We start from the raw sequence: 57671 nt of genomic DNA, 5'->3' as shown, positions 1-57671 counted from the left end.
CACAGCAGGAACGGTCAGCACCGCATCCAGGTCACGATCGATGTGGGCGCGCTATCCCGCGCGCCCCAAGCTCCTACCGGAAAACCCTTTTCTTGCCAGATTCGATGATCTGCTCCCAAACTTTCATCGACGCCAAAGTCCCTTATTGACATGCACACCCTATGCGGCAATCTTGGCATTGCGCCGACCGGAGGCTTAGATGCGAGCATGGCTCCCGATGTTCATCTAGCTGGGTGCATGCAGACAGATTGAGCCACGCTTTCAGAATACTTTGGATAGGTCTACTGTTGGGCCGGAGATTTCGGAAACTCAGATAGGCAACCGTGATGGCACCTGTGTCAATAAGAGCCTGCAACTCAGGATCATTCGTCAGTTCAGCAGAATCCGGTTTCTTGCCCTTTATTCTGGCCATAACTCTATAGGACTGCCGGTTCTGTATGACCTCAGACCACTGAACTGCGGATTTGATAAGAGCTGGTTGTATAGGGTGTTCACCTTATCTTGTAAGGCTACGCGACGCGCGGCTTCACTGGTGGAAATACCAAACTCTTCCGCGTACGCCTGAATGGCTTGCTCATCAGGCGATGCTTGCGCCGCGGCTGCGGTTGAAGCCATCAGGAACGCGACAGTGACGGCAAGCTTCATCATAGTTTTGAAACTCCACCTTTGTTAACAAGGATCGCCATCATGCCGGCACATGCCTCCGGCACCTTTGTTGGTCCGACTACTCGTGTTCCTAGGGTCTGAAACGGCGTACCAGCGAGCACGAGTTGATCCCCGATCCTGATGACACCAGTTCTTGGCGTCCGGACTGTATTGCCGCTCAGATTAAGCGATGCCTCCGGCGGCCACACTATGAGAAGATCGGCAACACTTTTGAGGTATAGGCACCCTGCCGAGTTCAAAGCCAAGCGACCTTCAAGCTCCCGGCCGATGGAGGGAAGTTCTCCTCCGCCCTGCAAGAAAACGACCTTGGGACCTCGATCAGGCTTGCTCGGCTTGAGAGCCGTTACCGCCGAGCATGAGGTTGCTAGAAGCGCCAGCGGTAGGAGAAAACTAACTCGCAGAACTATCCGAATGCTCTTCGTGGATGTCACTGCCGAGAAACTCTCGCCGTCACCTCGGGTTCCGCAGCGAGCCGAGCCTCTGCGTTCTTGAGAGAGTTCAATCTTGGGTCGATGTGTTCGTCTCGCAGATGTTGATGCCGGCGGGCGGCAAAGGTGAGAATTCACCCGCCAAGAGACTGAGAATAGGACGCCGCATGTGGGATTGGTTCACCGGCGAGTTAGTTCGGGCAACGGCCGCTTAGGGCCACCTAGTTCCGGAAAGCATCCGTCCGCTTTCGACCATCTTCAGTCGCTCAGCGAGAAGGGTCATGACATGGAGCGTTCATCCTAATCACCTTCTTCTCTTAGGAAGGTGGTCGATTGAGGCGGAGATTACTCATTTATGGCAGCGAGGGTTCCAGGCGCGACGTACCAGATGGGAGATGCACGGCAGCGCTCCACCACGCCGGGCGACACCCCCGCGATTGCCGATCCTCCGGCCAAAGAACCACCAACCTCCACATCTTGGCCCAACAGATAGTCGGAACCGCGGACAACAAGCGCACGGCGTGCTTGGTCCCAGACTGCTTCACCTGGAGCGAACGCCAAAGTCATGAAGGTGCTGCCGGAGACTAAGCCGATGCATCCGTCGCTGAGCGCCAGCTTGCCCGCCATCCGTGCAATGTGGAAAGTGGGTCGGGGGAGACCAGGCTTAGCTTCAGCCAACAGATAGGTCGTGAGCGTCTCAGTCTGCTCTCCCTCCGTTGTTCTGATCGTGCCTGTTGTTGAAGCTGAGCTACGAGGGTCGACCTGTCCGCAAGCGCTCACCATCATGAGCGAGATCAGCAGGACCGTTCCCACCTTCCGTTTGGCATTGGTGCGACGGAAGGGGTGCCGGATTATAGATGCGGACCGCGCGGCTAAGGACCCGCGAACCGTGCTTAGTTCAGGCGGGCGGCCAATCCATCCACCTTGCGATGTTGCAGCTGATCTCTTGGTGAACCCCCTGACCAGGTGTTGCTGGAAAGCAGTCATTTCGGCGAGCGATCGTTCGGCTCAGATGCAGCTGCTTGCGGCGGCAAGGGCGGAGGTGCTGGAACGTGCATGAACTCCATGCAGCTAATCGGTTGCTCCCTTGTTCGACCAAGACGCCTTTGAGTCAGAACGCGCTCCTGTTGGATGAGACAGGTGTTCGCCCGCCGCATGGCTTCGACCGACGTCAGGCCGAGGCGATCGCGATACTGCTTCACGTCGAACCAGCGCGATCCATAGCCTGCAGCCTGATCGACGGAGCTGACGCTCACGATTCTCTTGGCGCCGCATGCTGCCTGAAGCGCCGCCGGAGCTGCCCGCTCGGTCCGCCAGCCGAGCTGCAGCCGCGTGCCGACGCGCCCCAGCACCCTGGTCTGCTGAGAGTAGCGGGTGCGGAACGACAAGTGGCCCTCGGCATCCCGGAGAACGCCGATGCTGAAGGGGAATTCGATCAGTGGGTCATCAGGACCTTCTTGGTCGATGAAGAAGCAGCCGTCCCGCAGCACCACCGCGTCGAATGTGGCTATGTCGGGCGATGCGCGGTTGACCTGGGTGTCCTGTGGAAAGGCGCGGATCATCGGCTGCACCTCCGCGGCGATGGCAGGCAGGTCCGGCTCCGCCGCGGGATCGAAGCGCAGGCGGAGGTTGGCTGGGAAGCGCCAGCCCTCCGCCTTGGCTCTGGCAGCGAACTCCGCTCTCGGCATGGAGATACGAAGCTGCGGCACCCGCATGTTGCCGAACTCCGGAGCGGCGATAGGGAACCCGATCCGAGTGGCCCATTGCCCGGCGACTTGCTCCTGGTTCGTCCGCGCGAACTCGCCTTTGGCGGCGCGGAACAGCGGATTGCCAGTATAGCGAGTCAAGGTCGCCTCAGGTGCGCGAAGGAAGTAGACGATGCCGGTCAGCCGACCGAGCCCGCCATTCTGCGGGCCATCTCTCCAGCGCCATTCCACGCCGCCGAAGTTGCCCATCTGCTCGCTCTTAATCCGCCGCAGCAGAGGTAGATTCTTCTGCTCGACTGCATCCGCGAAGAAGGACCGGCGATCCTCCAGCGTGCGCGTGTAAGACTCCGGCCCAAGCCGCGGGATCGGCGTGCGTGGAGGCGCCTCGAGAATGGTCGCATAGCGCGCCTGGCCTTGGACCGGCACGATCGACACCGCGCCTGTTCCATTGGCCGGACCGCCCTGCGAGCAGGCCGCCATCAGAGCCGTTGGAAGCCAGACAGATGTGAAGGCAAAGCGCATAGCAATCCTTCTCATTTGAGGCCCACGATGCGCCGCATCAGCGGCTTGCCAAGGCGGCGGCTGGCGCGAACAAATGCGGCGTTCACCGGTGCAAGCTCGCGCCGGACCTGATCGAGGCGGCCCAGCCCGGGCTCCGTGTGGGTTTCCGCGATTTCGCCACCGAGGACGGGCCAAGCTCCGAGTATCGCGAACAGCCGCCGATCCGAGGAAGGCAGTGTCTTGCCAAGCCGCAGCGCCTGCTCTGCTCGCACGCCTTCGGACAGCAGCATGAACCAGCGGCTGCCCGCCATCAGCGAGGCCGGCAGCCCCGGCACGACCACGGGCTCGCCACCGTTCTGGTGGAACTTGCCATCGCTGCCCAGGCCGGAGAGCAGCCGCACTTCGACCAGATCGTCGGGCTGCAGGTCGCCCTTGAGGCCTTCCTTGACCCGGAGGCGGGCAGTCGAGCGGAACCCATCGCCGAGCAGTTCCGGCCTGACGTCGATCACCTCCAAGACGACGGCCTCCTGTGCCACCTGGGCTCGGGCGGCAGCGGTAGGCGGAGCAGCTTGCTGATCCTCGGGTTGAGCGGGGAATTGGCCCTCGGCATGGAGGGCGCGCAGGTCGTCCGCAGTAAATCCGAGCGACACCAGGTCACGCACGGGACTGCCTCGGCGTGGCAAGCTTCTCGCTCATCCAATTACTTGTGGCCGTAGGTAGTAAGCCTCCCCTCGCGAGTGACGACTGCGGAGCAATTATCGAGCGCTCGGACGAGAGCCGATGGTCAAGAGCAGAGCCATTGGGATCGACACGTGGCCGGGCCGCATAGGCGAACCGCGCCAAGCTCAACTCAATAGAGCGTTGAGCTTCGAGCCCGAAGGTCGGGGGGTTTGAGCCTCTCGGAGCGGCCCAGCCCCAATGTCCGCAATGGGTGGAAAGCGGACGTTCAAGGAGGGAAGCTTCGATGATGCCGGGTCGCTCGTTCGCTGTGCTTACAATGTTCACTGCGTTTCCGCTGGCCGCGTGCGGCAGCTCCGACCAACCTTCGTCCAATCAGGCTGCGGCATCCGACACATCGGCCGCCGGCGGAGTCACGCGGGAAGCCGTGGTTCGCGAGGAAGCGCCGGTCACGCCGATCGCGCCCGCAGCCGCGATCCAGAGCCAGCCGGGGCCCGACGGGAGCCAGGTCGACCTCATCAAGCTTGCGGTGACCGGGGACATTCTTACCGCCACGTTCCGTTGCTCCAGCCAAGACAAGATCAACACCGAAGCCTTCCGCGTCGACGGGATCAGCATCATCGACGATGCTACCTCGCAGCGCATCTCGATCCTGAAAGACAATGCCGGCGACTGGCTGGCGTCGAGCGTGAGCGGCAATTCGATGATGGTGAGCTGCGAAGTGAAGCCGGGCATTTTCTGGGCGAAATTCCCGGCTCCTCCGGCGACGAGCAAGACGGTGTCGATCAACCTGCCCAATACGGCGCCGTTCGACGGTGTACCGGTGACGCGGTGATCCGGGCGCGCTGCGCCGCGCTGGCGGTCGGCTTGCTGACCGCTTGTTCGGGTGGTGGCGAGGCCGGCAACGCGCAGCAGGCGTCCGTCGGAGTGAGCGGGCCGGCTGCCGCCCCCGATAGGCGGAGCGAGACGGCCCCGGCCGCCGATCCGTTACGGGGTAGCGGGTTAAGGGCGCAGGTGAGCGACCTGACCGCGGACGTCAGCGGCCTCAACACCCGCATGAGCGACATGGGGCTGGTGATTGACCTGCCGGCCGATGCCTTGTTCGATTTCGACAAGGCGACGCTGACCCCGGCTGCCGAGGAAGAGTTGCGCAAGGCGGCCGAGGTGATCCGCCAAAGCCCTCCGGGCAACGTGCGGGTGATCGGCCACACGGACTCCAAGGGCGACGACGCATATAATCAGACTCTGTCACAGGCGCGGGCGCAGACCGTTCGCGATTGGTTCGAGCAGCAAGTCGGGGTTCGCCAGCGGCGCTTCGAGGTTTCGGGACAGGGCGAAGCCGCACCGGTTGCCCCCAACACCCTGGCCGACGGCAAGGACAATCCGGCCGGACGCACCAAGAACCGCCGGGTAGAGGTGATCGTGCCGGCGTCAAATTAGAAAAAGCCACTGCTTTGACGGACCATTAGGCACCGGTCGCGGGCCGGCGAACGTCCGCAATGGGTCGAAAGCGGAGATGCGCCGGCAGCTGAACGAACGGCGGCTTCTCAGGCTTGCCCGCGAACTCCGGACGGTCCCCTCCCGGCCAGTTTTGGCCGTTCTAGTGAGCGCCAACAGCGCTGCTCATGATGCTTTCGGCGCGTCTCTCACTTGGCTGTTGGTGCCTTTCGCTTCATCCCTCCGCTCTCATCCCGCACCGCAACTCCGACGAACGCGCTCGTTTCAATTGAGCCGAAATAGAGCCACCATGTATTCGCGCACCGCTTGCCGCCGCCACTCTGGACCAGCGCGTCGAGTCACTCCGGACTGAAACGCCTACGCGCCCAGGGCAGAAATCGTCTTAGCGAACGATCGCCCGAGGCTACTTTAACGGCAATCCGAACTTCCCGCTTGTCGTCCCAGCGCGACCCAGCTGGCGGGACTATGCCCTTCCACTTCCGTATGTTCTCGCGCTCAACATCCGTCATCTCGCGAGGTTCGCCGAGCCCGTGCTCGCCGCCCTCTTTGGACGAGGTCAGCCAGACAGCGTTTTGTCCGGGCGCGGTGGGGCCGTCCACGGGCACGTCGCCGATTGTCAGGCCCTCCGCCATGATCGAGTCGAGCCGATTCGCTGCTGTGAAGTGGTAGAGCAACATAGGATCCTCCGTCGTCTGTGCGATGCCGCGTTTAGATTGCGCGCTTAAGCAGCCTCCGCGACGCTCACATCCGCCCGCGCCAACCAATAGCCGGGCACCAGTTTGGCGTAGCGAGCCCTCTGCTCCGCAGTGGCTCCTAGGGTCACCAGCATGAGTGAAAATGGTGTATGCTGCCCCTTCCCATGCGAGTTCAGGAAGCGCACTCGGCCGCGGAGCAGGTAGATGTCTGCCACCGAGCTGAGGGTGTCTTGAAACCAGGCAGAGTCGGTCCGGACGGGAACCAGGCAGACGACGGTCTCAACGTTGCCAGCGATCCACTGATCGTAAGCCCGGCGTAGCCACTGGAGCAGTGCGGAGAACGGCGGGTTCACGAACACCAGCCGACCTGACCAATTGTCGGTCAGCCCGTCTCCGCCCTCGCTGAGCATGATGCGCCGGCGGGCGATAACGGGACTGAGAGCATTGCCGCAAGGGTCGAGGTCAATCTCGCCAAACGCCTGGTAGATGCCGTCCATGAACTCAGGCGGCGTGAACCGGCTGTCCCGATCTTCCTTGTCGCCCTGCCCCCAGTAAGCTCTCTCGGGCGCCCGCTGCCGAGCCTTGGGCGCAACCACCGCCAGGAGCCGGAGCAAGCTGGCGACCGATCCCCCACCCTGCTCGAGGCTGGAAATGGTCGCCCTCGACAATCCCGATCGTTCCGCCGCCTTGTCGAGCGACCAACCCCGTTTGCGGCGGCGGTTGCGCAGCTGCTCGGCGAGCGTTCGACCGGAACCAAGGCCGTTCAGACGGAAGTCCAGCGCCTCCTTAACCGCGACCAAGGTGGCGACCGACCCGATGCCACGTTCCAGTCGCTTGATCACCTGCGGGTCGACCCCGACCCGTTCCGCCAGCGCGCGTTGCGACAGGCCAGCGGAACGCCTGGCCTCTCGAAGCTCTTCGACTAATATCTGACCCTCCCCGGTGTCACATTCTGGACGATCGGATCACCATCGACCAAAACCTTGTGCGAAGGGTTAATGAGCGGCGTCGCTCCCGCCGATGCCGGCTGGTCGGTGGACATGGTCAGTCCTTTCACATGGTAAGGGGATGCCCCCTTTGCGGATCGACAACAGGCTGCGATGATGGAATGTCAGCGTGCCCGAAGGCGGGGCAGGCATGCGCCTGCCCCGCTAAGTTCAAGCAGCCGAGGCGATGAAGGCTTCGGCGTCGGCCATGGCCTCCGCAGCCAACCTCCGCTCCACCCGAGACAGGTAATCGGCGTAGCGGGTCTGCGGTCGGCGTCGGACCACCTCCCGCAAGGTGATGATCTGCGCCGCGGCGGCCGAGGTCAGCTCCGAGTGGATTTCCAGGTGGGCCTGGAGGATGAGCGCTGTGCTCACGACGTCCGCCAAAGCGATGTCCATCAGCCGGTCGAGCTTACCCTCGGCGAGCAGCTTGGGCACATGGCTGGCCCGATCGGCGAACTTCACCGGAAGGCGAAGCGCGGTCGCTAGTTCGGACAAATGAACGAAGTTCCTCGCACCGGCTTTGTACTCCGCAACAAGGTCCAGGTGGCAGCGTTCGCGGAAACGTCGGGCATCGTTCACCAGCTGCGGTGGCAGCCGAAGATGATGCCTCATCGCGGCGACCCGGAGCACGGGCATGTCCGCATTCAGTCCGCCCCAGGTCACCACCTTTGCGTCAGGAAGCATGCGCAGGCGGTCGAACAGATCGCGGACGAGCGCTCCCTCGTCGTCACCGGCGGCTGCATGCAGGTCGACGAACTCGAACAACCCGTCACCATCAACCGTGAAGACAAGGAGGGCTGTGGCGCAGACGGACTTGAACGGCCACCGAAGCTCAGCGGGTTCCGGATCGAGACGCTTGTAGCTCTCGTAAAGCTGGTTGAGGTTCAGCGTCTCAACGTCGATGACCGCGTAGGTCTGGCTGTAGCGATTGTCGTTGTTGTAGGTGGTCATTTCTCTTCCTTGGACATGAAAAAGCCCGCTCGATGGCGGGCTTGCAGCGTGTGAAATGGTGCGGTCGGCGATGGGCGGGTTAGGGCTGCCCCTCCTCGTGATCCGCAACGAAGGGTGACGGGGCGATCTGCAGTTCGCTGCGCCACTGGCGCCAACCCGAAGCGACCTGAGACCGCAGCTGTGGCAGGTGAAGCTCGGCGATGGTCAGCAGGCAGGCGCCCGCCGTGTCGACGAGTTCCGCGGCAAGCCGGGCAGGGTTGGCGTTGTCGATCCCGCCGTGCAGGGCTGGCCGAGCATCATCGCCCGTACCGACCCAGTTCTCCCGAATGCTGAGGCCATGCTTCCTGGCGATGAGCACCAGGGCCGCCTGGCTCCGCTCGGTAAGCGTCAGATCGAGCGGCTCGCGACCGATCAGCATGGCGCAGAGCCTGCGGAGCAGTGCCAGCGCTGGCCGCTGATCCTGGGCATCGACCGGCAGGCGACCAAGCCGGCCAACCATGTCGGTCAAATCGATGCCGGCGAGCACGGCACTCTCGTCGAGTGCCCGAGTGAGTGCGGCGATAACCGGCCCATCGTCGGCGAGGCGCTCGCCGGTCATCAGCTGACCGTCGATCGTCACCTCGCCGTCTTTCTGCGAGCAGGTCAGCAGACAGAAGCCGTGAAGCCAGGAACAATTCGGTGCGGTGGCAAAGCCCGCTGCCGCGGTCACCAGCACCTGGATGGGCGGAGGTTGAAGTTCTTGCTCTTGGATGTTCATTCCATTTTCCTTTCTCTTGCGGACGAACACCAGCGCACCGCGGCCGACGGGCTGCGGCGCCATGGCGCTCGTCTTCCTTTGTGCTTGCGGGTTAGTAGCGGACGGCCTCGCCGAAGCTGGCGTCCAGCGCCCGCTTGTCGCGCCACTCGGCGTTCACACCAGCTACCTGCTCAGCAGCCGCGATCTGGCCGCGAAGAGAGATGGGCAGTAGCTGATCCAGCTGCCGGACTTGCGTGAACGGGCGAAGGCACTCCCGGCCGTCCTGCATCGCCCATCGCGCGAACTGGGTGATCAGCGATGCATGGTAGAGCGGATCGCCAATCTCCATCGCCCGCTGATGGGCATAGAGCATCAGCGTGGCGGCAACGTCCGAGCCGCAATAAGCCTCGATGCGATCGATCTCGCCATTGTCGTAGAGCTCACCGACCTGGTCACCATGCATGTCGAACTTCGCTGGGATCGACAGCGCCGAGCACAGCTGCTCCAGCGTTCCACCGCGCACCGCGCCGTAGTTGGAACACCGCTGCGCAAGATCATAGTGGACGTTGCCAAACTTCGGCTGGGTAGCGGCAGCCGTGAGGGCCGGCAGCTGGAAGCAACGGGCCTTCTGCGCGGAGAGCATGAGCACGGGCAGGTCGAAGCCTGCCCCATTGAATGTGATCAGTCCCCGCGCCCGGATCAGCTCGTCCACCTGCTCGAAAGGCTCGTCGTCCTCGAAGAAGCGGACCGTCTCTAGGCTAAAGGACCATTCGCCATAGCTGTTTCGATCTGCCTGAAGCACGCTGGCGAGGATGGGCGTGAAGGTCGGCCACGGCGGAAAGCTGCCGTCCTCTGGCTGCTCGCCACTCAGGGCCTCAAGATCGAGCACAGCGATGTGCCGATCTTCGAATTGTTTAGGTTGGTAACGGGTCACTTAAGGTCTCCTTGACGAAGACCGGCGGAGCATGGCGAACGCCGCCATTTTCCACTCACTTCCGATCTTCATCAGGAGCGCTCCCGCTCCTTGCTTCTTCGCCGGATCCTGGGCTCTGGCCGACGCTCGTCGTCGGGTTTCCATGTCCGGGCACATGCGAAGGCTTACGTGGCGGCACTGCCGGACCGCGCCACGACCCAAACAGTAGTGAGCTTAGCGGCTGTGCTGTTCCGCCGAGCTCTGCGATGCGGCAATCTGACGGGTCAGCGCATCCACGGTGGGCGTTGGCCGTTGCGCCGAGCGTCTGAGCCGGCCAGCACTCAACGCCTCATCACGGAGCTGGCTGAGGGTCTTCCGCAGCCGTGGATCGCGCCGCCACCTCCGGAGCAACACCATCATCTCTTGCGAGATGGGTTCTTCTCGGCGCGCCACCTTCAATCCGTGGGACTGAAGGAACGTGAATACTTGCCCGAACTCTGCCTTGGCATGCTCGTGAGCTTTCCGAATCTCCTGCTGGTAGACCCGCACGATTGAGCCGATTGACGGTGAATGTGCGTGGGATGGCGCAGGAACAAGCCGGCCTTGTCGCTCGACAAGGCGAAGCTGACCATGGCGGACGCGATCGAGAGTTTGCCGCACTTCCTTGCCCAGGATATCAAGAGTAGCTGCGTCGGGGGCTGGAGGCCCGACGATGGTAATAGGCTTAGCGCTAGGCCTCGGCGGCGCATGTTTGGCTAGCAATGATGACAAACGGGCAACCACACCAGCCGCAGCCCCTAGGTCAGATGCGTGATCGCCATGCGTTGACTGGTCGTACGGTGCGTCATCGGATGATGCTGCAACAAGCGCATCTGGCGCAGCAGCTTTCTCGATCTGCCGCGGCGGAGCGCTCGGGACCTCCGCTTCGTCAAAAGAAGGCGTCGACATGGACGCCAGACTGCGCCGCCGCATGATGTTGTTTCTCGGCGTTGCTGGCACGGTGGCGGCGGATCCAGACCGAAGCTGTTTGTTGACCTCTGGCATCGGTTCGGTTGATTTATCCTTCCCAGCGGAGGATGGATCGACCGCGGCTTGGGTCAGCAGTTCCCCACCAGCATGATCCGCCTGTGCTCCGTGGACGGCTCCAAGTTCCTTCGCTTGTTCTTGGAGCATAGCTTCCTTGGCGGCCGTCGGATCAGCACGGGACCCAGAACCCGGCTCAGCACCGAGGCTGAAGGTTGCCGCAGACCTCACCGCGGCGGTGCCTGCAGAAGCGTTAGCGCGGGACGCTGTCGAAGCGGAGACCGTCAACTCAGTGGTGACCTCCGCATCGGTCAGCCGCCCGCTCACCGCATCCTCCATGCCGATCGTGTCGCGCGCCTCCAAAGGCGTCGGCAATTGCGGGGCCGTTCCGGCTGGTGATCTGGCTTCCGATAGCGCCAGATCAGCACATCGAGCATCATCGGCAGGCGGGGACTCTGGCGGGTTAATCGTCTTCTTAGTTTCGACCTCGGAGGGCTGCGAGGAATTTCCCAGAACGTCGGTGGATGAGACCGGGACGCTCGCCTGATCAGAGGCCCCCACCTCTTTGCCAGATCCAAGAACCGGACCCAGCTGATTCCCAGTCGAACCAGCCTCCTCGACATGCGGCACGAGCTGCCGCGCTATTTCCTCGCCGGAAGGTGACGGGACTGAAGCCATAGGCGCGGATGGCGGCGGAAGATTACCAGCAGGCCAACTGCGCTTCTGAGCCGCGTCCACGACGGCGAGCAGGCGACCCTCAAGTTCAGTATGCTCGAAGGCAAGCTCGAATTGGCGAGGCTGAAGCGCGTATCGCAGTTCGTCCGCCCTGGCCATGCAATCACTGTTGACGCGAGCCCATTCCGCGATTTGCTGATGGGCCGACATGATCCGCTGCATCTCGCCTCTTTGAGCCCTCTTTCCGAGGGTCGGCAGGCGCCGCATAGCTGTTGCGCTGACTGTCCTTGGCCGAGAGAGTTCCCGCTCGCATTCAAGATCGAGGAGCGCGAGCTCCTTTCTTGCTTCGACAACCATCGCCTGCTCGGCCAAATTCAGCTTTAGATCAAGGGTGATCATGCTGCCTGACGGCCCGGCTCGCTCCTCAAGCGACAGCAAGTTTCGGGCGGAAGCTTCAATAGCCTCAAGCTCCTTCCGGTAGCAGCGCTCGATTTCGCGCCGGCAGGCCTCGGCCTGTTTACGTTCGTTGTCGATGCCTTTGGTCGTAGCGTAGCCTTTCACCTCGCGCTGATGGCCTCGCGGCTGCAGCCGTTCGTCCGCTTCCTTGTCGATGCCCATCTCGCTGTAGCGGCCAGGATCATAGATCGGCTCGCCGGCGTTCTCGACCGAAACGGCGTTCACGGTCTCTGCGACAAACTTCCGGAACTTCCTAATCGTGCCGTAAGGGCGGAAAGCCTCGGCCTTTTTTTGGCGAAATGGGTAGTGGACACGCCTGTTACGCGAAGACGTTTTGTAGACCCTGCGAACGGTAAAATCCCACTCTCCTTCGTAGGGCGAGAAGACTCCTGATTTAAGGTCATCTTCTACGAGCTTCTTGTCGCCCCTCGATGTGATGCGATCGGCTTCGGCGGCCTGATTGGTGAAGCGTCGACACGGGCGATCGTAGATGGCGACATGGAAGTGGTGGTGGTCCGGATCGTTGGCGTGATCTGGCTCGTGCAAAACCGCCAGGTACATGCCGCCCATGCCCCCGAGCCGTTCCACAATGCGCCGTAGCACTTCTCTCTTCTGCGGGTCAGGCATGCGAGATGGCAGAGAGCCATTCACGCGATGTTGGACCCGACCGCCGCGGCCTCGCCGAAGATAGTAGCCGTCCTGCTGATGGCAGTCGGCCTTCTTCTTGTCCCCAAGCGGCGCTCGGCCGTGGCGTTCTAGCAATTCTTCAAGATCATCAGCGCTGCCAGAAAGGCTGATGTCCAATTTGGCGCTCTCCATGAGTGTTCCACGAGCAAGTTCGTCAAGATGCTGCTTACGCCATTGTGCCCAAGCAACCGCCAATGCTGGATCGCAATCCGGGTCATTCGTAACGGAACGCCAGAGCTGAACATCTTTGTCGAACCAGACCTCAAGAGCGTCCGGCGTTGGCTTTTGTTCGTGGTCCTCGACCCGTTCAAAGAAGCGAACGCATTCGGGCAGATCATTGGGCGCAATGTTGGTGAGAAAGAGCTTGTCGCCGTTCTCATCCCGGTGAACACGGTCGCCATCGAGATACTGGACGTGCGCGGATGCCTCGCCTGCCGGCTCATGCGCCGCCGCGATGTAGCGGACATTCTCGGCCGCTGCGCCCGGGGAAAGCACGGTCCCGTTCGCCAATGACCGCCTCTTCAACGTCTTTGCTATCGGCTGCCACGCGAGGTGGAACGAGCGAAGTCCGTTATCTGAGTAGAGTGGGAGCTTGCGGCTGATGGGAACGTCAAGCTGCATTGGCTCGATAAGGTCGGCGCCACTGGCCTTCCACTTCCTTGCGCGTCGCAGACCCAGCGCGTCCGTGGCCTCTCCAACAACGTTCCGCTCGACCGCGGCCTGCTTTGCGCGAGTGATCCGCTCTTCATTAGCGGCTTGCTTCGCCAGCCGATCAGACCTGACGGCGGCGTGAAGAGCTCTGACGTCGAGCTGCGCGGATGAGTTCTGTCGCATCCCAATTATATCGGATAAGAAGTCAAAATCAGCAAGCTTGTATGCACCGCATACAAACTTGCGAGTTTTGCACCTCTCTAAAACTTGTCTTTACTGTCTTTCGCGCGCACTTCCTTCCTAATTGTTCCGTGCTTTTCCACTAATAGGCACATGCATGTTCAAGCTAATGTCATGGCCCGGGCAATCGTCGAGTTGCGATATTGCCCGAGCCTGTTTCAACCAAGACACTGTCAGTTCTTGGCACACTTCTCGCGAAGATAGCGACTGAGCTTCCGATGATTGCCGTCGAAGTGCTTCTTGAACTCGGCCCCGTCGGGACCTTGTTCGAGCGCAGCCATAATAGGTGCATACTTGGTTCCGCGTTTGCGCATGCCGCGGATCGTCCTCTCGTAACGTCTTGCCAAGGCTATCGCCAGTTGCTCCACGGATGCAGGCCGCAGGCGATCAGCTGCTTGATCCAGCTCTTCCTCGGTCATGTCCGGACGGAGGACCACTGCGGTCGCTGCCTTTCCCTGTGGCGCGCTAATGGGCTGGGCCGCTGGCTGCTCGTCTGAGTTACTTCTTCGCTCTTCCGGCGGTGTCGCAGCTCGGGCACGCTGTTCTGGCGGGTCGTTCTGCTGGTATCCCGTAATTGCCTGAGCGTGCTTCACTGAATGCCCAACCCCGCTTTCAGCTGGTGATCCTTCACGGTTTATCGGCCGGGGCGCTGGGTCGGCTGGCACCGTTGCGCCGCCGCTCTGATCGCCGGCGAAGTCCCTTGCCCTACCCTGCTCTTCTAGGCTGCAGCCGGGTAGCTGAAACTCGGCCGAGGAGGAGAAATCAAGCTGATCGGCCGCCGCTCTGCCGACTGCAGTTGCATTGACGCTTGGTGATTTTTTTGGGTCTTCCATGGTCCTGTCCTTCCTACTGGAGGCGCCACGTCGGCGCTCCCGGTCTGTTGTAGGACAAGAACCAAAATCGGACCCGTCGGCCCTATTATGCCGAGCCGGTGTTCGCCCGGACCCGCGCAAGCTGATCACGGTAAGCCTTCAGGACGAGCATGCCGCTGACCTTCCAGCCGATGAAAGCGAAGACCGCGAAGGCGAGCAAAACCCACGGCAGGTCCAGCTCGGAATGAGCGGTTGTCAGCTCGCGCTGGAAGACGACGAAGGTATAACAGGCGGCGATGTAAACCGCCAACACCGCTTGCGCGAGCTCGTCCAGGCAGTTTTGGTGGCGCTCCGGTCCGCTACGGCAGCTGTAGGCAGAGCGGCGACCAAGGCCATCATGAGTAGTCGGCGAGGGCCAACAGCATTGGCGATAGATCCATTAGACACGAGGCACTTCTTCACAACGCAATCCCCCTCAACAAGCCGGCTGGCAAGCAGCCGGCGGCACCCTCCCGAAGGCTGGTGCCGACCCCGGAAAACCGGACGTTGAGAACCTGCTGTTGAACAGGCGCGAGCGCCTTTACCCGGAGGCTGGACATACGCGCCCGCCATCCGGTCGACCAAAGGGTCGATCCGACTTCAACAGACAAGGTTCTCACGCCTTGGCTCACCGGCAGGTGAGCAACGAGGAGGCTAATGCAGCTCTCGGAGGATTGGAAGAGGGGAGGAGAAAGGCAGGCGTCCGCCCGAAAAACTTAGTTCCGATCGGCTATCCAGCGGTTCCTTCGTGGCTGGTGACGGCTGCCTATCTGGCGTCTAGGCTGGGCAGAGAGAATAACCGAGCGGGGGAAAGCTTGCCGACGTTGGACTGGATGACCCGCGGAGCGGATGTGGTCGCTCACGATCGGGTCGCTTACCGGATGCTGGACGCCGTGCCGGAGCTGGCTGGCGGCAATGCCGATGCGAGCAATCTGCTCATCCACGGCGACAATCTGGAAGCGCTTAAGGCGTTGGTCCCGTTCTACCGCGGCCGGGTGAAATGCATCTACATCGATCCACCCTACAATACGCGGTCGGCGTTTGAGCAATACGACGACAATCTCGAGCACGGCCAATGGCTGGCGATGATCTACCCGCGGCTGGTGCTGCTTCGTGAGCTGCTGGCGCAGGACGGTTCGATTTGGGTCTCAATTGACGACAATGAAGGGCACTACCTCAAGGTCGTCATGGACGAAGTCTTTGGGCGCCGGAACTTCATTGCCAATGCAGTTTGGCAAAAGCGGTATTCCCGTGAGAACCGGGAGGCGATCGGCGATGTGCACGAATACATCGCTGTCTACGCCAAATCGCCTGAGCGCTTCAAAGCTGATCGCAACAAGCTGCCGCTCGATGAGCGCCAAGCCAAGATCTATCGCAACCCCGACAACCCTCGGGAGACCGACCCAACGAAGAGGTGGCGCGGGTTGCCGATGACGGCACAGGGTTTCCGACCCAATCAGATGTATGTGATTGTGTCGCCATCGGGAAAGGAACACAGGCCGCCGGCTGGCCGCTGCTGGTCGATGATCGAGTCCGAGTTCCGGAAGCTCGAGGCAGCTAACCGGGTTTACTGGGGCAAGGATGGCAACGCGCAACCCAGCATCATTCGATACCTCTCCGAAGTGGAAGGGCTTGTCCCCTGGACTTGGTGGCCGCACGAAGAGGTTGGACACACAGACGAGAGCAAGAAGGAGGCGAATGTTCTATTCGGCTCCGACGTCAGTTTTGGGACACCAAAGCCTGAGCGCCTGATGCAGCGCATCATCCGCATCGCGACCAAGCCCGGCGACCTCGTCCTCGACTCCTTCCTCGGCTCCGGCACCACTGCTGCCGTTGCCCACAAGATGGGTCGTCGCTGGATTGGCATCGAGATGGGTGACCATGCAATCACCCACTGCAAGCCGCGACTCGACAAGGTCATCGCCGGCGAGCAGGGCGGCGTCAGCGAGGCGGTGAACTGGACCGGCGGCGGTGGCTATCGCTTTTACCGCCTCGGCGACAACGCCTTTGATGAGGATGGCCGCATCTCGGGTAGCGTCCGCTTCGACAGCTTGGCCGCCCACGTCTGGATGATTGAGACCGACCAGCCGCTGGAGTGGTCGGGTGAAGAACGCCGGTCTCCAATCCTTGGAGTTCACGAAGGCACTGCCCTTGCTCTCCTCTACAACGGCATCCTTGGCGATCGCTCTGTCAGTGGAGGCAATGTCCTCACCCCTACCCTACTGGCCCGGCTCAGGTCCGAGTTGCCGGACCATCGGGGACCGTGGGTCATCTATGGCGAAGCTACCAAGCTCGGGGCTGCCCGCCTCGAAGCAGAGAAAGTCGTCTTCCGGCAAACGCCTTACGATGTGAGGGCCCGCTGATGACTGGGCATCGCATTCGCCGCCTGGCTTATCAGGACCGTGGCATTGCCGCTCTCGACCGTTTTCTAGAGGTTGCCGCCACCAAGCCGCATCACCTTGCCTACGACGCCGCCTGCGAGGTTGGCGAGCCTGGGCAGTATCGAACCGCCTACCGGCCGTTCGATGGCTTGCCGGAGACACCATGGTGCTGCCTCCGCTTGCCGACCGGTGGCGGCAAGACGCTGCTGGCCAGTCGCGCCGTCGGGGTCGCACATCGCCGCTCGCTGCAGGCGGCCCGCTATCCGGTAGCGATATGGCTGGTGCCCACCACCACTATCGCCGAACAGACGCTGAAGGCGCTGCAGACGCCCGGCCACGCCTACTTGGAGCCGCTGCGCGATGCTTTCGGAGAGTCGGTGCGCTGCCTCTCAATCGATGACCGGCGCTCGCTGAAGCCGCAGGACCTCGCCACCGGTGCGACGGTGATCGTCGCCACCGTGCAGTCCTTCCGCGTGTCGAACGCAGCAGGTCGTAAGGTCTACCAGGACGACGAGGAGCTGGAGGGCTTCTTCAAGAATCGCGACTTGCCGCAGATGCTCATGCGAAATCCGCCGGACAGCCGCACTCGTCCCGGCGAGATCGCATGGAGCTTCGCCAACCTGATGGCGATGGTTCGCCCAATCGTCATCGTCGACGAGGCGCACAACTTCACCTCCGAGCTGAGCGGCCAGACTCTCGCCAGGCTACGCCCGGATAGCATCATCGAGTTCACTGCAACGCCGCTGGCGAGCAACGTGATCTCATCGGCCACCGCCGGCGAGCTCAAGGCCGAGCAGATGATCAAGCTGCCGATCCATCTCGTTCAGCATGGTGACTGGCAGACGGTGGTCGTCCACGCGATGCAGCGGCGGCAGGGCTTGGCGCAACTTGCTGAGCAAGCGGGCGAACCAATCCGGCCGATCGCGCTCTACCAAGCGGAAGCGACCCGGCCAGGCGCCGAAGGCAAGGTGGAAGCCGTGAAGGCGGTTCTGCTCGCCCATGGTGCAACTGATGACGAGATACGGATCGCTACCGGCACCCAACGGGAACTCGACGGCGTCAACCTGTTCGATCCCGCCTGCACGGTGAAGCACGTCATTACGGTCGAGGCACTCAAGGAAGGCTGGGACTGCTCCTTCGCCTACGTCTTCGCCTCGGTGGCGAACATCCGCTCGGCGACTTCGGTCGAGCAATTGCTCGGCCGTGTGCTGCGCATGCCCTTTGCTCAGCGGCGGCCGACGGAAGCCCTCAACCACGCTTACGCCTTCGCCGTCGGACAGGGCTTCCACGACGCTGCGAACGCCTTGCGGGACAGGCTCGTTGGTATGGGCTTCGACGAACGAGCGGCCCGTGACGCCATCGTGGCCGAACGATCCTCGGCACCCTCTATCGGCCTGCCCGACATGCAGCAGGGGCCCGCCATCCCGCCGGTCCGACTGCCAGCCATGCCGAACGTCGGCCTGTTCGCACAGGCAGTCCGGGAAATTGTTACCGTCCGGGAAGGCCGCACCGGATACGAGGTCGAGCTCGACGAGAACGCCCCAGACGAGGTGCTGATGGCCGCGGCCGAGGCCTTGGCCGCTCTCCCGAATGCGGACGATGCCCGACCGGCAGTCGCTAGCTTCATTGCCAGGCGAGCCGAACGACGCTCGCCTGCCGAGCGCGGGGAGGTCATGGTCGTGCCAGCGTTGGCGATGTATCAGGGCGAGCAGTTGGATCTGGTCTGGCCTGAGAGCTTGCTCGAGATCGGCGGCTGGACGCTCGAGGGCGTGCAAGCTGACCTCCCCGGCTTCGTCCTTCACGACGAGCCGGAAGCGCTCGTCTTCGATATTGCCGATGGACAGGTGCAATTCCGCAAGGACGAGCAACAGCTGGACCTGGCACTCGCCGCCGTCGGTCCGATGGACGAGGCTGGCCTTGCTCGATGGCTGGACGCGAACACTCGCCAGCTTGATGCCACACCGATAGTCTATCTCGAGTTCTGCCGCCGCGTCGTTCGCCACCTCGTTGCCGAGCGCGGCTATGACTTGGCCGCAATCGTCCGGGGTAAAGCCGCACTGAAGCTCGCTATCGAGCGGCAGGTGGCGGAGCTCCGGCAAGCTGCTGGCCAGCGCGGGTTGCAGCTGCTCCTGACCGACATCGCTCCTGCTCTTGATCTCGGCGACCACGCCTTCCGCTTCGGAGCTGCCGGCTACAACCCGCCGCGCGTTCATCAGGGCAGCTGGCGGCCGACCAAGCATTTCTATGGCACCGTCGGCACCTTCGATGGAGAAGAAGAACTGCTGTGCGCTAAGGCACTCGACGAGGCTGATGCGGTCAAGCACTGGGTCAGGAACGTGCCCCAGCAGCACGGGTCTTTCTGGCTGCCCACCTCTCGCGGGCGTTTCTTTCCTGACTTCGTCGCTGAACTCACCGACGGTCGCATTGCCGTGATCGAGTATAAGGGTGCTCACCTCGTCCAAGCCGAAGACACGCTGGAGAAAGCGAATGTCGGCAGGAGGTATGAGGAAGTGAGCGAAGGGAAAACGAAGTTCATCCTTGCCGTGGAAGCTTCCTCACCAGACTTTCCGACGCGGCTGGCAGCCGCGCTGCGGTAAACCTTCGGGAGCAAGCTCCCGAAGGTCGTCTTTGTTAAGCCGCCAACTGAAGCTTGCGAAGCATACGGAAAGCAAGGGCTCCCCGAGCATCCTTCATCCTCAGCCTGGCATGGCGAGGTCGGTCGCGATGGCAGCGAACGGTCATGCCCGATCCTTCGACGACCCGATACTCACGAGGCTCACTCTTGCACCTCGTGAGGACACCGAAGTTCCCGCCCGGATTCTGCACGAGATCTCCCCGCCTCAGCAGGACGCGGTCAGACTCGCTCCTACCGTCAACGACCCAGATACCCCGTAGGTGGAGCACACCGTCGATCATGGCAACATGAGGAAGGAATGCTATGCGCCCGGAGCCGGTATAGATGGCTCGCGCGGCGCTGCGGAGAGGATCCTCACTAAGGCTGATGGATACGTCCGGAACTGCCGACCCTGTGCCGAGGATCATCGCGGCGACCTCATACTGAATGGCCATCATTTCGGCCTTGACATTGTCATTGTGAGCTGTAAGCATCGTTATGCTCCCTATATAAGTTCGAAGCGCCTTTTCCATTCACTGGAACTTGGCACTCCAACCTTCATCGAAGCATCTTTTAACTGGCTGCCTCTTGGCAGCTTGAGTTAAGAACCGCGCGCGTGCGACGCTGGGCGGTCCTGCGGCGTAGCGGGTCAATCAGCCGGCCACGAAGTGCCTTTCCAAGATAAGGACGTCACCGTCCGGGTAGACAATCTCGATGGAGGCACTGTCCTCCATCTTGGTGCGGATGGTTTCAATCGTGAATGGCGAGCCGTCAGCAAAGCTGCCATCACCATGCCCGTAGAGCGTCCGACCGGCTTCCTCGATCGTGCGGTTGACTTCCGAGATCTGGCCGGTGGCCGAGTGCTTGGTAATGAAGACGATCACGTGGCTTCCTCGACGCAATTTCAGGTCAGCAGCCGTGCGGACGGGGTAGTCGGCGCTGTTGCCTCATGCAGGACTGGGCGGCTCTTCCGCACCTTGCACGTCCCCGGCGCTTACCCCATCAAAGGCCTCGCTCCCGTCCGTGATGAGCAGGACCTCTTCTTGGGTTTCGCCGGAGGGAAGAGCCTTTGATTCGTCGTCTTCACCCGCGAGGCCGCGCTTTAGGTCGCTTTCCAGTGCCTTGATGACCGAGGCGTGCGCTGCTTGGGCTTTCTCCAGTAGCGCGCGAACGCCCACAACGACCCAGTCGGAGTTCGGACCGTTTTTCTCCATTTCTGAGAGGAGCAGCAACTCGTCGTCGTTGCTGGTCTTGACGTCCGGCATTGCTCCAATGAGGTGGCCGTGCACCGTCACGTTCCGCTGCAACTCCATGGAGCAGTAGCGCTTTACCTTGGCCATGTAGGTTTTCAGCTGGGCGAGATGCGTGTTGTTGAGCGGGATCGACGGGCTTTTCAGTTCGACGATGGTGATGAGGTGCGGCATGTCGGTGTCGCTCAGCACGAACACCAGGTCGGGCCTGGTCGGATCGTCAAGCTTGGCGTGCTCGTCCACGCCGAGGTGCTCGGCCAGGGCGTCGGCGACGTTGCCCAGCCGCTCGTCGCTGGTGAGATAGCGCGAGTATTCCGATTTGATTAGCCAGGGCTCTTCCTTGAGCAGCTGATGGAGGTCCTTCTCGATCCCCTTCTTCTTCCAGAACTCTCCTTCGCCATCCCGGATCAGCTTCAACAGGGCGTTGATTCCGTTGCGCCGGCCCCGGTAGATCTTGAGCGCGTCGCTCTTCTCGATGTCGGCAAGCTCGACCAGGTTGAGGGCGATGTTCTTGATCGATTGCGGGTCGTGGCCGAGCTCGCTCAATCGAATCAGCACCTCGCCGGCGTTCATCGACTCAACCACCAGCGGTGCCAGTTCCAGGAACTCTTTCGAGTCCGGACCATGTTCGACTGCCAGCGTGCGGAGCAGCTTCTGTGCTGACGCCTTCGCCTTACCTTCGAGGGTGTTGGTGATCCGCATCATGGCCCTTGCGCTGGTCGACTTCTCGATCTCTTCGTCGACCACCGCCTCCTTCCACTTGGCATGGGCGGCCAAGGCCTTCTTCATCGCCTCCTCGACGAACGCGATCAGCGAGCGGACGATTTCGTTGTCCTCGCGGAGCTGCGTGCGGTTGGTGTTGACGAGGTCGATGCCGTGTCGGTCGAGGTCGTCGGCCCGAACGATGCACTCCATGTAACTCTGGCTGTGGAAGTTGTGCATGCCGGTCGGCAGCCCGAACAGCGATGGACCCGCGGCCAGCCGATTGTTGCAGTAGATCCGAGCGCCGCGCCGAGCAGTCGGCAAGTGCTCGCCCTTCGGCCTGAAGCCGACCATGTAGCGGATCGGCAGCTTGGTGATGTCCTCTACTGGGACCTCGGCCTCGGCCAGAGCTTCGGCGCTGGCGCCTTCCGGATAGACGTAGGCGTAGCTGGCCTCTTCCGGTTCGATCAGGTCGTCGTTGAGCTTTACGGCCAGCTCGGCTGGTTCGATGCCGAAAAAGGCTTCGCGGATGGTTCGGGCGATCGTGTCTGTCGAGAACCGCACAGCGTCCGCCTTCAAGCCGGTCAGCGTGATTGTCGTTCCATGGTCCTCTGCCAGTAGAGCGTCTTCGTAGCTGGCGGGGATTTCCACTTCGCCGATGTTCTCCGCGCTCTTTATGGCTTCATCGTCGAGCACGAACGTGGTAGCGAAGGTTTCGCCTTCGCGTTTGGTCCGGATGACGACCTTCGTAGCTGCGCCGAACCCCGCCAGCTTGCCCAGGCCCTTGCGCCCCATGACGTTGCGCTTGCCAGTCTCCGAGGTGAGGACGGTTTCCTGACCGGAATCGTCCAGGCGCCGCTTGCGGTTGATGGGAAGAAACTTCTTCTCGACGTCTTCGGGCGACATGCCGTGCCCGTTATCCTTGATCACGATAGCGATATTGTCTGGCAGCGGCGTCAGCAGCACTGTGAACGGGTCGCGCTGCTGCCTTTCGACCTCTTCCTTCGCGGCCGCCTTGACCGCCGCACGGGCGGCCTGAATGTCGTCGGCTGGAACGCTGATCTCCACCAGATCGGCTTCGCTATCGTAGGCGTTGGCGACGAATTCAACCAGGCATTTGCCGATCGTCGCATACATGTTGATGCCCAAGGCTTCGAGCATTCCGCCCTGAATGCGAAGCGGGAAGGTTGCAGGGCGTGCAGCGTTGGCCGCTCCGGCGAGGGGATCGTTGGCGGCGGCTACTGCGAGGTTCGGCTTGTTCATAGGCCGATGATGCAGCGCGAGTGAGACGAATGGAAGCCTCGCTACAGCGAGTAACTAGGTCATATGCTTCGAAGCTGATCAGGCCGCGAGCTTGGTGCTGGTTGCGCCGGCGCTCGTGATGGCAGCCTGAACGGCGGTCAGGACCGCCGCTGCCAGCGGCACCGGCACTCCGTTGCCGATCTGGCGAGCGACGGGATAAGGTCGCCCCTCAAATTGCCAGCAATCGGGAACGCCCTGCAGTCGCGCTCCCTCGCGAAGCGAGAGCGTGCGGTTTTCCGTCGGATGCAGATAGCGCCCTTTTGACGGGTTCTGGAACGTGCAACGGAGCGTGTTCGCCGGCCGAGCTGGATCGATCCTCCCCCAAACGTCGGTAGCTTGGCACCCGACCTTGGCCCAAGACGGCGGACAAAGGTGGGGAGCGGCCTTCATGATGTCCCGCTTGTCCCCACAGGGTGGGACCAGCGCGATCCTGTCGGCGGCGATCCCGGTCGGGGTCGGCCAGCGGTGCATCGGGTCGTCCGGCAAGACTTTCCTGTTGAGGGCGTCCCCCGCGCTGATCCGCGCCAGTCCGGGTTCCGGTCGTTCCACCCGGCCGACCCGTGATGCAACAGTGAAGGATCGACGGCGTAGCTGCGGCGTGCCGTAGTCGGCTGCTTCCAGTTCCCAGGTGTCTACATTGTAACCCAGCCGTTGGAACTCCACCGCCATCTCGCGCCAGTGTGCCGAGCGTGGAAAGGGAGGGACGTTCTCGACCACCACGACCAAGGCCGCACAAACTTCCGCCCAGCGCGGGACTGTCAACGCCAGGGCGTTCCTCGCGTCTAGCGGGTCCTGTCTGCCGAGAGTTGAGAAACCTTGGCAGGGGGGTCCGGCAAGGAGGACGTCCGCTCTCGGGACGTCGTGAAAATCGGTCACTGAGCCGACCACGGCGACCGGCCCAACGTTTCGGTTGTAGGTAGCGATCGCCTCCTTCGACACGTCCACAGCGAGCAGCGGCCGCATGCCGGCCTGAACCGCTCCAGCACTAAAGAGGCCTGCACCGCTGAACATGTCGACGAAAGTCGTCTCTTGCATATGCATGAGGTTAATGCATTTATTCATGCATGCAAGCCGAATCGGACAGGGCAGACGAGCAGCCGGCCGGCATCGATCTGGCGCTGCTTGCTGAGCGCTTGGTCCTTCAGGGCATGCCCGTGCAGCGGGTGATCGGCGAGGAAGCCGGCGTGAGTCAGTCAACGGTGTCGCGCGCCGTGCACAGAAAAATTCGGAGCCAGTCAGCCGGCGCAAGGAAGCTTTGGCGCTACGCCGAAGAGCGGGTCCGCATTCTTCAGGAAAGCCCTGTCCTGCAAGTGGAGGCCGCGCCCAACCTCTTGCCGACCAACCGCCGCCGCGCTTCCCGACAACCCAGGTTAGCCGAAGGAGCGCCTCCTGCTTCGGTCGTGTTGAACGAGAGGGAAAGGCAGTCGCTCGGGCGGCGGGCGATGCAGGGGCTCCGGGACTACCTAGAGGACCGCTTTGATCCCCAACTCGTGATCGAGCAGTTGGCGGTGCTCCGTCGTGCTCAAGACCACGCTCATTTGTCCCGAGCGATGCGAAACTCGTCGGCCAAGCCTCGGCCAAGGTGAACAAGGATACTTTAGCCAACCGCCGCCGCACCAACTACGCCATTCCGGCGCGGCTTTTCGGCAGACTGATCTTCAGCTGTATCGACCGGGTGAAGGTCCTTCGACGCGGTTTGCGTCATCTGACCTGGACTGCTGCGAAGGGCACAAGCGGACCTTGACAGGTGACACTTTCAGACTCAGTGTGAGGTGACACACACGAGCTGAACCAGGTTAACCGTTACTGTTTTCGTTGGTCTTTTTTGCTAGGCGACCCCTCCCGTAGGGGTCACCATCCGAGCTCAAGGCTCGGAAAGCGCTGGTTTTACGGCCTCTTTACCCATCATGTGTACAGAACATGGGTACAGAAACCGTGAAGAAATCCAGCATGGCTACGCCCTTCAAAGACCCTCGTACCGGGCAGCTTTACTTTCGCCGGGCCATTCCACAGCCCCTGTGGCCGGCATTCGATGGGAAACGCGAGCGCAAGATCACGCTCGGCACCAAGGACCCTGTCGCCGCCAAGGAGCCGTTTGCTCGGCTAAATGCCGAGTTCGAACGCGACCTTGCCGAAGCCAGGCGCAAGCTTGCCGAAGGGACGCTGCTGCCGACGCCAGGGGCGGTTGTCAGGCGGTGGTGTGAGGGTCCGGCAAACAACGGCAGCGACTTGTCAGGTCAGCAGCGGCTCCTACTGACTCTGATGGAACTGGATGCAGGCGTCGGCGCCCGCTATTCGGCCAGCGCCAAGCAAATGTTCCCTCCGGCGATTGCGGGACCGGCAATGAACACCGATTGGAGCGCCGTGCTTGGAGATTCCTCACGATTCGACAGCATAATCACCGAATTCTACAGAGGCGATGCCGAGCAGGTCGGGACCAATTGGATCCGCACACGCTGGCACGAGCCGGAGAAGGTCTGGCAAATTCACCTCCTCAACGCCGCCAAACGAATTCAGCGCTTTAGTCCTGAAGCTGAACGCTTCTCCGACGAAGAGATCGCCCGAGCGCTGCTTGTCGTTCTCGACGAGAAGCGACCGGCCGAAGAAGACTTCAATCGTGCCCGCTTAGACAAGCGCCGCCACCGGCCCAAAAAGTCACGACTTCGGCCGAATATGCGGCTGCGCGATTGGAGGAAGTGGGCCAAGTGGCGCTGGCTGATGTGCGCCGCGATGGCGACATCGTGTACCTCGACATCAGCGACTATGTGCTCCTGGAAGATGGGGAGGAAAAAACCATAAAAAACGATGAGTCGAGGCGGCTCGTCCCAATGTTGAAAGGCGGTCACGGTTATCAAGCGCGCTTGGCCCTGGCGGTCGCCGTCGGCCCAAGTGAAGTCTCGGTCGGTCCGTTCATCAGACATTGGAAAGTGCAGCGATCGGAATCGAAGATCTTCCAAGACTTAGAGGAAGGTGTTCAGGTAGAGGTCTTCGAACCTGCGAACAAGACCACGGAAGCCGGACTTCATATGGCAGCGCTTTGCCTTGATTCATATCGGTGGCGGTCCACTTCGAGTGCAGTTCGATGTTGAATTGCTCGATATCGCTTTCGGCGTGAAGCGGCCGGTGCGGCTCTTGCAATTGGAACGACCAATGTACGTTGGAACGCTTTCGCTTGGTGAGCTTCGAGTGCGCACTCATGATTTTGGTTCAGCTCGAAGCATTCCTGAAGCTGGAGCGGATCCTGACGAGATCGTAGTGGTTGCAAAGGGCAAGAAGCCCCGGACGGAACAGATCAAGCTCGGTGCGGACGTTCTTGATCGATGCTCTTCCCTCGTCTTCGATAAGAAGGCGCGAGAAGTTCGCTTAAGCTGCTGGTGAGGCCGCTAGCTAACTGTGAAACATATGTCCGGGGATCGGAGGTAGAATGGCTGAGAATCGAGCTGGCTTGTGCGGTGCAGGTGGAATGCCTGTGCGCTGAACTACGCCATTGCTGAGAGAGCGCAGGTGACTCCTCAACGGCACAGCTAGGACGATGCTGAGATGTTGAATCATGCAGCGCAGTCGACTGCGAAAGCCCTCTTTGTCGTTGCTGACGAGCCGTTGCTCGTCTTCCGCTCGGTAGAGGCTGCTGCAGTTTGGCTTGAGGTCATTGACGTGGCCGACGGAGTGTACGGGCCCGCTTGCGGAGCGAAAGGAGAGCCTTACCTGATTACGCACGAAGGCAATCGCGTCGTCATCGAGCCGACAGCGGAGCCTCCGCGAGCGGACGAGTTGCGGAAGCTCCTCTTCGTGCACCTAGAGCGGCGCGGGAGCCCAGTCGACCTTGGATCACCATTAGCAGCATTGGTGGCGATGACCTGCACCCTCGGGTTCGATCTATAGCTCAGGAACATCGAGGACGCGCTGCTGGTGGACCGGCGCAATCCGAGGCGGGACCAGCGCATCATTCTCACCGGCAAGGCCAACCGTCTTATGCCGGCATGGATCCTCACATCATCCAGGTGAACGGGCTTAGAGACGATAAGGTGAGGAACGTCGCCATAGGTGGCTGATCAGACCCACTAGCAGCCGTCCAGGGTCCGCTCGCTGCTTCCTACAAGCGGACGTGCGCTAATAAAGGTATCTGGTGGGCATCAAAGCTGGCTGAACTCGCCAGCTACAGCCTTCATTTCGGCGAATAGCGATTCAAGCTCTGCCTCCCAGATGGCGGCATCAGCAGCATTACCTTGCTGCAGCCCCTCAAACACTGCACCAGCGAAATCTTCGACCCCTTGCGGCAGCATGATTCCTCGATTCACAATGATGTGAAGGTTGTGAATCGAGCCTCATAAGGCGGCGAGAGCAACTCCGGTGTCATGCATTACGGCCAGCTCGCCCCCGGCGAGATGGTCAACCTTCCTCCCGCCCTCATGTCGTTGAGAGTGCGCTCGATCATAATACTATTGTGGAGCAAAGAAGCCGGTGTTTTACATCCGATCGGCTTTTTGAAGACCTCCAGAGCAAGCTTCTCCCCTGCTCTGATGAACTGGTGCTACTAATCTTGTCATCGCCGGGCGAACGTAAATCCTTCCGCTACGTTCTCTGGCTCCCTGGAGTTCCGAAACCCTCCGTCGAACGGCCAACCATTAGAATCGTGCTGGCGAGTTGCACAAGATGTTGCCACGGCAAATGAGCGAGGAAAGCGCAAGATCGGCGAGTGGCTCGCATGCTCCGCGAAGGAATCGGTAAGTGCGACTTGGTGGCAAGTTTCGGGACGGCATATCCGAGCGGCTTTGCCTTGCTTGGCTTGCCGTCGGCTGACTATGTGCGTGCACCCAGGTGGAGACAATCGTGTACATCGTTGAGCGCAGAGCTCGTATTCTGCTGCTATTTGTCTTCGCTGTGGCCCTGGCATTGCGGCTTGCTTACATCGGCTTCGGTCTTCCGAGCCTGTACGATCCCGACGAGCCGCTGTTCATGGTCAAGGCGGCTCAGCTGATTGCCGATCGGACGCTCAATCCCCGATGGTTCGGTCATCCCGGCTCAACGACCATCTACCTTACCGCTCTGATCCAGATCGCAACGTTTCTTGTTGGCTTTCTTGCCGGCAGCTTCCGGTCGGTAGGCGATTTCATCAGCGCCGCCTATGCCGACCCAACCATCGCTTTTCTGCCGGTAAGGGTCGTGATGGCGTTGATCGGTGCAGCTTGCGCCGCACTCACCTTTGCCATCGCCAAGCGCTTGTTCGGGCTTACCGTCGCCGTGCTTTCCGGCCTCTTCGTTGCGCTCAACTCTCTCCACATGGCTTGGTCACAGGTCATCCGGACCGACAACCAGGCCAGCTTCTTCATGCTGCTGGTCATCTTCGTCGCGATGCGATTGGTAAAGTCGGGGCGGCGACGCGACGCACTGTTCAGCGGGCTGCTCACCGGCGCCGCTATCGCCACCAAGTGGCCCGCCGCAACCGTGTTCGTCGCTGTTATCGGTGCCTGTTTGCTGCTGGTAAGGACCGGCCGGCTCTCGGTACGTCAAGGCGCAGCTTACGTCGGCATCGCGGCCGGCGGCACCCTGGCGGGGCTCTTCCTTTGCTCGCCTTTTCTCCTTTTCGACTATCAAATCGTTGTCGCCAATCTCAGCAATGAAGCCAGGCCTCAACATCTGGGCCATACCGGCACCGGCTTCGTTGGCAATCTGTGGACTTATGTGTCGGTCTATGCGGAGCAGGCCATGGGCTGGCTCGGGCTCGGGCTTGCACTGATCGGCCTCTTGGTGGCGAGTGGGAATCGCGTCGCGCGCTATGTCGTCCTGCCCGCTTTCGGCCTGTTCATGATCGGCATCAGCGCCCAGAGCCTGATCTGGTCGCGGTGGCTCGTGCCCGGCATTCCCTATCTCGCCATCTTTGCTGCCGTGGGCATACAGCGGTTGGCGCTGACTACCGGGCAAGTTCTCAAGATCAGGGCTCCTGCCGCCATCGCCCTCCTCAGCTTGATTGGCTTGGCACAAAGTGCCGTGAGTGCCGTCGGGCAGATCCGCGAACGTGCGACGGACACGCGGACGCTCGCGGCACGATGGCTGACTGCCCATGCGCGGCCGGGTAGCAGCGTGGTCCTTGAACACATGGAGCTCGGCCTTCGAGACAAGCCTTTTCGTTTCCTCTTCCCGGTGGGCAGCGCCGGCTGCCGGGACGCACGAAGCTTGCTTCGCGGCGAAGTCAATTATGACCAGGTCGAGAAGGCGCGGGCTGAAAGCCCCATTGTCGACCTGGGCAGCATTCCAGCCCCCGTCAGCCAGAGCTGCCGGGCCGATTACGCGATTCTTACCTATTACGATCTCTACGTTGAGGAAGCCAATCGCTTTCCGGGCGCGCTTCGATCCTATCGCACCATCCTGAGCGGAGGCCGGACGGTAGCGCTGTTTCGCCCTGTTCGCGGTAAAGTCGGCGGACCCATCGTCAGGATTGTAGCCGTCCCAACACAGCAATGAACCTGTCGAGGGTGGCACAAGCACTGCACCACTTTTAGAGAGGTGAGGTGAGCGCGATCCCGCGCATGGGGAGTGTAATGCAAGCCGTTATCCTGGCCGGGGGCCTTGGAACACGATTGGGCGAGGAGACCGCTATCCGACCTAAGCCGATGGTCGAGATCGGCGGGATGCCCGTCCTGTGGCACATCATGAAGATCTATTCGGCCCATGGGATCAACGATTTCGTGATCTGCCTTGGCTACAAAGGCTACATCATCAAAGAATTTTTCGCGAACTACTTTCTCCATACGGCCGACGTCACCATCGACCTCGCCAAAAACGCAATGGAAGTGCACCGGGGGCGGAGTGAGCCTTGGCGCGTGACGCTTGTGGATACCGGGGCCGACACCATGACCGGTGGCCGACTGAAGGCAGTGGCCGAGCATCTCAATCCCGATGAACCCTTGTGCTTCACTTATGGAGACGGTGTTGCCGCAATCGACGTGTCGGCGCAGCTCAAGTTTCATGCCGAGCACAAGCGAAAGGCGACGATCGCCGCTGTTGCTCCACCGGGCCGTTTCGGAGCGCTGGAGTTCGACGGAGAGCTAGTCCGCTCCTTTCGCGAAAAGCCGGCGGGAGATGGAGGGCTTATCAACGGTGGCTTCTTCGTTCTTGATCCGTCAGTGATCGACTTGATCGACGGCCCCGACAGCATTTGGGAGCAGGAACCGCTCGAGAAGCTGGCGCAGGCGGGTGAGCTTGTCGCCTACCGCCACGACGGGTTCTGGCAGCCCATGGATACGCTCCGCGACAAGCTCTACCTCGAGGAGTTGTGGCAGCAGGGAGCACCGTGGAAGTGCTGGTGAGGCCGGAGAACTGGAAAGGCCGGCGCGTCCTGGTCACCGGGCACACCGGTTTCAAGGGTGGCTGGCTCAGCTTGTGGCTGCACAAGCTCGGCGCAGAGGTCACCGGCTTGTCTCTCCCGCCGCCTTCGCAGCCGAGCTTCTTCGACCAGACCGGGCTTGCCGAACTGATCGACCACCGCATTGGTGACATCCGCGACGAAGGACTTGTCCGACAGGTCATCGGCGAAGTGCAGCCCGAGCTAGTGCTTCACCTCGCCGCTCAGCCGCTGGTGCGATATTCCTACGATCACCCTGTCGAGACCTATGCAACCAATATCATGGGCACCGTTCACGTGCTCGAAGCGTGTCGGCAAACCTCGTCGGTCAGGGCGGTGGTCTGCATTACGACGGACAAATGCTACGAGAATCAGGAGTGGATTTGGCCTTATCGCGAAAGCGATCCGATGGGCGGCTATGATCCGTACAGCAGCAGCAAGGGCGCGGCCGAACTGGTCATCTCCGCCTACCGCCGCTCCTATCCGGACAATCCGGCGATCGCTTCGGTTCGCGCCGGCAACGTTATCGGCGGCGGCGACTGGGCGCTCGACCGGCTGGTTCCGGACATTGTCCGTGCGCTCCTCGCCGGCCGTGACGTCGAAATCCGCAACCCCAATTCGGTTCGACCGTGGCAGCATGTGCTGGAGGCGCTGGGCGGCTACCTCATCATCGCCCACCGGCTGATGGCGGGCGACCGGAAGGTGGCGACTGCCTATAATTTCGGGCCCTCGGACGAGGACACGCAGCCTGTCGGCTGGATGGTCGAGCGAATGCTCCAGGCCTGGGGCGGGTCATCGAAGTGGGTGAAGCCCGAAGGCGCGCAGCCGCACGAGGCCACCCTGCTCCGGCTCGACTGCAGCAAGGCCAGGTCCGAGCTCGGCTGGCGCCCGCGCCTGCGGCTGGAGGAAGCGCTCGACAAGGTCGTCGAGTGGCACAAGGAAGTGGACCGGTCGGGCGACGCCCGCAGTATCTCGCTCGCGCACATCGACGATTACATGCGGCGGCTAGGCTAGCACCCGGCCGCCGCTTGGTGGCTCAGGCGCCGATGCGCGCCTGCTCCGCGACCTTGCGGCGCGCCGCTTCGAACCCACCCCAGATCGCATTGTCGGCCGCCGCGTCGCGGATCAGCTCCGCACGATAGAGGAAGCCCTGCTCGTCAAGCAGGATCGGGCGATAGGCGTTCGGGTTGTGCTTCTTGTCGCTCTGCCAATAGCGGAAGAAATCCTCGCGGCTGACGCCCTCAAGCGCTGCCGGCAAACCGTCGAGGCCGCCCAGGATTTCAAGCAGGTTTTCGATCAGCGCGGACACCCGGGGTACCTGCTTCAGCGCTGGGTTGGCCGCCGCGCTCATCTCTACCGCGGCAAGGCAGCCGACCCCAACCGCGACACCATGGGTGACGAGATAATCGGTGCAGCTCTCCAGCGCATGGCCGAAGCTGTGACCGAAGTTGAGCAGCAGCCGCTCATTCTGATCGAACTCATCGACTTCGACGAACCACCTCTTGGCCCCCAGCGACAGGGCAACGATCGAGGCGACGCCTTCGATATCGCTCGCCTGCCCGAGATAGTTCGTAAAGATCTCGTCCGAGCGCGCGAAGCAGATCTTGGCGGCCTCGCACCGGCCCGCCGCGACATGCTCGGGCGGCAGCGTCTCGACCGCCGCGGTCGGAACGACGATCCGCTCGGGAGGATAGAACGACCCGACGAGGTTCTTGAAGGCGCCGACATTTACCGAGCTCTTGCCCCCGATGCAGCTGTCGACCATCGCCAGCAGGGTGGTTGGCAGGAAGGTCCACTTTACCCCGCGCATGTAGACGGTGGCGATGAAGCAGGCGATGTCCTGCACCACCCCGCCACCGACCGCGAGAATGTGGCCGTTGCGGGCGAGTCCGAGACGGCGGCATTCCTCGACTAGCGGGGCGATCGCAGTAAAATCCTTGGCTTCCTCAGTCGCCTCGATGAACAGGACGGGACGCGACAATCCCTGCAGCTGATCGCGGAAGAAGCCATCGGCGAGGATGATCGTGCCTTCGCAGGCCTCGACGACATCCCGCACCCGCTGTTCGGACAGGAGCACCGGATGGCTGCCGGACGCCGACTGGATCTCAAATAAGCTTTGCATTTTCAAATCCCAGATCGACCGACACAAACTGGCCGGTGATGCTACTCTGTTCGTTGCAGAGGAAGGCGGTGAGCTTGGCGACATCGTCAACTGCGGGAAGGCGGCCGAACGGGGTCATGGCGGCGAGCCGATCGATCTGCTCGGGCGTGAGATTGGCGCGGGTCATCGGCGTGTCCAGCGCGCCTGGCAGCACCGCGTTCACCAGCATGCCTCGCTCCGCCAGGTCGAGCGCGGCCGACTGAACCAGCCCCTGGATCGCCGCCTTGGTCACCATGTAGGAGAATTTGTTGCGGCGGGCCACGCGCTGCCAGACCGAACTGATCACCACCAGGCGAGCGCCGTCCCGCAAACGGCCTGAGGTCAGCAACGCATTCATGCTCGCCGCGACGAACAGGACATTGGCGTCGTACAGGTCGCGGTGCTCCCTGACATCGAAGTTGGCGACGCTGTCGTTGATGTTGGCGCCTTGCGCCCAGACCGCGACATCAAAGGCCGCATCACCGGGAATCGCGTCCGCGTCCTGCAGCGGATCATAGGCATAGACGCCATCACCGGCGACGCGACCCGTCGCGAGCACCGCGTGACCGTCGCGCTCGAGCGCGTCGCAGCAGGCCGCGCCGATCTGACCGCCGCCGCCGAAGACGATCGCCTGCTTCACTACGCCGCGACCTTGGCCAGCGTCAGCATGTTGCCGAGCTTCAGCCCAATCGGGGTCTGCGGCAGCGGCGCCTTCGCAAGGTCGATGCCGGCCGTCCAGGCCGCCTGGCGGATCATAAAGGCGAGCGGGAAATAGTTGCGGCTGCGGCCGATGGTGACCGTCTCGTAGCCGGCCCGCTTGAGCAGCTTGGTCATGGTGTTCGGATTGTAGAGTTCGGGATGCTGCAGGCAGAAGGGCGGGAACTTCACCCCCATCAGCAACCGTAGCAGCGACTTCTCGTTGTGCGTGACGATCATCAGCGCGCCGCCCGGCTTCAGCTTGGTACGGATCTGAGACAGTATCGCCGCCGGATCGAGCAGGTGGTCGAGCACGTGAACCATCACGGCAAGTCCGATGCTGCCGTCCGGCACTGGCGACAGATCGTCCATGTCGGTCGAAATGGTGTGCGGCTTGCCGTTCGTGGCAGCAGCCAGTTCCGCGTGCACCGCGCGGTTGGGTTCGAAAAGCCAGTAGTGGTCGTACTTCACTTCGAGCGCGGCGTCGCGGACGATGTAGCCGATGTCGGGGCCAATCTCGAGAAAGCCGCCATCTAGCGGCGCAGTCTTGCGTGCCTCGCGCCAGTAATCGCGCTGCGTGGCTTCCAGTGCGGGGCCCGGTACATCCTCCATGTTCGGCGCCATGTTGGCGTAGAGTTCGCCAAGCTGCGCACTAGTGAAGAAGTGCGGCGTGTACATCTGGTCGCACGACTGACAGCGGGCGTAGGTGAAGAACACCTTCTCCTTGAACAGCCCGGCCCAGAACGGCCGCAGTTCCTCAAGGCTGACCGTCTCCGCGCGGCGCTCGCTGAACACCTCGTCGCGCGGCTGATCGGCTCCGCAGGCAGGGCAGTTCCGGCGCGGAAATTCACTGTCGATCACGTTACTTCGATCCCCGGGCTTTGAAAGTTACTCGGCTGTGCCAAAAATAGCTGCCAATCATCAGCACCAGTGCAAAACCAAGTTGCGCAATGATCGGGTGGATGCCTCCGACCTCTACCAATAGCGGCAGCGCCGCCCAATTTGCAGCATAGTTGAACAGGTAAAAGGACGAGAAAAGCCCGAATTGGCGCGCCGTGTCACCCCGCGTCTGGAACACACCCAGACGATAGGTGGTGAAGGCGAACAGCAGGCTGGTCGCTTGCGCGATCACCAGCGCCACCATGTAATGCTGGTGCAGCCATTCGCTGCTCCACAGCAGCAACGGATAGATAGCAAGCCCGAACGCCGTGTTCAGCCCCGCCGCGATGACGTAGCGCAGGGGTCTGCCACCCGCCTGCTGCTGAGGCTGGTCGACGATAGCAGAAGATCGCTGGTCGCTCATTCGTCCATCAGGTCGATGAGCATGTTCTCGCGCAGCACCTCGCGTGGGAGAAACGGAGACAGGTCTTCCAGCGCGGGCGACGTGATCCGGCCATCCGGGTGCTGCTTGGCGCCAAGCTTGGGTGCGAAGGGCACCGTTTCGTCGATGAAGATCTCGCACATCGCAGGCCCGGGCGTATCCAGCATCGCATGGATGGCGGCGCCAAGATCCTCGTGCTTCTCGGCCCGCGAGTAGCTGAACCCGAACGCGCCAGCGACCTTGGAGAAGTCCGGAAAGGTCACGTTGCTCTTGGGCCCGCCGCCGACTTCGACGCCGTTGAAGAAGTTGCGATGGGTCTGGAAGATCGACACATAGCCGCTGTTGTTGAGCAGCACGACCTTCACCGGCAGGCCGTAGCCGGCGATGGTCTGCATTTCTTGGATGTTCATCATAATGCTGCCGTCGCCGGCGATGCAGATGACGCGCTTTTCGGGGCCGCGCGCGGCGCAGATGCCGACGGCGGCCGGAAGGTCATAGCCCATGGTTGCGCAGCCGCTGTTGGTCCACAGCCGCTGCCCGCGCTTCAGATTGGCGGTCTGGAAGCTGACCACGCAGGCGCTGCCGTTGCCGGTGACGATCACCTCATCCTCTTCGAGGCGGTCGAACAGCGCTTCCATCGCCACATAGGGGTGGCACGGCTCGTTGGTGCGATATTCGGGAAGCACGATTGGGAACTTGGCAGAGCGCTCCCGCGCCCAGGCCAGCCACTCCTTCTGCTTCTCGCTAGGCTGTACAGGAGCGACGGCGATCAGCTCCGGCAGCAGGTCGGCAAGATGTGCGCAGACCGGTAAATCGGGTTTGACGTTGGGCTTCTGCAGCTCGACCGGATCGATATCGACCCACGCCTTGAAGGCGGCGCGTGCAAAGCTGTTCCAGTTGTAACTGACCTGGCGGATGTTGAGGCGGCTGCCGAGGATCAGGAGGAAGTCCGCGCTCTGCGTCACCATGTTGCCGGCGCGGTCGCCGATGGTGCCGGGCCGTCCGCAGTAGAGCGGATGGTCGTTCCAGATGACGTCGTGAGCGTTCCAGCCGGTGACCACTGGAATGCCGAGCTTTTCCACCAGCTCGATGAACTGCGCATGGGCGCCGCTGATGCGGACCCCGCCCCCGGCGAACACCACCGGGCGCTCGGCCGCCTGCAGCCGCTCGATGATCTGCCTGGCCGCGGCCTTGAGATCGGTCTCCTTCCACGGCTCATTCAGCTCGGCGGGATCAAAGCCCGGCGCAAGCTGATCAGGATCGATCATCGCCGCCTGCACGTCGAGCGGAATGTCGAGCCACACAGGTCCGGGCCGGCCGCTGGTCGCGAGATAGATGGCTTTCTCGAGCTCGTAGCGGATCTTGAGCGGGTCAGTGACCATCGCCGCATATTTTGTAACTGGGGTGACGATCGGCTCGATGTCGAGCTCCTGGTCACCATATTGGCGCAGCGGGAGGCCGGTGTGACGGACGGTGGTCTCGATCTTCACCTGACCGGAAATGACCAGCATGCCGATGGAGTCGACAAAGGCGCCGTAGACGCCGGTAATGGCGTTGGTGCCGCCCGGGCCGGAGGTGACGTTGACCACCGCCAAGCGCTGGGTCAGTCGGGTGTAGGCCTCCGCTGCCATGGCCAGCGCCTGCTCATGATGGCAAAAGGTCGTCTTCAGGCCTTCATGGGTGCCGATCGAATGGTTGAGGTGCATCGCACCCCCGCCCGTCAGCATGAACACGTCGCGGATGCCATGTTCGACCAGCTTGTCGGCAACCCACGCGGAGAGCTTTACCTTTGTCATTCCGTCCATCCATTCCACAGCGCCGTACGCCGGATCGCCTCATCGAGGCCGACCGTCGGCACCACGCCTAATTCGTTGCGAATGCGCCCGGTAGCCGGAACATAGCGCCCCGGATTCCAGCCCTTGTCCTCTTCCCCGAGGATCGTCACGCCAGGCGCGCCGAGCACGGCGGCGACCCGGCTTGCCAGCTCGGCAATGGAAACGCCTTCCTCGGAGCCGACGTTGTAGGTTGCCCCCGGCTTGGCAGCCAGTAGCAATTTCCACAGCCAGACCGCGAGATCGGCGGCGTAGAGATAGCTTCTGACCGCAGTCCCGGCGCCCTGCACCACGATCTGCCGTCCGGCCATCGCATCGCGGATGAAGTTGCCCGCTGCAAAATGGATGTCGAGCGACAGAAGTGGCCCGAGGAGCGCGAAGATGCGGGCGTTAACGATGTCGATCCCGAACTGCTTGCGATAAATGGCGCACAGCATCTCGGCCGCGCGTTTGCCTTCGGCATAGGACGAACGATGGGTCATCAGATCGGGAGCGCCGCGAAACTCCTCGTCGACGTGGGTGACCTGCCACGGCTGCGCCCCGTAAACGGCACCGGATGACAAGAAGAAGACCCGCTTGGCGTCGAGTGCGCGCGAGAAATCGAGTGCCGCGCGTGTTCCCTCTACGATCGTGTCGAACATGCGCAGCGGATCATTCTCGTTGAGATCGGCGCTTGCGTCCGTGGCGGCGTGTATCACAAAATCGTAGCGGCTGCCCTGTGGCTTCAGCTCCCGCACGTCGCCTTCAACAAGGTTGATGCCGCGGCTGGCGGCAAGATCGCCGAGCCGCAGAACTGCGCTTGCGGCGTCGCGGGTCAGCACGTCGACCTGCACACCAAGGTCGAGCTGGCGATCCGCCTCGACCAGCGCGGTCAGCATCCAGCGACCGATAAAGCCGGTTCCGCCCGTAAGGAAAAGGCGCTTGTCGGCAAGCTTTGGCCACTCAGCCTGGAGCGAGCGCACCATCGCTGCCACGTCATCCTCGAACACCCACGATGTCACGCCACCAACTCCCTTGTCCCTGGCCCTTGCGGATGGGCAGCAGCGTGGCGGCGCTTGGCGAGGCCCCAGGTTGGCGGTCCCGCCCTTGCGGCTCTATGGAAGTTGCGCAGGCTGTCAAAGGCGAGCGCCCACAGCATAATGGCGATGATGCCCGGCCGAATGAGGGCACCGAAAGGCACGACATAGTCGCTCATCACCAGTCGTCCACTCAGCCACGATTGCCGCTCAACCGAGATCAGGTTGGCCAGGGTCCAGTCTCCGGGAACCGAGATCAGGTAAGCGCAGATGATTGCTGTGAGAATGGCCTTGTTGCGGCTCTTCTCAAGGAACACCAGAAAGACAATCAGGGCGATCCCGTAGCCGCCTGGGTTCTGGCTGACGAAAGACTGCATCAGGATGAAGAAGATCACCCGCGAAGTAGTGATTGCCTTGGGGTAGAGCCACGCAAGTCCGATGCAGAGAAGGGCGATGCCGCGCGACCAGATCGAATATTGGCTGATGAAGACGACGGCTGCATCAACGTATCTCTGTTCGATGTACTCTCGCACCGGATATTGCTGCACGTCGAGCTGAAGAAGCGGCTTGTAGGTAGTGGTGTAGAGAACCTCATCCCAGATCGTGCCGAGCCGAACCGAAAACCAGTTCTGTAGATTGGAGATCAGTTCAACCGGGGTGCCTTCGTTAGTAATTGCGAGGGTGACGAGGTAGAGGCCCAGGCTGCCCACCGCGCACAACTCGAACAGCCGCCAGTCGCGCTTGATCGCCAGCGAGAAGAGGGGAAGCACCATGTAGACCTTGGTGTTCGCCATGAAGGCGGCCGTTAGCGCATAGCCAGTCCGGCCGCGAACCAGATTCCCGTACAGAGCAACCATGGCGATGTAGGTGAGCATGATGAGCTGACCGCGCTCAAGTGCGAACAGCAACGGCCCGCCAATGGCTATGGCAAGGCTCCTGAACAGCGCCGTGGATCGGTCACGACGGTAGAAGGCGAATATGCTGATAATGACGCTGCCAGCGTACATCGCCAGAATGAAGACGATCCCGAACCAATCGCATTCCCGCGCGTCGTAAGGCGCTGCGTTATAGCAGCGGGGGTCGCCCATGAACCGGGTCACCACGAACGATAAGGGAAGATAGATCGTCCGCCACACGCTGTAGGCGTCGCCCTTGTGCGCCCAGTAGGCCGTGTTGAACCAGTCCATGAACGTGTCGCCAATGTCGAACACGAACGGCGGCCCGAGGTATCCCTGGTCGAAAAATTGGATCACCACCCGCACGAAGCCGGCAAGCACGAGAAGAGCGCCGGCAAGCTCAACGGGTCGCAGGGCTGCCCGTTGCCGCGAGTTCATGACTGATCGTGGAGGCGTGGCGCGACTGAATCGCGGATGACCGGCCGCGTTCGGACCGCCGGGAAGTTCAGCCGCTCCTCCTCGATCACCAGTGGCACGTTGCGCAGCCGCTCGGCAATCAACCGCACCTGATCGCCGATCAAGCCAAGGAACAGCAGCACGATTGCAAACAAGGCGAACATGACGCTCAGCGCCAGAAGCAATGGCGAATAGCCGATGACCGCGAAGCGGATCAGCGTCACTGCCGCGAGGACCGCAGCCAGCACGATCATGTAAATCGCCGTTACCAGTTGCAGCCGGAGCAGCGACTTGGCCGACGCGCCGACACCCGACAAGGCGAAATTCAGCAATGTCCAGAAACCGTTGCTGCTCTTGCCGCCGGCTCGTTGCGGACGATCATAAGGAACAACGGCGATGCGATAGCCACTTTCAACAAGCATGCCGCGAACAAAGGGTTCGGGCTCGTTCCAGGATGCGAGCATGTCGACCACCTCGCGGCTGATCAGGCCGAAGCCCGTCGCACCTGGGATGAGCGGGGTATCAGTGAACTTGCGAAAAAAGGCATAACCCAGCTTGCGCACCGTGCCGAGCACGATGCCGGCCTTCTCGCTGCGACGCTGGCCTAGCACCACTTGGGCGCCTGCTCGCCACTGGCGAACGAACTCGCCGATCAAGGCCGGCGGATCCTGGAAGTCGCAGCAAAGAGCGATCACGGCGTCACCCTCGGCCTGGAAGATGGCGTAAGTTGGTGAGCGCATCTGGCCGTAGTTGCGGTTGTTGAAGATGGCGCGCACCCGCCCGTCTCGCGCACAGATCTCGCGTAACAATGCGCGCGTGCGATCACTCGAGTCATTGTCGATGAAGATGATCTCGTAGCTGGCCGCGTGGCGTTCAGCCTCGGCGGTCACCGCCTCGTACATGGCAACAACGTTTGCTTCTTCGTTGAAGCAGGGAATGGCGAAGCTCAGTTCAGGTCGCGGCGAGGGTTGAGCGGTAATTGGCATGACGGATAATTACGCCGTTGCTTCCTGCACCGTGACCCGGCGACGGCTGCGGAACAGCCCCGTCGCTGGCGCATACCATTCGGTAAACAGTGCAAGCAGGACAACAAACCCGAATGCAGCCATTGCCCAGATGTTGTACTGGCGCTCTGGTACGATGTTCGCGGGGTCAATGATCTGGATATAGGATGCGCTTTCGGCCGCCAGCTCTTCCACTTCGACCTGCTCGCGCGAGCGCTGGTAGACGTCGTAGATGGACTGCTGAAAGCGGACGTCGCGGAACAGGGACAGGTATCGCAGATCGATCGCGGTCAGCCGGGCGACATTCGGCTCGGCGATGCCGGTAGCCGGCGTGGTGGTGCGCGCAATCTGCGCCTGTAACCCGGCAATGTCGCTGCGCAGTGCGGCAAGCTCGGCGCTTTCCGGTCCGCGGAATTCACTTAGGGTCTGCAGTTCGACCTGCTTGGCCTGAACTTGCGCCTGCAAGGTCGCGCGCTGGGCAAGAGCGGCACCGAGTTGCTGTTCCGGTGCAGCGAGGCTGTTGGCCCGGCGGAATCTGTTGAGGTTCGCCTCGGCCCGCGCCACGCGTTCGTTGGCGTTTTCGAAACGGCGTTGAACGATCTTCTGTTTGTTGGCGATGATCTGTCGCCCGAAGCGGGCCAAGTTGGCGCTGATTGCGTCGGCATAGGCGGACGTCAACCGGCGTGCCTGCTCCGGGTCGTATAGCTTGGTTTCGATTTCCATGACGCCGCCGAGAAGCAGGTGAACGTCGACCTTCTTCTCGAGCCAGAGCTTTGCCTTGCGCTCGCTCGCGAACTGTCGTCCATCCCCGACCAGCCCGAGCTTCCTGATGACGTCGCTTGCAACCGTGTCGCTGCGCCCAATGATCAGGTAAAGGTCATTCGACGGGCGGCCGCCCGTAAGTAGGCTGCCGATGCTTTGCGATCCGCTGCCCAGAGCACCGAGGAGCGAGGTCGTGCTCGCAGCACTGGCGCTGGTGTCCTGCGGAACGATTTTCGCTCGCGCGAGATAAGGTCTCGGGAAAAAGATGAGAACTAGGAGGACCAGCGCGGCGCCGGAGTAGAGGGATCGACGGATGCGATCGTTCCTGGCCACAACGATGGTATTCTCTACCAGCTTCACTGGGTCACCGCCACGGCAGTCACGATCGCCGGGGTGAGCGCCGAGGTAATATCCCGCACACGCGCCCAGAACTCGCCGCGGTTGGCATTCACCGGCACAAAGACGAGATCGCCGGGCAGCACGGGCTGACGCTGCACGTTCACCGTTCGCTGGGAGATCAACGTCCCGTTGGCCCGGATCACGAAGATCTGCGACTTGTCGCCGATCTTCTGCACGCCGCCAGCGCGGGCCAAATACTGACCCACCGTCTCGCCCCGGCGATACTGGAAGGACGCCGGGCTCGGCACCGCTCCGAATACCCCCACGGTGACCGGCTGCGGCGGAATATAGAGCGCGTCGTTGTTTTCCAGGATGAGGTCTCCCGGCAGCTGCGAGTCGGCAGTGCTCACGGCCATGATCAGCCGCCCGTCGGGTTCGCGCTGCTGCAGTTGCTCGACAATCGATTGCACGGCCTGAAGCCGCGCCGCATTAAGCGCGGCAGCTTGATCGACACTGGTAAGCGGCTGCGACTTCAGAAGGAGTTCGAGATCGTCGACAGCGCGCCGGTAACTATTCCGCTGCGTCTGCTTGACGCTTTCGCGAGTGAAGACCGTGCCGAAGACATAAGCCTGTGGCGTCAGGCCTCCCGCCTGGGCGATCACTGCACCAACCGAAGTGCCGGGCTGAACGTAATAGCGTCCAGGTCGGGCGACTTCGCCGCTCACCGTTACAAGTGCCGGCTGACGAAGCTGCGGCTGGGCGATGCCGATCGCAGGTAGAACACGCAGAATGGAGGCTCGTTCGGCGACCTGCTGCGCCACTTGCCCCGGAGTGAGTTCCCGCCAGCCTTGCGGTTGAGTCGGGTTGAGCAGCAGCAGCCTTGTGTTGTCGGCTACCGTATTCACCCCGCCGGCGTAGAGGAGAAGGTCCTGCAGCGTTTCCCCGGTGCGCGCTTCATAGATGGCTTCGACGTTCACGCTGCCGACCACCGCCACCTGCGGTCCGGCCGGCGCGATGTAGATGACGTCGCCATTCTGAAGCAGGACGTCGGCGCTCCGGTCGCCCTTCAGCAGGAGATCGTACAAATCGAAGTCGGAGATCAGGCGGCCGTTGCGGCGCACTTGGATCGAACGGAAACTGCCACCTGCCGAGGGCCCACCCGAGGCGAGCACGGCATTCACCAGCGTCGACAGGCTGTTTACGGTGTAGGATCCGGGCAGCCGGGCAAAGCCAGTCACGTAGACGGTGATGCCCTGCAACTGGCCGATCGTCACTGCCACACGAAAACTGCGGTACTGGCGTGACACGGCACGTGCGATCAGCGACTGCAAATCGCCATAGCGCGACCCGCCAACCGTCACCGAGCCAACCCGCGGAATGAAGACCTTGCCCTCCGGGTCGACCACCAGACGAAGGTTGGTGGCGTCCACTGAACCGCTCAGGCCGACCAGTATCTCGTCGCCGACGTTCAGGCGATAGTCGGGAGGCACTGCGGTGCTTGGCGGCGCCGTGAATTCACGCGAGCCGGGAACCAGCAGGTTCGAGCCAAAGCGGCGAAGCCGCTTGTCGACCAAGTCGGAGACATACCGCTCGAATTCGTTCGGCGGCGGGGCCGACTGCACTAGCGGGGCTACGTCCTCCCGCTGGTTAGCGCGATCAAGCGCACGATCCCTGCTTAGATCGCGTTCTCGGTCGCTTGTGGTCCGATCATCGACGTCGCGAAGTGGTTCAATCCGGTCCGGCTCGTAGCGGCCGGGAGGATCAATCGTGCCGGTGCCGACCTGCGTGCGGGCGGCATCCGAGCCGGCCTGAGCGGTTGTTCCCCGACCTGTCTGCGACGACGTTCGCGGTAAATTGGATCCGGCCTGATCGGCTGGATCGATGGGGTAGTTTAGAATCTGCGCAGGTGCAGCTTCTGCCAACAACAGCAAAGCCAGCAGAGGGGCAGCCAAGGGAGCTCGGGACGACCGGAAGTTGGCCATGTTTTCTAACCTACACATAATGGATCCAGGGTGACGAATGCTGCGGCGCAGCAAGGTAGTCTGGCGCTGCACCCATCCTGAACCAAGGCTGTTTTTGCCGTCGGTAGCCACTAGCACGACGACCTGCGAAAGGCAGCTTCGCAACGTGCGTGACAGATGTCCCTTGCCCGTGATGACTAAGCGGCAGCGATCAGACGCCGGGGCGTCTTGGCTGCACGCTCTTCCATCATGGCGATACGCTTGGCGTCTTCGCTGGCGATCCGGTCATAGTAATTGCGCTTGTTCTTCAGCCAGGCGAGTTCGAACTGGACGGCGTTCTCGATGCCCGCTTCGATCTTGGGCTGCTCCACGGCCTCGCCGGCAAAGATCACCTTGCGGGTCTCGAACCGGTCGAGGCGAATGGCCCGCATCTCACGAAGTGCCGGAATGGCGTCCGTGGATACCGAACCGCCGACCACGAGTTCGAGGTCGGCAGCAGCGCAAGCGGCCGCAACCTGCAGAACGGCTTCGGTGATTTGACGGTCGTTGACGGATGTCCGCGGCAGTCCTCGCGAAAGAGTAAAATCGACCCTGCCAAAGACGATCCCGTCAACGCCCGACTGAGCCAGCGGAACGATATCCTCCAGGTTGCTCAGCGTGAGATCGGTTTCAAGATTGAACAGGAAGCTGGTCTCGTGGCGCTCTCCCCCGTAAACCTTGTCCTTGGCTTCGATGAACTTGGAAAGTGCATACCGGCTCTCCACCATCGGGGCGATGATGTAGTTGATGCCGTACAGCTTGCTGGAAAGCAGGTCGGTAACTGCTTCGCAGCCGCCAATCTTCAAAGCAACCTTCAAGTCCGCCCGAAAAGCGAGTTCCAGGAGCCGGAGCAGTTCGTCGGGACGGGTACCCTCGGCTTCAAACTCGGCTTTGACGGCCACCACACCATGCTCGTCGCGCCCACGCTTGAGCAGGTCCAGCATCTCACTTTCTAAAAAGTTCACGCTTTACGATCCTTCGGTTGCGAGCAAAATCGGCGGGTGCACAGCATTGCCCCCGATTTCGCGACACGTGCTTAACATGCAGGCGCGAAGTAGCAAACGAGATTGGCCGCGCGAACCTCATTGAATTGGTCTAACTTAAGGCCAAAGCCCTGTAGTTCCTCGACTTTGGTGAAATAACAACTGACGCTTGACAAAAGAACGAACATACGAAGCGTTAATGCGCTCTGGTTGAAGGCATCTTTAGCTGCATGGACGGCAAGACGTCGCCGCCCGCCGATACCCACCCACTGCGTTCGTCCACATGAGGCTGCGTGCTCCACGTCGTGACGAATTGATCGCCTGTAAAGGAGGTAGGCACACCTAACGGGTTAACGGGTGCACCGTTGCGCCTGATCTCAAAATGAAGATGCGGTCCTGTGGAGCGCCCGGTCGAGCCTACTCCGCCGATCCGCTGGCCTGCAGAAACTCGTTCGCCGGTCTGCACCAGTATGGACGAAAGGTGACCATAGCGGGTGCTCGTACCGTCTAGGTGAGCGATCTCGATCAGGTTGCCATAACCGCCCGCCCATCCAGCGCGTCGCACGATCCCGGATGACGCCGCCCGTACGGTTGTGCCCCACGCAGCGGGAAGGTCGAGCCCTCCGTGCATCCGAGAGCCGCGCACAAGCGGATCCGAGCGCCTTCCGAAACCCGACGAGATGCGAAGCTTGGCAAGCGAGACGCCTGTCAGCGCCTCTGCTCGGTCCTTGGTGGTCACAATCTGCGAGGCCAGGTCAGCGCTCCCCTGCCGCGCGGCAGTCAGCGTGGCAGCATCCTCTCCCGACGGAAGCCGGGAGGGTGCCTGAGCCAGGCCAGCGCTGCCCACGGCCGCGGCAACGGCACAATGAAGCGTCGATCTCAGAACAAGGAAGAGGCGCCGAGTGCCGGATGACCGGAGGACCGACCATGCGTGTTCTAAATGCAACATAGGCGATCGGAATCCTGCCGTCGGGTGCTTTAGGCAAGCGCGAGGTACCGCTCACTGCCGTCAGTACGCCGTAAAATCAAGAGGTTGCGCCGAAATCACGATTCATGCGGAGCAGAAGATGTCGATCGGAACCGAAACAAACGAGGAGTTCAGGCATTAGCGGTGTTGCCGGTCGTTGGGCGTCAAATGTGACGTCGCTTCGCACCAACAGGATGGTCGTGGGCGAAGCCCGGGACTTCAGAGCTTCAATGTTTATGGCCACAAGAACGGAGTACCAAATGAAGAGATACCTGATGGCAGCCGCAGCGCTGGCCGCCGTGGCAGCGCCAGCCGCGGCTCGAGATGGTTCCGGTTACGTGGGCGTGGACCTCGGCGCGCTGATTGCGAAGAAAAGCGACGTAGATCGCCGCGGTCCGCCCGTCACCAACGGCATCTGGGCCGATTGGCTTGACATCGACAACAAGCGTCCGGGCTATGACGTCGGTCTGGTTGCCGGTTACGACTTCGGGATGTTCCGACTGGAAGGCGAGGTCTCGCGCAAGCGGGTAACGCACGACCGTTATCTGATCGACGTGAATGCGCCCGGTCCGTTCCCCGCCGGCATCGGCAGGGGTGGCGCGTATGACGCTGATGGTCGCACCACCGCGACGTCGGCCATGATCAACGCGCTGGTCGATATCGGTAGCGACGACGGCATAAACTTCTTCGCCGGCGGTGGAGCGGGTATTGCCCGGGTCAGCATGCTGATCGATCGCCTAGGCGATTCTGCCTATCACCTGCGCGACGATGACCTTGCCTGGCAGCTTCTTGGCGGCGTTCGCATCCCGGTCTCGGACAACGTGGATGCGGGATTGAAGTATCGGTACTTCTCAGCCGGAACGCTGAAGGGCGACCTTTATGCGCACAGCTTCGACGCGCGTTCGTCGTTCAAGACCCACTCGGTTCTGGCGTCGCTGGTGTTCAATCTGGGTGCCCGCGAGGTAGCTCCTCCGCCTCCTCCGCCTCCGCCGCCTCCGCCGCCGCCGCCACCGGCTCCGGCCACCCAGACCTGCCCAGACGGCTCGGTAGTCCTAGCAACCGATGCTTGCCCGGTGCCGCCGCCGCCCCCTCCCCCGCCGCCGGTCGCTCCGGTACGGGGCTGATTTCATCGGAGTCGAGAGAAGGGCCCGTGCACCCGCACGGGTCCTTTTCTTGTCAGCCCACCGATTTGCGGCGACGAGCTACGTTGAACGCCGTCTCGTCGCCTCAAGATTGTTTATGTGGCGGCGTAGCACCTTTGAGACGACTCGAAGCACCAGCGCAGCACTTACCTGGCGGGCGCAGCACAAGTAACGCCTAGTTAAGAAAAGGCCCAACGCGGTCTCGAGCAACCACGCTGGGCCTGCCATGGTTCAGCAGTCGACGAGATGGGGAGAGCCGGCTGCCTACGAGGCAACCTCCTTGGGGCTGCCCGGTTCCAGTTTGCAGGAATAATTACTTGCCCGGCAAATGGCGGCCGGAAGTTGAGATTGTGCGCGAATGTTGGCGATGGATAGCACGCGGGCTTGTGCTATAGGTCCAACGCTTCACAAACGCGTATGCCGTGTACGCCAGCGGCACCGTTCTCGAACTCCGAGGGTAAGTAAGCTTAGCCTTGCGAAAGGCCGCTTCCGGCGCGGCCTCTGCTACGATGCGCGCAGCGCTGCTCCGAATGGCGAGCCGAGCTAAGGGCATGTGGCCAACCCGGACCTCGCCGCTGCTGTTGAGAATGGGGACGTGCACGACGTCTTCGTCGCCCGATGTCTCGATCACCTAAACCGCCGACAGCTAAGAGCAGCCTCTGAGAGACCAGACCTGACCGGTGCTGAGCATGACCATCAGGATAGGCGTACGTTTTACTGAGTGTCTGCAATGGGTGGAAAGCGAACACTTGCTAACCCGGCGCTGTTTGGACCCCGATAGGCGAATTCCGTGCCTCACGGTCCGATCCTTCGCCGCTGCGAGCCAAGCCTCATGAAGGAGTTGTTAACCATCCCCGCTTATCGGTTCGGAGGATGAAACATGTGCGCCTTCCACCTGATGCGTTAGGATCTGTCGACACGCTCCCTTCAACGAGTGGCAAGACCTTTCTCGACCGTTACGGCACTCCCCTGCACCTCTTAAGCAGCCTGAGCTTGCTCACCCTGTTCATCGCCGCCACCCGCTTGCTGACGCTGGAAGCGGATGAAGCGAACATCCTTCTCGGAGCCTACAACGTTTTCGGCATCCCGGTTCCGCAAGCAAGTGCCGCCGCTTACCCCACGGTGACCAGTGGAGGCCTGTTTCCATTGATCCATGGCCTTCTGGGTCTGCTCACCACCGACATCGGCGTTCACCGGGCAGTCTCCGTGGTCGTGGTTGTGGTATTCGTTGTCGCGACCTTCTGGCTGCTGCGTGAGATGAGGGTCTCCCGCTCACTCGCAATGGCGGGAGCTGCGATGAGCGCGGCTACCCCGGGCCTATTGCTTGTGGGCAGCCTGGCAATGGCGGAGGTGATGGCCACGCTCTTGCTGTTGTTCGGAACGCTTTTGTGGGTCAGAGCCGGGCGGCGCTCAGCGGCAGGTGCTGTGTTGGCCGGCCTGTTGTTCGGGATGGCCTGTGCGACTCGCTTCAACGCCATCTTCATCTTTCCGGCGCTGCTGATCTACGCCCTTGATTTCGAAACCGGCTGGCGGCGCAAGCTTCTCTACCCAGGCCTCGCCACCGTGACAGGGGTTTTCCTGCTCCTTGCCGCTACTCAGCTCTACTACCTCGCAGCGGGTACGGAGGCTGCAGGAAACATCGGAACCCTCACCGGCGCCAGCATGGGCAAGGACATCTTCAGCTTCGCTCGCTACTTGCTAATTGCCAACGACTGGCTTCCGCTGTGGGTGATTGCAGCCATAGCCGGCACCTATGTCGCGGCAGGCCGGTACGTTTTGCGCCGGCGTGACCGGCAGCTTACCGCCCTGCTCCTCCTGGCGGGCGGCTTTGGATGGCTGATGTGGATCTTCAAGGCGCCGATCCCCCACGTTCGTTATCTGTGGCCGGCAATGCCCTGCTTGTGGCTAGGTGCCATCATTGTGGCGACCACTCTGATCGAACGGGCTCGCAACCAGTCTGCGCGAACAGCATATCACATTTCCGCGCTGGTTGCCTGTTTTTACCAGGTTCTGACGGGCTCCTACATCATGAGCCAGGGCGACAGCCTGGTCATGGCTTACAAGCTGAACCGAACCTCTGCTTTCGTCGACAAGGTGCCCAGCTGGACCGCTGCGGCGGACCAAAAGGCTCTGGCGGGCGTCGTTCAAAAGCTGCCTAGCTCCGCCGAGTTGTACACAATCAACCGCAACAGCGCCTTTCCGATCACTTATCTGAGCGGTCGCGCCGTTGCTACGCTCGAGGGGGCCAGCTTCACGGACAAACCGGCATATCTGCTTGCCCTGCCGGTAGATTATGCGCTCTGGAGACCAACCAACGAGATCCTTTCGTGGCGAGAGCGAAACGCAATAGAAATATGGCGGCGCGGAGACTTCGTGCTCTACAGGATCCGCCCACATGCACCCACGCCGCCCCTGCAAAGGCAGATGATCGGCGCCAATGACATCTATCCCTCTCGCCCATAAGCCCTTTCGTCAACAGCTCTATGTGGTGAAAAGGGCGATCGGCAGTCTGCCCTCCCGTAACTTCAGGAAGGGACAAGAGCGGCTAGGGTCAGCGGGTTTGCCTTACGCTTACTGCTCCCACGCGTCGCGCTTTCTGATCCCGTAATTGATCCAGATCCGCACCCATCCACGACCTGCAACTGTCCCACGACCTACCGACGCCAAATGTCCGCGAGGGGTCGTAAGCAGACATCAAGGACGTGGGCAAGCGCTAATCAATGCGGCCGCTAGGTGGCTGAACAAACGGCCGCTTGCGGATGGCGCGTCGGTGCTCGGAACGACCGGCATGGGCGCTGAGCCGACGCCTCACTCAGTATGAACGAACGTCGGGTATCCACCAGCGCTCACCCGATAGCGGCCGTTCCGCTTACCACCACCATCTGCCGCTCACCGGCTTGGGGTGCTGAATGTCCGAATGATCGTAAGCAGACTGTCCGCCAAGGGGCGGAAGGCAGACATGGGCGGCTGCTGCAATCTTAACGCTTAGATGTGAAGCTGGGTCAGCACCGTCTCACCAGTGCATTCCTCGCCATCATCACGAAAACGCAGAGTGCCATAGCCCCCCACTCCAATCCGCACGACAGCTTCTTGGCCTATAGCAAGGTTGAGACACATGCTCGTTCTGATGAAGGTGCCTTCTAGCGTCGAGTATAAATCGTCGGCTTCCTGCGTGACCTGCACCTTGTAGGCACCAGGCGTTACGTCAGCTTGTTGGAGCACCCGACGGACGTCGCACTTGTCGTCGCTATCTTTGAATTCGACGTCGTATGGACCAAGGGAGGCACGTTCGCCGTAGCCATAGACGTAGCAGTAGCGCGTCTGCACCCAGATGGATTGACCGTCGACCTTGTAGAAGTTCGAACTTTTGCGAGTTAGGCTGACAGCGTAGCGTTCCGCAGCATGGGCCGGGGGCGCTGCCTCAAGTCCAGCTACGATGACGGCGAGAAGCGCCAGCGAAGCCTTTCGTACTGGAAAGCAGCGCATCATTCCTGACTTCCATACATTAGTTTGTCGATGCTCCAGATCGTCGCCGGCCTCGGCCGCTGGCGAGCGCGGTGACAACGCCGCTACTTCGAGCCCCCGCTTAATAGCTTTGCCTTTGCAGACTGAAACTCGGCTTCGCTGAGCAGGCCTTGTTTCCGCAGGGTTGCAAGCTTTCCGAGCTCGTCGGCCAGCGATTGCGTCGGGGGCAAATTCGTCGACGGCGCAACGAAGGTTGTTGATGACGGGGCCGTCTGTACCGGCGCCGGCACTTGAGCCGCGGCGCCGCAGTCTAGCCAGACGTATAGCGCATCGAAATCCCTTACCGGTCTGATGATCAGGCAGCCGCTAGCTATCTGAGCGGCTTGTACCCATTGCTCCTGATCTTTTCCGACATTCTCGTACATGCGGGCAGATCGCACCGTCGCGGTGTTTGCCTCGACCTTGACGTTGAAGTCGCGCCCTCCGCTTTTGACTCGGTACACGCCGGGGCCCGGCCGCGCAGTGACAATGCCAGCTGCAGCACCACCGGTGGCTGCGACGGCGCCGACTAGCCCACCGACGAGAACGCGGGGCGCCTCGTTCTTCCAGAAGTTGGCTCGACGTTCCGAAAACACGCGTTTGAGGCACTGCTCGCGGAACGAGTGCCCATCTGGGAATCCTGCTTTCCGGCACTGAACTGCGGGCGTCATCGCTGCAGCCCCACTAGACCAGGCAAGTGCAACGAAGCCCAGCATGGGCGCCCATCTGAGAACACTGCCCATCGTTACCCCCCCCCACCATTTACCGAGGTGTAGCATACACGAAAGTTAATCGGGCGCGAGGCGGGTCACAGAACCGAAAGCGTTAGGCGCATAGATTGCCCGCCCGTGCAGCGGCACTGGGGCTGGCGTCTCGCTCTGTTGCGGCCGAGCTAGGCGCTTAGGCTGTAAGGCTTCGCCCAGACGGATGTCTGCTATCGGCCTCTTCGAACCCGAGAGCAGCCATTCCGCTTACCACCAAAAGGAGACGAATGGGCTGCTGCTGTCGAACCTGCCGCAGACCGGTTGACGGCGCCCGCGCGAGGACTCATGCTGGCTGAGGAAGCGACCGATAGTCGGCTCGTGAGTACAGAAGATGTGCACAGAGGCCAGTAATTCAAGCTTTGTAGATTGGCGGATTACAGCCTTTCTGCGCATTTGAAGACCCCTCCCGTAGGGGTCACCAGTGCCGCCAGCGTGATCGCCATTCGTTAGTCCAGGGCCACCGGTTTCCTAGCCACCCTCTATGAGACGAGGGTGAGCCGTCATGACCGACTGTGCTTTGTTGTGAAAGTTCTGCAACTCCAGCGCTTGATTGGCCGAGTTTGCCTCGCGTCGTCACCCACAACCATCTCCTCCGCACCATTTGGGGCGCGGCGCATGAGCGAGACTTCGAATACCTCCGCGTCGCTGCCAGGGATTTGCGACTGAAACTCGAGGAGGATGCTGGCAAACCAAGGCTGATCCTGAACGAGCCGGCGGTGGGTATCGTTTGCGGATCTGAGTGCGCTGAACGCTTTCAGCCTTAGCAGTCCAGCAGGTGCAGCGAGTAATCTTAGTTGGGCGTACTCTCGTTGGCCCGCCTGCAGCCCCCGGCAAGGTCAGGACGAGGTCAGCTGGTTCTTCGACTCGCGGCGCTGACCGAAAATCATGCCCTTCTCAAGCCGGGCGCAGAGCTCGGCATAGAAGTCGGTGAGGAAGCCGAAATCATCGCCGTCACTTGGAATGCCGAACTTCTCGCGGACCGTGCGTGCAACGGTGGCGATCGCGACCGGCTGCTCGGCCCGGAGCACATTCTCCAGCCGTTGCAATTCGTAGATCCCGTAAGTCGACAGAGCTTCTTCCGGGAAGTGGCGGCGGACTTGCCGCGATGCACCGACGAGATCGTAGGAGAGTTTGGTTTTTCGCACTTCCACAACCCAAGTGCCGGCTACCAGGTCGCCGACACGAAGGCGGTCGCGATTCATTAGAGGAAAAAAGAGGAATATCCCGCTCCAGCTGAGCGCGAAGATGGTGAGGAAGGTGCTCGCGACACCCTGGGCTTCTTGCGCCGCGAGGAAAGAAATCGGGAGGAACACCTCGATCTCGCGCATGGCATTGCGAGCCACGACCGCCGCGCCGCTCAGGCGGCTGCCGTCGCGAGCGACCACGCGCAAGCCGACCAGCCGCTTGCCGGGCGTTGCGCCGCGGCGCCCCATCTCGAACACGCTGAACCAGAAGTTCCTGAGCAGAAAGAAGCCGATCAGCCAGACAATGGCGACGCCCTGCACGGCGCTGCCATCGAGCCCCAGCCATACGAGCAACAGCGTCACAACGATCAGCAAAGTAAGGAGCAGCAGCGCATCGATGGCGAAAGCGGCCGCACGGGCGCCAGCCGTTGCAAGCTCGAGCTGAAGATCAACTCCTTCAGGTGTGACGAACGGCCGGCGCATGGAGTCAGCTTTGGCTTTCCTTGCCATCACGGCGCTCCGGGCCGGAAGCGGGCGGGAAGGAAGAAGTAAACCAGCCAGCCGGCGAGCGCCGTGCCGCCGATCAGCATGCGGAGGCCGTCATCGTTGATGGTCTGGCGCCCGATGCCTTCAAGCACGCCGGCGACCGCAAGCATGATCACCGTGCCGAGCATCGCGGTAGCCGCAACCCGGCCGGCCGCGACCATCGCTTCCATGCGGGTCAGCACGCCGGGGAAGGCGAGCGCAAGGCCGATCCGCATCCCGGCCGCGCCGGCGATGCAGATGGCGAGGATTTCTGTCGTGCCGTGGATCATCAGCCAAGCGGCGAGATTGAGGCCGAGCCCCTTAGCTTCGAACACTGCGAAGAAGGCGCCGAGCATCAGCCCATTGTAAGCAATCACCAGGATCGTCGGAACAGCCAGCGCAAAGCCGAGCGCGAAGGAGAAGATGGCGATCTGCGCGTTGTGGGTGAACAAGAAGGTCGCGAACAGGGCAAGCGCGCCATCCCCGTCGTCGTAGAGCGTTCCTCGCAGGAAATCGGCGCTGGCCGACGGATCACGTCCCGAGGCGAGCCCCTGCGGGATGATGCCGTAGAACCATTCGGGGTCGCTCCGCACCAGGAAGTAAGCGGCGACGGCGGCAAGCGCCGTCAGCGCTGCGCAGAAGGCCAGTTCGCGCCACAGACTGCGCACTGCTTCGGGCCATCCACGCGCGAAAAAGTGGAGGACCTGCTTTCCGGGTGAGGTCTGGACCCCATAAATCTGGAAATAGGCCCGCACGCAAAGCTGCTCGAGGTAGGTGAGAAGCGATTGATCGAGGGACGTATCCCGCGCAACGGAAAGCGACGACAATGTCGTTCGGTAAAGGCGCGGCAGCGCCAACATATCGTCGTCGCTCAGCGATCGAAGCGACTTCTTCTCCAGCCGCTCGACCAACGACTCCAGCCGTTCCCAGTCGGCGGAATGTTCGGCCCGGAAGCGGGTTGCGTTGACGAGTGGCGCGTTCACAGCCGGTCCCTCCGCTTGATATCGAGATAGGCTTCGGCAATGCGTGGAGCGACCTCGTCATGGCCGGCTTCGAGAACATCGACGCCTAGGCGCCGGAGCTCGGTGACGACTTCCTGTCTTTCCTTCAGGATCGCGCCTGCGGTGATCGCGCGGGCAACGTCGTCGGCATGCTCGGGGGTGGCGGCGGCAAGGCTTTCCAATTCCTCGTTGCGCAGCATGACGACGAGCACGAGGTGGGTGCGAATGAGAAGCCGCAGCATCGACAGCAGGAAGCGGGCGGAGATGCGGTCCGTCACTTCGGTGAAGAGGATGACGAGCGAGCGGCGGTGAAGGCGAGCGTTGAGCTCGGTCAGGGCGAAGGTGAAGTTGGTTTCGTCGGTGCCATAATCGACCCCGGCCGCCAGCCGCTGAAGCTCTGAAAAGGCGCTGGCGCCGGCGAAGAAGCCGCTAGTCAGGCGGGGGCGGCTGTCGAACGCGGTGAGCGAGATACGGTCGCCGACCCGGAGGGCGAGCCACCCCGTCAAAAGGATCGCGCCGATCATGTGATCGACCCGCGCCATCCCTGCTACGGGCTCCGACATCTGCCGCCCGCAATCGATTGCGAAGCAGATCTGGTTGTTCTTCTCGCCATGGTAATGTCGCGCCAGCAGCTTGGTCGCGCGCGCGCTGCTCTTCCAGTCGATCGAGCGGCGATCCATGCCCGTCCGGAACTCGACCAAGGCATCGAAGTCGCCGCCCTCCCCCCGGATGAGCTGCTTGATCGAGCCTTCGATGGCGTAACGCTCGAACAACCGGACGCCGTTACGGCGGGTCGGACGAAGGTCGGGAAGGATGTGGATGCGGTCGTCGCGAGCGATCTCGCGCTGCCGCCAGACCAGTCCGAGCGGCCCAGGCCAGCGCAGCCACAGCGTTTCAAGCCTCGCCAGCCCCCGACGCAACATCGTCATCGGTACAGTCGCCGTTCCGCCGTCGCGTGCCGTGTCAAGCGCCACCCGCCCTTCGTCCGGCATGGCGATCAGCGGCGAGCGGTCGAAGGCGATTTCCGCCTGCCGCAGGTCCGGTCCGGCCGTCAGGCCGATCTCGGCCTCGCGTTCTTCCCCGACGAATGCGCTCGACGGGATGGCAAGCTCGAGCCCGGCACCGCCCTTCGACCGCACCGCATCCACCGCGATCAACACCGAGATCGCTAGTGGCCAAGCAAGCGCGAGATACCAATAGTCAGCCGCGAGCGCCGCTGTGAGCAGCGCCACAAGGGCACCGCTCGCCGCCAGCAGCACTGCGCGGCGGGTCGGATAGATCAACGCGGCGCCTCGATCTGGTCGATGATGGCAGTGACCACGTCCTCGACCCGGCGCCCGTTGATTTCAGCCGACGGCGAGAGAAGCACGCGGTGCCTGAGGACGGCTGGCGCCAAGGCCTTCACATCGTCGGGAATGACGAAGTCGCGACCATCGAGCGCGGCATGCGCCCGCGCGGCGCCTGCAAGCATCGCACCGGCGCGCGGCGAGGCGCCGGACTGAAGGTCCGGGGCGGTGCGGGTGCCGCGGATCAGGCCGGCGACATAATCGATGACCTCATCCACCAGCCGGACCGACGCCACTGCCTCAGTTGCTGCGGCGAGTTGTGCCTTGTCGACCACCGGCTCGACGCCCCAATTGGACGGGTCCATCGCCTGACGGCTGCTGCCGTGACTGGCGATGATCTTCCGTTCTTCCTCGGCGCTCGGGTAATCGACCAGATGCTTGAAGAGGAAACGGTCGAGCTGGGCTTCGGGAAGCGGATAGACACCCTGCTGCTCGATCGGGTTCTGCGTCGCCACGACAAGGAACTGGTCGCCCAGCGAATGGGTCTCGCCGTCGATGGTGACCTGCCGTTCCTGCATCGCTTCCAGCAGCGCCGCCTGGGTTTTGGGAGGGGTGCGGTTGATCTCGTCCGCTAGTAGCAGGTCGGTGAAGATCGCGCCCCGGGTCAGGGTGAAAGTCGAGGTCTGGAAGTTGAACAGGTTGGCGCCGATGATGTCGCTCGGCATCAGGTCGGGCGTGAACTGGATGCGGCCGTAATCCAGCCCGATCGAGCGGGCGAAGCATTGCGCAATCAGGGTCTTGGCGGTGCCCGGCGGCCCTTCCAGCAGGACGTGCCCTCGGGCGAGGAGCGCGACCAGCATCAGGTCGATCGTCTCTTCCTGTCCGATGACCGCTTTACCAATCTCGCGGCGGATCTCGTCACACATGCTTCGTACGTCGGCGAAATTCACGTTTTTGCCTCCTGCAGCCAGCGGTTCAGCGCTTGAGCTGCGATTGTTAGTTCCTGACGGGTGCGCGCAGCGGCGACCGCGCGCGCCAGCTCGGAAAAGGGCTTTTCCGGACGCAGTTGGTCGAGGGTCTGCTCGATGTTCTCCGGTGCGCTCTGGCCCGAAAGGTGGAAGAGCGTCGCCGCGCGGTCGCGGACAAGGTCGGCATAGCGGGCGCCGAGCGCGGTTTCCCGTCCCGCCTTGCGGATAAGGGCGGCGCTGTTTTCGACCAGCGCCGCATTGCCGAAAGCGATCGCCCTGACCGGCAGCCGGGGTGCCCCGAACCGGACAATCGCCTGCCATCCCGCGAGCAAGAGTGCGACGAAGATGACCAAAGTCACGCCCAGAAAAGGCGGGCCGAACAGTAGCTGCAACGGGTTGCGGGTACCGCCAAAGCCGTTTGCCGACAGGTCGAATACCAGTCCTTCCGCATCGGTGCTGTTGAGGTCGTCCAGCAGCTGAAGGGCAGCTAGCGCCTGCGCTCTCTCGGTCATGCCGTGATTGTTGAGGAGATCGGGATCGGCAAGCAGGTACAGCGCGCCATCGCCGATCCGGCCGAGAACGGTCGCGCCGCGGCTGTCCACCAGGATCGGCTCCAGCTTCGGCCCCGCCATTGTCTGAACGATCCGTGGCTCGCTCAGCCCCTCGACCGAAGACACCAGTGCCGACCGGCTCTGTAACGCCCGTCGTTCGGAGCGTCGGCGGGCAATGGTAATCTTGTACGTTGGCTCAAGGACATTGGTGATGCGATCGGCCGGCACGAAATCATCGACCGACACCCATCCCTTGGGCGAACGCCGCGCCTTGGCTTCCCACTTGGGCAGCACGATCAGGGTCGTCTTGGCACCGCGCGCCTCAAGGATGTTGGCGAGCGGAACTGCTCCGTCGGGCGGGGACACAATGATCAGTTCTTCGCCGTGGAGATCGCGTGTCGTACGGACCAGGCGCGGGCTGCGCCCGGTCGCCTCGGCAAGCTGGACGATCCCGCTGAATCCTACGGCAGCATTGCTGAGGCCATGCGTGCCGCCGTCCTTGCCGGTCTTGAGGTCGGGCGCGTAGGCGCCGAGGACTAGGCTGAGGACAAAGGCAAGAACGCCTAATCCCGCCAGCAGCAGCATCAACCGTCGCCGGAATGGATCCTGGCCGTCTGCGGTCGCCGCGCCGCTCACGCGCGCCACGTCTCGGGCAAGGCGAAGCTGCCATAGGCCTCGCGGGCTTCCCGCCATCCGCTTTCGCCAACTTCGCGGCCACCGAAATGACTGTCTTCGACCAGCCGCGCGAGGCCGGCAAACAGCGGTCGCGCACGTTCGGTCAGCAGCGCGGATCGCGCCAGTTCGCGGCTGGTGAGACCGGGCCGCACCGCATCCGGGCGGCGCGTGGCCATGTCTTCGACCGATCGTAGCAAGAGGCAGCGCACGGCATCAGCGAAGCGGTTCTGCCGAGCGAGTTCATCCGCTTCCTCGAGCCAGCTTCGGACAGGCATCTCCTGCGGCAGCCAAGCACCCTGTTCGCTGCCGCCGCCGGCTGCCACTGCGGCGCGTTGCCGCCGAGAGAAGCGCCAGTCGCCCCGCCGTGCACGATCGACGATCATCCACAGCAGCGCCGCAACCCCGGCCGCCAACAGGACGCCAAGAATAAGCCGCGTCGCGGGTGGGCCGGGTAGCCAGCCGAACAGCCATTGAAAAAAGTGGCCGACCGGCCGCAGTATCGCCTGGAAGAAGCGCCCGATCGCCTCCAGCCATTCGGGAGGCTTCGGATCGGGCGGTGCCGGTGTCAGGTTGAACTGGACGGATGGGTCGGCCTTCAACGCTTCCCACGCCCGGTCGAATGGCTGCGTCGTTTCCCCTTTTGCCACGCTGAAACCGCCCGCCCCTCGATCTTGCGGAAGCATGGAGTGGACGCGTGGCGCTTGCAAGGCGTTAATACTGGACAGTGGTGCAAGTTCATCGCAAGATCACCCAAGAAATTGGGGGACTAACCTACGTGGCGACAATGAGACATGAAGTTGCCGGCAATGGCACAGTCTCCATCGGACGGATTTTTTCGCGGGCATTTTCGTTCATTGCGAAATACCCGTTAATTACGTTCGGATCGGCAGTGTTGTTCGGTGCCATCCCGTCCGTTCTCAGTCAGGTCTTGGTTGTTTCACAAGCCGCCAACTCGGACGAGGCAAACACAAACGCCGCAATCGGCTTCTTCGCGGTCCAGATGTTGCTGGCGGCCGTGAGCCTGGTCGGGAGTGGCCTGATGCAGGCGATCATGACCCGCGGCCTGGTCATGGCCCATGAAGGCAGCCGACCGACCTTTGGCCAGTGCCTATCGCAAGGCTTGCGCGTTGCCCTGCCGGTGGTTGGCCTGACCCTCTTGTGGGTCATGGGCGTCGCCCTCGGCATTTTGTTCGTCATAGTCCCCGGTATCATTCTCGGCTGCATGTGGGCGGTCTGCGTTCCCGCCTTGGTTGAAGAGCGCACCGGCGTGTTCGGCGCCTTTTCCCGCAGCCGCGAACTGACCCGCGGCCATCGCTGGAAGATCTTGGGCCTCCAGGTGGTCGTCCTTATCACCTTTTACCTGGTTCTTGCCGTCTTCGGGCTGGTTGGTCTCGCCAGCACCAGCACGGCGGCTCTTGAGGATGGCTCCTTCCAGATGGCAGTAATCGCGTCATCTGCCCTCAGCGGCCTTGTCTTCGGCCTGCTGTGGGCAACCATCCAGCCCTCGCTGTTCGTCGAACTTCGCGACGCCAAGGAAGGCGGCGGCGCTGGTGAACTGGCCCAGGTGTTCAGCTAAAGCTTTTCGAAGCGTCGTGAGTACTGCCGGGAGAAGCAGTGTCATCTGCTTCTCCCAGTAGATAAAGTCAGTCGTGGACGATCATGCCGATCGCACGCTGACGAGGTGTCGCTTATCCTCCTGCTCAACAAAGCTGATCGAGAGCGGCAAGAACATCTCGATCACGCCAGCCGCCGTGCGCGCATGAA

50 protein-coding genes (1 of these 50 running past the window's edge) are annotated in these 57671 nt (G+C 62.0%); 14 read left to right on the top strand and 36 right to left on the bottom strand.

The annotated features are described in order from the left end of the window. Positions 1 to 399: 399 nt before the first annotated feature. From ACP69Z_RS07775 to ACP69Z_RS07765, 3 genes are all read right to left on the bottom strand, one after another. Positions 400 to 648 (bottom strand): hypothetical protein, encoded by a 249-nt coding sequence (locus ACP69Z_RS07775; protein WP_426266936.1) that lies wholly within the window; start codon positions 646 to 648, stop codon positions 400 to 402. A gap of 1429 nt (positions 649 to 2077) precedes the next feature. Next, positions 2078 to 3280: a hypothetical protein gene (locus ACP69Z_RS07770; protein WP_426266935.1), complete on the bottom strand. Its 1203-nt coding sequence runs from the start codon at positions 3278 to 3280 to the stop codon at positions 2078 to 2080. 53 nt (positions 3281 to 3333) lie between these two features. After that, positions 3334 to 3816, bottom strand: a complete 483-nt coding sequence (locus ACP69Z_RS07765) for a hypothetical protein (protein ID WP_426266934.1) — start codon at positions 3814 to 3816, stop codon at positions 3334 to 3336. 482 nt (positions 3817 to 4298) lie between these two features. Between ACP69Z_RS07765 and ACP69Z_RS07760 the strand changes: the two genes are divergently transcribed. Both ACP69Z_RS07760 and ACP69Z_RS07755 read left to right on the top strand, forming a co-directional pair. After that, entirely contained in the window at positions 4299 to 4814 is a 516-nt protein-coding gene (locus tag ACP69Z_RS07760) for a hypothetical protein (protein ID WP_426266933.1), read from the top strand. Further along, on the top strand, positions 4811 to 5419 hold the full coding sequence (locus tag ACP69Z_RS07755) for an OmpA family protein (RefSeq protein ID WP_426266932.1): 609 nt from the start codon (positions 4811 to 4813) through the stop codon (positions 5417 to 5419). Before ACP69Z_RS07760 ends, ACP69Z_RS07755 begins: the two co-directional genes overlap by 4 nt. A 356-nt stretch (positions 5420 to 5775) precedes the next feature. Here the strand turns inward: ACP69Z_RS07755 and ACP69Z_RS07750 are convergent, their stop codons facing one another. The 8 genes from ACP69Z_RS07750 to ACP69Z_RS07715 all read right to left on the bottom strand — a co-directional run bounded on the left by ACP69Z_RS07750 (position 5776) and on the right by ACP69Z_RS07715 (position 14575). Further along, on the bottom strand, positions 5776 to 6114 hold the full coding sequence (locus ACP69Z_RS07750; RefSeq protein ID WP_426266931.1) for a hypothetical protein: 339 nt from the start codon (positions 6112 to 6114) through the stop codon (positions 5776 to 5778). Positions 6115 to 6158: 44 nt separating this feature from the next. Continuing rightward, complete coding sequence (locus ACP69Z_RS07745; protein ID WP_426268070.1) at positions 6159 to 7061, bottom strand: DNA N-6-adenine-methyltransferase; 903 nt, start codon at positions 7059 to 7061, stop codon at positions 6159 to 6161. A gap of 228 nt (positions 7062 to 7289) precedes the next feature. Continuing rightward, the gene (locus tag ACP69Z_RS07740) at positions 7290 to 8072 is read right to left on the bottom strand and encodes a hypothetical protein (protein ID WP_426266930.1); all 783 of its coding nucleotides are present in this window, start codon (positions 8070 to 8072) and stop codon (positions 7290 to 7292) included. A 79-nt stretch (positions 8073 to 8151) separates the two neighbouring features. Continuing rightward, on the bottom strand, positions 8152 to 8892 hold the full coding sequence (locus ACP69Z_RS07735; protein WP_426266929.1) for a hypothetical protein: 741 nt from the start codon (positions 8890 to 8892) through the stop codon (positions 8152 to 8154). A gap of 28 nt (positions 8893 to 8920) precedes the next feature. Continuing rightward, the gene (locus tag ACP69Z_RS07730; RefSeq protein ID WP_426266928.1) at positions 8921 to 9742 is read right to left on the bottom strand and encodes a ribonuclease H-like domain-containing protein; all 822 of its coding nucleotides are present in this window, start codon (positions 9740 to 9742) and stop codon (positions 8921 to 8923) included. 213 nt (positions 9743 to 9955) lie between these two features. Continuing rightward, the gene (locus ACP69Z_RS07725; RefSeq protein WP_426266927.1) at positions 9956 to 13396 is read right to left on the bottom strand and encodes a hypothetical protein; all 3441 of its coding nucleotides are present in this window, start codon (positions 13394 to 13396) and stop codon (positions 9956 to 9958) included. A gap of 230 nt (positions 13397 to 13626) precedes the next feature. Beyond that, positions 13627 to 14286 carry a hypothetical protein gene (locus ACP69Z_RS07720; protein WP_426266926.1) on the bottom strand — a complete coding sequence of 220 codons (660 nt, stop codon included), beginning with the start codon at positions 14284 to 14286 and terminating at the stop codon, positions 13627 to 13629. An 85-nt stretch (positions 14287 to 14371) separates the two neighbouring features. Continuing rightward, positions 14372 to 14575 (bottom strand): hypothetical protein, encoded by a 204-nt coding sequence (locus ACP69Z_RS07715; protein WP_426266925.1) that lies wholly within the window; start codon positions 14573 to 14575, stop codon positions 14372 to 14374. 562 nt (positions 14576 to 15137) lie between these two features. Between ACP69Z_RS07715 and ACP69Z_RS07710 the strand changes: the two genes are divergently transcribed. Together ACP69Z_RS07710 and ACP69Z_RS07705 are read left to right on the top strand one after the other, a co-directional pair. Beyond that, positions 15138 to 16667 carry a site-specific DNA-methyltransferase gene (locus tag ACP69Z_RS07710; RefSeq protein WP_426268069.1) on the top strand — a complete coding sequence of 510 codons (1530 nt, stop codon included), beginning with the start codon at positions 15138 to 15140 and terminating at the stop codon, positions 16665 to 16667. Next, on the top strand, positions 16667 to 19282 hold the full coding sequence (locus ACP69Z_RS07705; RefSeq protein WP_426266924.1) for a DEAD/DEAH box helicase: 2616 nt from the start codon (positions 16667 to 16669) through the stop codon (positions 19280 to 19282). The genes ACP69Z_RS07710 and ACP69Z_RS07705 overlap by 1 nt, the downstream gene beginning before the upstream one ends. Before the next feature lie 670 nt (positions 19283 to 19952). Here the strand turns inward: ACP69Z_RS07705 and ACP69Z_RS07700 are convergent. The 3 genes from ACP69Z_RS07700 to ACP69Z_RS07690 form a co-directional block, all read right to left on the bottom strand. Then, positions 19953 to 20183, bottom strand: a complete 231-nt coding sequence (locus ACP69Z_RS07700) for a hypothetical protein (protein ID WP_426266923.1) — start codon at positions 20181 to 20183, stop codon at positions 19953 to 19955. Between the two features lie 63 nt (positions 20184 to 20246). Then, entirely contained in the window at positions 20247 to 22514 is a 2268-nt protein-coding gene (locus ACP69Z_RS07695; protein WP_426266922.1) for an ATP-binding protein, read from the bottom strand. Positions 22515 to 22592: 78 nt separating this feature from the next. Next, entirely contained in the window at positions 22593 to 23588 is a 996-nt protein-coding gene (locus tag ACP69Z_RS07690) for a DNA cytosine methyltransferase (protein WP_426266921.1), read from the bottom strand. 29 nt (positions 23589 to 23617) lie between these two features. Between ACP69Z_RS07690 and ACP69Z_RS07685 the strand changes: the two genes are divergently transcribed. The 3 genes from ACP69Z_RS07685 (at position 23618) to ACP69Z_RS07675 (ending at position 25931) form a co-directional block, all read left to right on the top strand. Beyond that, positions 23618 to 24139 (top strand): hypothetical protein, encoded by a 522-nt coding sequence (locus tag ACP69Z_RS07685; protein ID WP_426266920.1) that lies wholly within the window; start codon positions 23618 to 23620, stop codon positions 24137 to 24139. 334 nt (positions 24140 to 24473) lie between these two features. Next, on the top strand, positions 24474 to 25352 hold the full coding sequence (locus tag ACP69Z_RS07680; RefSeq protein WP_426266919.1) for a DUF6538 domain-containing protein: 879 nt from the start codon (positions 24474 to 24476) through the stop codon (positions 25350 to 25352). Positions 25353 to 25625: 273 nt separating this feature from the next. Continuing rightward, positions 25626 to 25931 (top strand): hypothetical protein, encoded by a 306-nt coding sequence (locus ACP69Z_RS07675; RefSeq protein WP_426266918.1) that lies wholly within the window; start codon positions 25626 to 25628, stop codon positions 25929 to 25931. 755 nt (positions 25932 to 26686) lie between these two features. On the opposite strand, the gene ACP69Z_RS07670 is transcribed toward ACP69Z_RS07675, so the two are convergent. Next, a complete protein-coding gene (locus ACP69Z_RS07670) occupies positions 26687 to 26836 on the bottom strand; it encodes a hypothetical protein (RefSeq protein WP_426266917.1) in 150 nt (49 codons plus the stop codon). 547 nt (positions 26837 to 27383) lie between these two features. On the opposite strand from ACP69Z_RS07670, the gene ACP69Z_RS07665 reads away from it, so the two are divergent. From ACP69Z_RS07665 to rfbG, 3 genes are all read left to right on the top strand, one after another. Beyond that, positions 27384 to 29015, top strand: coding sequence for an ArnT family glycosyltransferase (locus tag ACP69Z_RS07665; RefSeq protein ID WP_426266916.1), 1632 nt, complete (start codon positions 27384 to 27386; stop codon positions 29013 to 29015). A gap of 65 nt (positions 29016 to 29080) precedes the next feature. Continuing rightward, the gene (gene rfbF / locus ACP69Z_RS07660; RefSeq protein WP_426268068.1) at positions 29081 to 29860 is read left to right on the top strand and encodes a glucose-1-phosphate cytidylyltransferase; all 780 of its coding nucleotides are present in this window, start codon (positions 29081 to 29083) and stop codon (positions 29858 to 29860) included. After that, positions 29827 to 30909, top strand: coding sequence for a CDP-glucose 4,6-dehydratase (rfbG, locus tag ACP69Z_RS07655; protein WP_426266915.1), 1083 nt, complete (start codon positions 29827 to 29829; stop codon positions 30907 to 30909). Before rfbF ends, rfbG begins: the two co-directional genes overlap by 34 nt. Before the next feature lie 22 nt (positions 30910 to 30931). On the opposite strand, the gene ACP69Z_RS07650 is transcribed toward rfbG, so the two are convergent. The 12 genes from ACP69Z_RS07650 to ACP69Z_RS07595 form a co-directional block, all read right to left on the bottom strand. Beyond that, a complete protein-coding gene (locus tag ACP69Z_RS07650; protein ID WP_426266914.1) occupies positions 30932 to 32017 on the bottom strand; it encodes a 3-dehydroquinate synthase in 1086 nt (361 codons plus the stop codon). Next, on the bottom strand, positions 32001 to 32675 hold the full coding sequence (locus ACP69Z_RS07645) for an SDR family NAD(P)-dependent oxidoreductase (protein WP_426266913.1): 675 nt from the start codon (positions 32673 to 32675) through the stop codon (positions 32001 to 32003). The genes ACP69Z_RS07650 and ACP69Z_RS07645 overlap by 17 nt, the downstream gene beginning before the upstream one ends. Further along, complete coding sequence (locus ACP69Z_RS07640) at positions 32675 to 33592, bottom strand: class I SAM-dependent methyltransferase (protein ID WP_426266912.1); 918 nt, start codon at positions 33590 to 33592, stop codon at positions 32675 to 32677. The genes ACP69Z_RS07645 and ACP69Z_RS07640 overlap by 1 nt, the downstream gene beginning before the upstream one ends. 1 nt (position 33593) lies before the next feature. After that, positions 33594 to 34034: a GtrA family protein gene (locus tag ACP69Z_RS07635; protein WP_426266911.1), complete on the bottom strand. Its 441-nt coding sequence runs from the start codon at positions 34032 to 34034 to the stop codon at positions 33594 to 33596. Next, complete coding sequence (locus tag ACP69Z_RS07630; RefSeq protein WP_426266910.1) at positions 34031 to 35848, bottom strand: thiamine pyrophosphate-binding protein; 1818 nt, start codon at positions 35846 to 35848, stop codon at positions 34031 to 34033. The genes ACP69Z_RS07635 and ACP69Z_RS07630 overlap by 4 nt, the downstream gene beginning before the upstream one ends. After that, positions 35845 to 36885, bottom strand: a complete 1041-nt coding sequence (locus tag ACP69Z_RS07625) for an NAD-dependent epimerase/dehydratase family protein (RefSeq protein WP_426266909.1) — start codon at positions 36883 to 36885, stop codon at positions 35845 to 35847. The genes ACP69Z_RS07630 and ACP69Z_RS07625 overlap by 4 nt, the downstream gene beginning before the upstream one ends. After that, complete coding sequence (locus ACP69Z_RS07620) at positions 36882 to 38177, bottom strand: hypothetical protein (RefSeq protein ID WP_426266908.1); 1296 nt, start codon at positions 38175 to 38177, stop codon at positions 36882 to 36884. The genes ACP69Z_RS07625 and ACP69Z_RS07620 overlap by 4 nt, the downstream gene beginning before the upstream one ends. Positions 38178 to 38230: 53 nt before the next feature. Then, positions 38231 to 39238: a glycosyltransferase family 2 protein gene (locus ACP69Z_RS07615; protein ID WP_426266907.1), complete on the bottom strand. Its 1008-nt coding sequence runs from the start codon at positions 39236 to 39238 to the stop codon at positions 38231 to 38233. A 9-nt stretch (positions 39239 to 39247) separates the two neighbouring features. Further along, on the bottom strand, positions 39248 to 40378 hold the full coding sequence (locus ACP69Z_RS07610; protein WP_426266906.1) for a capsule biosynthesis protein: 1131 nt from the start codon (positions 40376 to 40378) through the stop codon (positions 39248 to 39250). Then, on the bottom strand, positions 40375 to 42450 hold the full coding sequence (locus ACP69Z_RS07605; protein WP_426266905.1) for an SLBB domain-containing protein: 2076 nt from the start codon (positions 42448 to 42450) through the stop codon (positions 40375 to 40377). The genes ACP69Z_RS07610 and ACP69Z_RS07605 overlap by 4 nt, the downstream gene beginning before the upstream one ends. 65 nt (positions 42451 to 42515) lie before the next feature. Continuing rightward, complete coding sequence (locus tag ACP69Z_RS07600) at positions 42516 to 43322, bottom strand: aldolase/citrate lyase family protein (protein WP_426266904.1); 807 nt, start codon at positions 43320 to 43322, stop codon at positions 42516 to 42518. Positions 43323 to 43536: 214 nt separating this feature from the next. Next, positions 43537 to 43971, bottom strand: a complete 435-nt coding sequence (locus tag ACP69Z_RS07595) for a M23 family metallopeptidase (protein ID WP_426268067.1) — start codon at positions 43969 to 43971, stop codon at positions 43537 to 43539. A 596-nt stretch (positions 43972 to 44567) separates the two neighbouring features. On the opposite strand from ACP69Z_RS07595, the gene ACP69Z_RS07590 reads away from it, so the two are divergent. Both ACP69Z_RS07590 and ACP69Z_RS07585 read left to right on the top strand, forming a co-directional pair. After that, positions 44568 to 45431, top strand: a complete 864-nt coding sequence (locus ACP69Z_RS07590; protein WP_426266903.1) for an outer membrane protein — start codon at positions 44568 to 44570, stop codon at positions 45429 to 45431. A 1011-nt stretch (positions 45432 to 46442) separates the two neighbouring features. Beyond that, positions 46443 to 47912, top strand: coding sequence for a glycosyltransferase family 39 protein (locus ACP69Z_RS07585; protein WP_426266902.1), 1470 nt, complete (start codon positions 46443 to 46445; stop codon positions 47910 to 47912). A gap of 522 nt (positions 47913 to 48434) precedes the next feature. On the opposite strand, the gene ACP69Z_RS07580 is transcribed toward ACP69Z_RS07585, so the two are convergent. Both ACP69Z_RS07580 and ACP69Z_RS07575 read right to left on the bottom strand, forming a co-directional pair. Beyond that, the gene (locus ACP69Z_RS07580; protein ID WP_426266901.1) at positions 48435 to 48938 is read right to left on the bottom strand and encodes a hypothetical protein; all 504 of its coding nucleotides are present in this window, start codon (positions 48936 to 48938) and stop codon (positions 48435 to 48437) included. A gap of 80 nt (positions 48939 to 49018) precedes the next feature. Beyond that, positions 49019 to 49624, bottom strand: coding sequence for an SHOCT domain-containing protein (locus ACP69Z_RS07575; protein ID WP_426266900.1), 606 nt, complete (start codon positions 49622 to 49624; stop codon positions 49019 to 49021). 605 nt (positions 49625 to 50229) lie between these two features. Between ACP69Z_RS07575 and ACP69Z_RS07570 the strand changes: the two genes are divergently transcribed. Next, positions 50230 to 50481: a winged helix-turn-helix domain-containing protein gene (locus tag ACP69Z_RS07570; protein ID WP_426266899.1), complete on the top strand. Its 252-nt coding sequence runs from the start codon at positions 50230 to 50232 to the stop codon at positions 50479 to 50481. A gap of 72 nt (positions 50482 to 50553) precedes the next feature. On the opposite strand, the gene ACP69Z_RS07565 is transcribed toward ACP69Z_RS07570, so the two are convergent. From ACP69Z_RS07565 to ACP69Z_RS07540, 6 genes are read right to left on the bottom strand one after another with little or no spacing between them, the layout of a single operon-like run. Continuing rightward, entirely contained in the window at positions 50554 to 51384 is an 831-nt protein-coding gene (locus tag ACP69Z_RS07565) for an RDD family protein (RefSeq protein WP_426266898.1), read from the bottom strand. 26 nt (positions 51385 to 51410) lie between these two features. Then, positions 51411 to 52409, bottom strand: a complete 999-nt coding sequence (locus ACP69Z_RS07560; RefSeq protein WP_426266897.1) for a stage II sporulation protein M — start codon at positions 52407 to 52409, stop codon at positions 51411 to 51413. Then, positions 52406 to 53710: a DUF58 domain-containing protein gene (locus ACP69Z_RS07555; RefSeq protein WP_426266896.1), complete on the bottom strand. Its 1305-nt coding sequence runs from the start codon at positions 53708 to 53710 to the stop codon at positions 52406 to 52408. The genes ACP69Z_RS07560 and ACP69Z_RS07555 overlap by 4 nt, the downstream gene beginning before the upstream one ends. After that, positions 53707 to 54639, bottom strand: coding sequence for an AAA family ATPase (locus tag ACP69Z_RS07550; RefSeq protein ID WP_426268066.1), 933 nt, complete (start codon positions 54637 to 54639; stop codon positions 53707 to 53709). Before ACP69Z_RS07550 ends, ACP69Z_RS07555 begins: the two co-directional genes overlap by 4 nt. 20 nt (positions 54640 to 54659) lie before the next feature. Next, positions 54660 to 55877, bottom strand: coding sequence for a DUF4350 domain-containing protein (locus ACP69Z_RS07545; protein ID WP_426266895.1), 1218 nt, complete (start codon positions 55875 to 55877; stop codon positions 54660 to 54662). Next, the gene (locus ACP69Z_RS07540; RefSeq protein WP_426266894.1) at positions 55865 to 56554 is read right to left on the bottom strand and encodes a DUF4129 domain-containing protein; all 690 of its coding nucleotides are present in this window, start codon (positions 56552 to 56554) and stop codon (positions 55865 to 55867) included. The genes ACP69Z_RS07545 and ACP69Z_RS07540 overlap by 13 nt, the downstream gene beginning before the upstream one ends. An 80-nt stretch (positions 56555 to 56634) precedes the next feature. On the opposite strand from ACP69Z_RS07540, the gene ACP69Z_RS07535 reads away from it, so the two are divergent. After that, entirely contained in the window at positions 56635 to 57483 is an 849-nt protein-coding gene (locus tag ACP69Z_RS07535; protein WP_426266893.1) for a glycerophosphoryl diester phosphodiesterase membrane domain-containing protein, read from the top strand. 81 nt (positions 57484 to 57564) lie between these two features. Here ACP69Z_RS07535 and rtcA read toward each other — a convergent pair whose 3' ends face one another. Continuing rightward, positions 57565 to 57671: the end of an RNA 3'-terminal phosphate cyclase gene (gene rtcA / locus ACP69Z_RS07530; RefSeq protein ID WP_426266892.1), read on the bottom strand. 916 nt of this gene lie beyond the right edge of the window; the window shows 107 of its 1023 coding nt (coding positions 917–1023); its start codon lies off the right edge, out of view; it ends in the stop codon at positions 57565 to 57567.

The organism is Sphingomonas sp. LHG3443-2 (genome assembly GCF_049896405.1).
Classification (GTDB): Bacteria; Pseudomonadota; Alphaproteobacteria; order Sphingomonadales; family Sphingomonadaceae; genus Sphingomicrobium.
Note: the sequence above shows the minus strand (reverse complement) of the source record. Positions and strands in the feature narration are given on the sequence as shown.

Coding starts and splice junctions, on each gene's coding strand:
- ACP69Z_RS07775 (WP_426266936.1), bottom strand. CDS start 648: ATGATGAAGCTTGCCGTCACTGTCGCGTTCCTGATGGCTTCAACCGCA.
- ACP69Z_RS07770 (WP_426266935.1), bottom strand. CDS start 3,280: ATGGCGGCCTGCTCGCAGGGCGGTCCGGCCAATGGAACAGGCGCGGTG.
- ACP69Z_RS07760 (WP_426266933.1), top strand. CDS start 4,299: ATGTTCACTGCGTTTCCGCTGGCCGCGTGCGGCAGCTCCGACCAACCT.
- ACP69Z_RS07750 (WP_426266931.1), bottom strand. CDS start 6,114: ATGTTGCTCTACCACTTCACAGCAGCGAATCGGCTCGACTCGATCATG.
- ACP69Z_RS07740 (WP_426266930.1), bottom strand. CDS start 8,072: ATGACCACCTACAACAACGACAATCGCTACAGCCAGACCTACGCGGTC.
- ACP69Z_RS07735 (WP_426266929.1), bottom strand. CDS start 8,892: ATGGCGCCGCAGCCCGTCGGCCGCGGTGCGCTGGTGTTCGTCCGCAAG.
- ACP69Z_RS07725 (WP_426266927.1), bottom strand. CDS start 13,396: ATGCGACAGAACTCATCCGCGCAGCTCGACGTCAGAGCTCTTCACGCC.
- ACP69Z_RS07720 (WP_426266926.1), bottom strand. CDS start 14,286: ATGGAAGACCCAAAAAAATCACCAAGCGTCAATGCAACTGCAGTCGGC.
- ACP69Z_RS07710 (WP_426268069.1), top strand. CDS start 15,138: ATGACCCGCGGAGCGGATGTGGTCGCTCACGATCGGGTCGCTTACCGG.
- ACP69Z_RS07705 (WP_426266924.1), top strand. CDS start 16,667: ATGACTGGGCATCGCATTCGCCGCCTGGCTTATCAGGACCGTGGCATT.
- ACP69Z_RS07695 (WP_426266922.1), bottom strand. CDS start 22,514: ATGAACAAGCCGAACCTCGCAGTAGCCGCCGCCAACGATCCCCTCGCC.
- ACP69Z_RS07690 (WP_426266921.1), bottom strand. CDS start 23,588: ATGCAAGAGACGACTTTCGTCGACATGTTCAGCGGTGCAGGCCTCTTT.
- ACP69Z_RS07685 (WP_426266920.1), top strand. CDS start 23,618: ATGCAAGCCGAATCGGACAGGGCAGACGAGCAGCCGGCCGGCATCGAT.
- ACP69Z_RS07680 (WP_426266919.1), top strand. CDS start 24,474: ATGGGTACAGAAACCGTGAAGAAATCCAGCATGGCTACGCCCTTCAAA.
- ACP69Z_RS07670 (WP_426266917.1), bottom strand. CDS start 26,836: ATGCTGCCGCAAGGGGTCGAAGATTTCGCTGGTGCAGTGTTTGAGGGG.
- rfbF (WP_426268068.1), top strand. CDS start 29,081: ATGGGGAGTGTAATGCAAGCCGTTATCCTGGCCGGGGGCCTTGGAACA.
- ACP69Z_RS07650 (WP_426266914.1), bottom strand. CDS start 32,017: ATGCAAAGCTTATTTGAGATCCAGTCGGCGTCCGGCAGCCATCCGGTG.
- ACP69Z_RS07635 (WP_426266911.1), bottom strand. CDS start 34,034: ATGAGCGACCAGCGATCTTCTGCTATCGTCGACCAGCCTCAGCAGCAG.
- ACP69Z_RS07630 (WP_426266910.1), bottom strand. CDS start 35,848: ATGACAAAGGTAAAGCTCTCCGCGTGGGTTGCCGACAAGCTGGTCGAA.
- ACP69Z_RS07615 (WP_426266907.1), bottom strand. CDS start 39,238: ATGCCAATTACCGCTCAACCCTCGCCGCGACCTGAACTGAGCTTCGCC.
- ACP69Z_RS07595 (WP_426268067.1), bottom strand. CDS start 43,971: ATGCACGGAGGGCTCGACCTTCCCGCTGCGTGGGGCACAACCGTACGG.
- ACP69Z_RS07590 (WP_426266903.1), top strand. CDS start 44,568: ATGAAGAGATACCTGATGGCAGCCGCAGCGCTGGCCGCCGTGGCAGCG.
- ACP69Z_RS07580 (WP_426266901.1), bottom strand. CDS start 48,938: ATGATGCGCTGCTTTCCAGTACGAAAGGCTTCGCTGGCGCTTCTCGCC.
- ACP69Z_RS07575 (WP_426266900.1), bottom strand. CDS start 49,624: ATGACGCCCGCAGTTCAGTGCCGGAAAGCAGGATTCCCAGATGGGCAC.
- ACP69Z_RS07565 (WP_426266898.1), bottom strand. CDS start 51,384: ATGCGCCGGCCGTTCGTCACACCTGAAGGAGTTGATCTTCAGCTCGAG.
- ACP69Z_RS07550 (WP_426268066.1), bottom strand. CDS start 54,639: ATGTGTGACGAGATCCGCCGCGAGATTGGTAAAGCGGTCATCGGACAG.